This is a genomic window from Blautia acetica (assembly GCF_038739805.1).
GTDB lineage: Bacteria > Bacillota > Clostridia > Lachnospirales > Lachnospiraceae > Blautia.
In genome coordinates this window covers 1-57671 of sequence record NZ_JBBEWO010000018.1, presented here as the reverse complement: position 1 = coordinate 57671, position 57671 = coordinate 1, and the positions used below count along the sequence as shown (strand labels likewise).

Annotated in this window: 53 protein-coding genes and 1 tRNA gene (1 of these 54 running past the window's edge); 11 read left to right on the top strand and 43 right to left on the bottom strand. The window is 44.1% G+C overall.

The window, feature by feature from the left end:
• From WBS51_RS11910 to WBS51_RS11860, 11 genes are all read right to left on the bottom strand, one after another.
• Window positions 1–797 carry the 5' portion of an MATE family efflux transporter gene (locus tag WBS51_RS11910; RefSeq protein WP_294461638.1) on the bottom strand. The gene continues 577 nt to the left of window position 1, outside the view, so the window shows 797 of its 1374 coding nt (coding positions 1–797); it begins with the start codon at window positions 795–797; the stop codon falls past the left edge of the window.
• Window positions 778–1284, bottom strand: a complete 507-nt coding sequence (locus WBS51_RS11905) for a MarR family winged helix-turn-helix transcriptional regulator (protein WP_173747663.1) — start codon at window positions 1282–1284, stop codon at window positions 778–780. Before WBS51_RS11905 ends, WBS51_RS11910 begins: the two co-directional genes overlap by 20 nt.
• A 78-nt stretch (window positions 1285–1362) precedes the next feature.
• Complete coding sequence (locus WBS51_RS11900; protein ID WP_173747665.1) at window positions 1363–1827, bottom strand: DUF1648 domain-containing protein; 465 nt, start codon at window positions 1825–1827, stop codon at window positions 1363–1365.
• A 212-nt stretch (window positions 1828–2039) separates the two neighbouring features.
• Window positions 2040–2450 carry an arsenate reductase ArsC gene (locus tag WBS51_RS11895; protein WP_173747667.1) on the bottom strand — a complete coding sequence of 137 codons (411 nt, stop codon included), beginning with the start codon at window positions 2448–2450 and terminating at the stop codon, window positions 2040–2042.
• Window positions 2451–2473: 23 nt separating this feature from the next.
• Window positions 2474–2809, bottom strand: a complete 336-nt coding sequence (locus tag WBS51_RS11890) for a thioredoxin family protein (RefSeq protein ID WP_173747669.1) — start codon at window positions 2807–2809, stop codon at window positions 2474–2476.
• 14 nt (window positions 2810–2823) lie between these two features.
• Window positions 2824–3837, bottom strand: coding sequence for a permease (locus tag WBS51_RS11885; protein WP_294461643.1), 1014 nt, complete (start codon window positions 3835–3837; stop codon window positions 2824–2826).
• A gap of 72 nt (window positions 3838–3909) precedes the next feature.
• Entirely contained in the window at window positions 3910–4215 is a 306-nt protein-coding gene (locus tag WBS51_RS11880; protein ID WP_173747673.1) for an ArsR/SmtB family transcription factor, read from the bottom strand.
• Between the two features lie 163 nt (window positions 4216–4378).
• Window positions 4379–5323: a homoserine O-acetyltransferase MetA gene (metA, locus tag WBS51_RS11875; protein ID WP_173747675.1), complete on the bottom strand. Its 945-nt coding sequence runs from the start codon at window positions 5321–5323 to the stop codon at window positions 4379–4381.
• A gap of 67 nt (window positions 5324–5390) precedes the next feature.
• Window positions 5391–6953, bottom strand: a complete 1563-nt coding sequence (gene cls, locus WBS51_RS11870) for a cardiolipin synthase (protein ID WP_330489618.1) — start codon at window positions 6951–6953, stop codon at window positions 5391–5393.
• Window positions 6954–6959: 6 nt separating this feature from the next.
• A complete protein-coding gene (gene ligA / locus WBS51_RS11865; protein ID WP_173747677.1) occupies window positions 6960–8912 on the bottom strand; it encodes an NAD-dependent DNA ligase LigA in 1953 nt (650 codons plus the stop codon).
• On the bottom strand, window positions 8905–9744 hold the full coding sequence (locus tag WBS51_RS11860; RefSeq protein ID WP_173747679.1) for a pseudouridine synthase: 840 nt from the start codon (window positions 9742–9744) through the stop codon (window positions 8905–8907). The genes ligA and WBS51_RS11860 overlap by 8 nt, the downstream gene beginning before the upstream one ends.
• Before the next feature lie 201 nt (window positions 9745–9945).
• On the opposite strand from WBS51_RS11860, the gene WBS51_RS11855 reads away from it, so the two are divergent.
• On the top strand, window positions 9946–11073 hold the full coding sequence (locus tag WBS51_RS11855; RefSeq protein ID WP_294461649.1) for an N-acetylmuramoyl-L-alanine amidase family protein: 1128 nt from the start codon (window positions 9946–9948) through the stop codon (window positions 11071–11073).
• A gap of 43 nt (window positions 11074–11116) precedes the next feature.
• Here the strand turns inward: WBS51_RS11855 and WBS51_RS11850 are convergent, their stop codons facing one another.
• From WBS51_RS11850 to aroF, 8 genes are all read right to left on the bottom strand, one after another.
• A complete protein-coding gene (locus tag WBS51_RS11850; protein ID WP_294461652.1) occupies window positions 11117–12022 on the bottom strand; it encodes an SH3 domain-containing protein in 906 nt (301 codons plus the stop codon).
• Between the two features lie 51 nt (window positions 12023–12073).
• A tRNA-Arg gene (locus tag WBS51_RS11845) sits at window positions 12074–12146 on the bottom strand.
• A gap of 117 nt (window positions 12147–12263) precedes the next feature.
• Complete coding sequence (locus tag WBS51_RS11840) at window positions 12264–13145, bottom strand: DUF5688 family protein (protein ID WP_173747685.1); 882 nt, start codon at window positions 13143–13145, stop codon at window positions 12264–12266.
• Between the two features lie 233 nt (window positions 13146–13378).
• Window positions 13379–13936, bottom strand: coding sequence for an elongation factor P (efp, locus tag WBS51_RS11835; RefSeq protein ID WP_173747687.1), 558 nt, complete (start codon window positions 13934–13936; stop codon window positions 13379–13381).
• An 84-nt stretch (window positions 13937–14020) separates the two neighbouring features.
• Complete coding sequence (locus WBS51_RS11830; RefSeq protein WP_291681361.1) at window positions 14021–14533, bottom strand: YqeG family HAD IIIA-type phosphatase; 513 nt, start codon at window positions 14531–14533, stop codon at window positions 14021–14023.
• Between the two features lie 81 nt (window positions 14534–14614).
• Complete coding sequence (locus tag WBS51_RS11825) at window positions 14615–15979, bottom strand: citrate/2-methylcitrate synthase (protein WP_173747691.1); 1365 nt, start codon at window positions 15977–15979, stop codon at window positions 14615–14617.
• Window positions 15980–16080: 101 nt separating this feature from the next.
• Window positions 16081–18261 (bottom strand): DNA topoisomerase III, encoded by a 2181-nt coding sequence (locus tag WBS51_RS11820; RefSeq protein WP_291681365.1) that lies wholly within the window; start codon window positions 18259–18261, stop codon window positions 16081–16083.
• Window positions 18258–19283, bottom strand: coding sequence for a 3-deoxy-7-phosphoheptulonate synthase (gene aroF / locus WBS51_RS11815; protein WP_173747695.1), 1026 nt, complete (start codon window positions 19281–19283; stop codon window positions 18258–18260). Before aroF ends, WBS51_RS11820 begins: the two co-directional genes overlap by 4 nt.
• 400 nt (window positions 19284–19683) lie before the next feature.
• On the opposite strand from aroF, the gene WBS51_RS11810 reads away from it, so the two are divergent.
• The 3 genes from WBS51_RS11810 to WBS51_RS11800 are packed head-to-tail and all read left to right on the top strand — an operon-like array spanning window position 19684 to window position 24136.
• Window positions 19684–20652 (top strand): AAA family ATPase, encoded by a 969-nt coding sequence (locus WBS51_RS11810; RefSeq protein ID WP_173747697.1) that lies wholly within the window; start codon window positions 19684–19686, stop codon window positions 20650–20652.
• Between the two features lie 21 nt (window positions 20653–20673).
• A complete protein-coding gene (locus WBS51_RS11805; protein ID WP_294461661.1) occupies window positions 20674–21741 on the top strand; it encodes a DUF58 domain-containing protein in 1068 nt (355 codons plus the stop codon).
• Between the two features lie 19 nt (window positions 21742–21760).
• Window positions 21761–24136 (top strand): transglutaminase-like domain-containing protein, encoded by a 2376-nt coding sequence (locus WBS51_RS11800; protein ID WP_294461664.1) that lies wholly within the window; start codon window positions 21761–21763, stop codon window positions 24134–24136.
• Window positions 24137–24153: 17 nt separating this feature from the next.
• On the opposite strand, the gene WBS51_RS11795 is transcribed toward WBS51_RS11800, so the two are convergent.
• The 3 genes from WBS51_RS11795 to WBS51_RS11785 are packed head-to-tail and all read right to left on the bottom strand — an operon-like array spanning window position 24154 to window position 28623.
• Window positions 24154–25992, bottom strand: coding sequence for an ABC transporter ATP-binding protein (locus WBS51_RS11795; RefSeq protein WP_294461667.1), 1839 nt, complete (start codon window positions 25990–25992; stop codon window positions 24154–24156).
• Complete coding sequence (locus tag WBS51_RS11790; protein WP_294461670.1) at window positions 25985–28153, bottom strand: ABC transporter ATP-binding protein; 2169 nt, start codon at window positions 28151–28153, stop codon at window positions 25985–25987. The genes WBS51_RS11795 and WBS51_RS11790 overlap by 8 nt, the downstream gene beginning before the upstream one ends.
• Window positions 28147–28623, bottom strand: coding sequence for a MarR family winged helix-turn-helix transcriptional regulator (locus WBS51_RS11785; protein ID WP_226853468.1), 477 nt, complete (start codon window positions 28621–28623; stop codon window positions 28147–28149). The genes WBS51_RS11790 and WBS51_RS11785 overlap by 7 nt, the downstream gene beginning before the upstream one ends.
• A gap of 235 nt (window positions 28624–28858) precedes the next feature.
• Between WBS51_RS11785 and WBS51_RS11780 the strand changes: the two genes are divergently transcribed.
• Window positions 28859–29389: a shikimate kinase gene (locus WBS51_RS11780; protein WP_294461675.1), complete on the top strand. Its 531-nt coding sequence runs from the start codon at window positions 28859–28861 to the stop codon at window positions 29387–29389.
• Here the strand turns inward: WBS51_RS11780 and WBS51_RS11775 are convergent.
• From WBS51_RS11775 to WBS51_RS11760, 4 genes are all read right to left on the bottom strand, one after another.
• Entirely contained in the window at window positions 29386–30717 is a 1332-nt protein-coding gene (locus WBS51_RS11775; protein WP_173748008.1) for an MATE family efflux transporter, read from the bottom strand. The two genes, WBS51_RS11780 and WBS51_RS11775, sit on opposite strands and share 4 nt — an antisense overlap.
• An 87-nt stretch (window positions 30718–30804) precedes the next feature.
• Window positions 30805–32022 carry an aminotransferase class I/II-fold pyridoxal phosphate-dependent enzyme gene (locus tag WBS51_RS11770; protein WP_291681374.1) on the bottom strand — a complete coding sequence of 406 codons (1218 nt, stop codon included), beginning with the start codon at window positions 32020–32022 and terminating at the stop codon, window positions 30805–30807.
• A 59-nt stretch (window positions 32023–32081) separates the two neighbouring features.
• Window positions 32082–33401, bottom strand: coding sequence for a replication-associated recombination protein A (locus WBS51_RS11765; protein ID WP_173747711.1), 1320 nt, complete (start codon window positions 33399–33401; stop codon window positions 32082–32084).
• A gap of 9 nt (window positions 33402–33410) precedes the next feature.
• On the bottom strand, window positions 33411–34079 hold the full coding sequence (locus WBS51_RS11760) for a polysaccharide deacetylase family protein (RefSeq protein ID WP_294461680.1): 669 nt from the start codon (window positions 34077–34079) through the stop codon (window positions 33411–33413).
• A gap of 163 nt (window positions 34080–34242) precedes the next feature.
• Here WBS51_RS11760 and WBS51_RS11755 point away from each other — a divergent pair, with 163 nt between their 5' ends.
• The gene (locus WBS51_RS11755) at window positions 34243–35280 is read left to right on the top strand and encodes an FAD:protein FMN transferase (RefSeq protein ID WP_294461682.1); all 1038 of its coding nucleotides are present in this window, start codon (window positions 34243–34245) and stop codon (window positions 35278–35280) included.
• 72 nt (window positions 35281–35352) lie between these two features.
• On the opposite strand, the gene WBS51_RS11750 is transcribed toward WBS51_RS11755, so the two are convergent.
• The 5 genes from WBS51_RS11750 to WBS51_RS11730 form a co-directional block, all read right to left on the bottom strand.
• Window positions 35353–36120: a hypothetical protein gene (locus WBS51_RS11750; RefSeq protein WP_173748010.1), complete on the bottom strand. Its 768-nt coding sequence runs from the start codon at window positions 36118–36120 to the stop codon at window positions 35353–35355.
• 20 nt (window positions 36121–36140) lie between these two features.
• Window positions 36141–37052, bottom strand: a complete 912-nt coding sequence (locus tag WBS51_RS11745) for an FMN-binding protein (protein WP_173747717.1) — start codon at window positions 37050–37052, stop codon at window positions 36141–36143.
• Window positions 37053–37065: 13 nt separating this feature from the next.
• Window positions 37066–38013, bottom strand: a complete 948-nt coding sequence (locus WBS51_RS11740) for an RnfABCDGE type electron transport complex subunit D (RefSeq protein WP_173747719.1) — start codon at window positions 38011–38013, stop codon at window positions 37066–37068.
• Window positions 38010–39389, bottom strand: coding sequence for an electron transport complex subunit RsxC (rsxC, locus tag WBS51_RS11735; protein WP_173747721.1), 1380 nt, complete (start codon window positions 39387–39389; stop codon window positions 38010–38012). Before rsxC ends, WBS51_RS11740 begins: the two co-directional genes overlap by 4 nt.
• 99 nt (window positions 39390–39488) lie before the next feature.
• Window positions 39489–40643: a glycerate kinase family protein gene (locus WBS51_RS11730; protein WP_173747723.1), complete on the bottom strand. Its 1155-nt coding sequence runs from the start codon at window positions 40641–40643 to the stop codon at window positions 39489–39491.
• 343 nt (window positions 40644–40986) lie between these two features.
• Between WBS51_RS11730 and WBS51_RS11725 the strand changes: the two genes are divergently transcribed.
• Window positions 40987–41556, top strand: a complete 570-nt coding sequence (locus WBS51_RS11725) for a glycoside hydrolase family protein (RefSeq protein WP_294461688.1) — start codon at window positions 40987–40989, stop codon at window positions 41554–41556.
• Between the two features lie 59 nt (window positions 41557–41615).
• Here WBS51_RS11725 and rplT read toward each other — a convergent pair whose 3' ends face one another.
• The 3 genes from rplT to infC are packed head-to-tail and all read right to left on the bottom strand — an operon-like array spanning window position 41616 to window position 42737.
• Entirely contained in the window at window positions 41616–41972 is a 357-nt protein-coding gene (gene rplT / locus WBS51_RS11720; RefSeq protein WP_111918615.1) for a 50S ribosomal protein L20, read from the bottom strand.
• 42 nt (window positions 41973–42014) lie between these two features.
• Entirely contained in the window at window positions 42015–42212 is a 198-nt protein-coding gene (rpmI, locus tag WBS51_RS11715; protein WP_004223312.1) for a 50S ribosomal protein L35, read from the bottom strand.
• Window positions 42213–42242: 30 nt separating this feature from the next.
• Complete coding sequence (infC, locus tag WBS51_RS11710; protein ID WP_173747729.1) at window positions 42243–42737, bottom strand: translation initiation factor IF-3; 495 nt, start codon at window positions 42735–42737, stop codon at window positions 42243–42245.
• A 506-nt stretch (window positions 42738–43243) separates the two neighbouring features.
• Between infC and WBS51_RS11705 the strand changes: the two genes are divergently transcribed.
• On the top strand, window positions 43244–44599 hold the full coding sequence (locus WBS51_RS11705) for a sodium-dependent transporter (RefSeq protein WP_294463083.1): 1356 nt from the start codon (window positions 43244–43246) through the stop codon (window positions 44597–44599).
• A 109-nt stretch (window positions 44600–44708) separates the two neighbouring features.
• Here WBS51_RS11705 and WBS51_RS11700 read toward each other — a convergent pair whose 3' ends face one another.
• The 6 genes from WBS51_RS11700 to WBS51_RS11675 form a co-directional block, all read right to left on the bottom strand.
• Window positions 44709–45026 carry a DUF1540 domain-containing protein gene (locus WBS51_RS11700; RefSeq protein WP_173747733.1) on the bottom strand — a complete coding sequence of 106 codons (318 nt, stop codon included), beginning with the start codon at window positions 45024–45026 and terminating at the stop codon, window positions 44709–44711.
• Window positions 45027–45084: 58 nt separating this feature from the next.
• Window positions 45085–46416, bottom strand: coding sequence for an MATE family efflux transporter (locus WBS51_RS11695; RefSeq protein WP_173747735.1), 1332 nt, complete (start codon window positions 46414–46416; stop codon window positions 45085–45087).
• Window positions 46417–46533: 117 nt separating this feature from the next.
• A complete protein-coding gene (thrS, locus tag WBS51_RS11690) occupies window positions 46534–48513 on the bottom strand; it encodes a threonine--tRNA ligase (protein ID WP_294463089.1) in 1980 nt (659 codons plus the stop codon).
• A gap of 394 nt (window positions 48514–48907) precedes the next feature.
• Entirely contained in the window at window positions 48908–49663 is a 756-nt protein-coding gene (locus WBS51_RS11685) for a YdcF family protein (protein ID WP_294463092.1), read from the bottom strand.
• Between the two features lie 89 nt (window positions 49664–49752).
• Window positions 49753–50259: an SEC-C metal-binding domain-containing protein gene (locus WBS51_RS11680; protein ID WP_111920284.1), complete on the bottom strand. Its 507-nt coding sequence runs from the start codon at window positions 50257–50259 to the stop codon at window positions 49753–49755.
• Between the two features lie 250 nt (window positions 50260–50509).
• Window positions 50510–51499 carry a M14 family zinc carboxypeptidase gene (locus tag WBS51_RS11675; RefSeq protein ID WP_294463098.1) on the bottom strand — a complete coding sequence of 330 codons (990 nt, stop codon included), beginning with the start codon at window positions 51497–51499 and terminating at the stop codon, window positions 50510–50512.
• Between the two features lie 59 nt (window positions 51500–51558).
• On the opposite strand from WBS51_RS11675, the gene WBS51_RS11670 reads away from it, so the two are divergent.
• Window positions 51559–52392 carry an HAD family hydrolase gene (locus WBS51_RS11670; RefSeq protein WP_173747743.1) on the top strand — a complete coding sequence of 278 codons (834 nt, stop codon included), beginning with the start codon at window positions 51559–51561 and terminating at the stop codon, window positions 52390–52392.
• A 114-nt stretch (window positions 52393–52506) separates the two neighbouring features.
• Here WBS51_RS11670 and WBS51_RS11665 read toward each other — a convergent pair whose 3' ends face one another.
• From WBS51_RS11665 to WBS51_RS11655, 3 genes are all read right to left on the bottom strand, one after another.
• Window positions 52507–53769 (bottom strand): MFS transporter, encoded by a 1263-nt coding sequence (locus WBS51_RS11665; protein ID WP_294463103.1) that lies wholly within the window; start codon window positions 53767–53769, stop codon window positions 52507–52509.
• A gap of 91 nt (window positions 53770–53860) precedes the next feature.
• Complete coding sequence (locus WBS51_RS11660; protein WP_294463106.1) at window positions 53861–54697, bottom strand: class II fructose-bisphosphate aldolase; 837 nt, start codon at window positions 54695–54697, stop codon at window positions 53861–53863.
• The gene (locus WBS51_RS11655; RefSeq protein WP_294463109.1) at window positions 54645–55280 is read right to left on the bottom strand and encodes an MFS transporter; all 636 of its coding nucleotides are present in this window, start codon (window positions 55278–55280) and stop codon (window positions 54645–54647) included. The genes WBS51_RS11660 and WBS51_RS11655 overlap by 53 nt, the downstream gene beginning before the upstream one ends.
• 5 nt (window positions 55281–55285) lie before the next feature.
• On the opposite strand from WBS51_RS11655, the gene WBS51_RS11650 reads away from it, so the two are divergent.
• Together WBS51_RS11650 and WBS51_RS11645 are read left to right on the top strand one after the other, a co-directional pair.
• A complete protein-coding gene (locus WBS51_RS11650) occupies window positions 55286–56959 on the top strand; it encodes a sensor histidine kinase (protein WP_302702860.1) in 1674 nt (557 codons plus the stop codon).
• Window positions 56960–56994: 35 nt separating this feature from the next.
• Entirely contained in the window at window positions 56995–57555 is a 561-nt protein-coding gene (locus WBS51_RS11645; RefSeq protein ID WP_294463114.1) for a response regulator, read from the top strand.
• The last annotated feature ends 116 nt before the right edge of the window (window positions 57556–57671 follow it).

Genomic DNA, 57671 nt, shown 5'->3' with positions numbered 1-57671 from the left:
TGCGTCAATGTATTATTCATGACAATCTGCACAATCATCATAGCAAGCTGATTGCAAAAGGGTGCAACTCCCAGAGAAATAACAGGAATCCAGGCCGATTTAGAGGGAATCAGGGTTTTCAGGGGAATATGCACGGTTTTAAATCTGGAAAAATATATCAATACCATAATTCCCGAAGCAATCTGTCCGATAATCGTTGCCCAGGCTGCACCTGCCATCCCCATATCCAATACGAAAATAAATAACGGGTCTAAAATCGTATTGATAATTGCTCCTGTCAGAGTACAAATCATAGAAAATTTAGGACTGCCGTCTGCCCGGATAAGATTGCTGCCCCCTGTCGTAACAATCAAAAACGGAAATCCCAGAGAGGTAATTCCCGTATACGTCAGCGCATAATCCAAAATCTGGTCCGTAGCTCCGAAAGCCCGCATCATAGGCTCCAGAAATATCCGGACAAGTATGCACAGCAAAATTCCCAACGTCAGCATCATGCCAATAGCACCTCCGGCAAATTTCACTGCCTTCTCCTTTTCATTCCGTCCCATAGAAAGGTTAAAATTTGCTGCGCCTCCGATGCCGCATAAAAGCGCCAGCGCCGTACAGGTAATGCTCAAAGGAAAAGCCACATTTGTCGCTGCATTTCCCAGCATTCCCACGCTTCTGCCTATAAAAAACTGGTCCACAATGTTATACAGCGAGCTTACCAGCATAGCGATAATACTGGGAACGGCAAATCTGGCAAGCAAACTTCCTATAGCTTCTGTCCCCAATGGATTATTCTGTTTTTCTCCCATCTGTTCTTTTTCCTTCCTCCTGCATTTTTATGGTATTTTCTGCTTTCCGTTCTTTTGCATTTTGCAGAACTTCCCGAGACTGCTGTGCCATTTTTTCCACACCGCTTATCATCCTCTGCTGTTCCTCCTCAGACAGTATGGATAAAACCTGTGTCCACCATCCGGCAAGGGCATTTCGCAGTCTTGGAATAATCTCTTCTCCTTTTTCAGTCAGATAAATAGCATAAGATCTTCCGTTTTCTACAGATTTCTCTCTCTCAATTAATCCCTGCTCTTGAAGCTTTTTCATCATTCTCACTGCCAAAGCTTCATCTACTGCCATGTTTTCACACATTTCCTTCTGGCTGCAGCCCGGATTTGCTGATAAATAAAACAAAAAATTATAACTGGAATAGCCAATACCGTATTCCTTCATGGTCTGAATCATATACTTTTGCTCTCGCCGATGAAGAATGGCAATACTTCTTCCCAATACACGGTTTTCCATATTTCCTCCTTTTTCTTGACAAGTCAATTCTCATTATAATAATCCATAATTGACTTGTCAAGTATCAAACCGTATATCTTATTTTACTTTCACAAGCTTCCAAATCCAGAAAAACAGACTGCCAAACAGCATTCCCATCGTGATAGGAAAAAACCACACAGATAGCGCGGTTCCAGATACTGTTTTTATGGTAAGAACCGTAAATATAAAAACGGTTTCTGCTTTCATGGTACTGAGTAGGTGCTGCAAAACACCATAGACTCTTTCTCTGTTGGCCTCTGTCACAGTAACCCCTGTATTCCATATCTGAGGATACCGTTCTGCCACTCGCAGAAAAAGATAAAGCAGGCAGGACAGCGCCGGCTCTATCAGAATTTCCCCTTTTCCACCCCAACGGTCTATTTCTCCAACAGCATTGTAATGTGCCGGTATGGTATCCGGAAACTTTCCCCAGGATACCAGCACATATAACATCTGACTGATAAGCAGCAAAATACAAAAAATATCTGCCAGCTTATCCCCTTTGCTTTTTTCCACTTTCATGAAATCCCTTCTTTCAACTTTTTGAGCATAATGCATACTACAATCTGATTATACTATAAAAGTCTTTTTAAAACACCATGATGTATAAAAGACGGTAATTTTGATACAAAAAAGGATTGCTTCTGCTCATCTCCTTCTTTACATAGGGCAGATAAAGAACATGCATTTCCGTCATACTGGCGTACTGATATGACTCATCCTATTGCCAAACTTTAAGTAAGCAGTCCACTTTCTACTTTTTTAGCCAACTCCAGTACATTTGAATGGATTTTGTGTATCGTTTTTGAAAATTCAACATCGTCCTTTCCAGTAGGGTCATTTAAGCCCCAATCCTCTCTGTATTTACATGGTATTATAGGACAATTTACATTGCACCCCATGGTAATCACAATATCTGCTTGCGGTATTTCAGATAACCGTTTGGAATATTGTGTTTTCTCCATATCTATCTGATACATTTTTTTCATTAGGCGAACTGCATCCTGATTGATTCGTGGCTTTGTTTCTGTTCCTGCTGAATAACTTTCAAAGACATTGGAAGAAAGATGTTTCCCCAATGCTTCCGCAATTTGACTACGGCAAGAGTTATGAACACACAAAAAAGCTACTTTAGGTTTTTTCATATAAATAACTGCCTTTCACTGTTTTATTTTTTTGTCAATAATACTTTAACTTCTTCTACTGTCAACACTTTTCCATACGATATAACTTCGCCGTCAAGCACGAATGCCGGTGTAGCCATCACTCCATAACTTGCAATTTCTGCAAAATCTGTAATATGTTCAACCTCATAATTTAACTGAAGTTCAGATAATGCTGTTCTGGTTGCTCTTTCCAATTCCATACATTTTGCACAACCCGAACCGAGTATTTTAATTCCTTTTTCACGCTTCTTGTTTTCTGCATTTCGCATAGTTTGTGATGTGCCGTTTCCACCACAGCAACATGCTTTTGTTTCTTTTTTCTTTCCAAACAATTTCATTTTATTCGCTCCCTTTACATAAATAGTGTACTAAAAAAATTAAAGAGATAACCTACAATTATGATGCCAAATGTGCAAATGGCAATAAATAACGTTAATAGTTTTGGCTTTACTGCTTTCTTTAACATAATTAAGGACGGTAAACTTAATGTTGTCACTGCCATCATAAAGGATAAAATCGTACCTAATTCAGCACCTTTGGCAAGCAAAGCTTCTGCAACCGGAATTGTTCCGAAAATATCAGCATACATAGGAATTCCTACCAGTGTGGCTAAAATAACACCAAATGGATTGTTACTTCCTAAAATACTTTCAATCCATGTTTCAGGTATCCAGTTATGAATCATTGCTCCTATCCCCACGCCAATCAGAATATATGCAAATACCTTTTTGAATGTTCCTGCAACTTGTTCTTTCGCATATTGAACTCTGTCTTTTTTGTTTAAGGTAGGAGAGGTAATGTCAACGCTGCTTGCATTTTTCACAAAATCTTCTACATACCTTTCCATATGCGATTTTTCAATCAAAGTACCGCCAATCACAGCAATTATCAGACCAACCATGACATAAGCAAGAGCAACCCTAGCGCCGAAAATACTCATTAACAATACAAGACTTCCTAAATCAACCATAGGGGATGAAATCAAAAAAGAAAAAGTTACTCCCAGCGGCAGTCCTGCACTTGTAAATCCTATAAATAAGGGGATAGAAGAACATGAGCAAAAAGGTGTAACAGTTCCCAATAATACAGATACCATATTTGCTCTTATACCATGAAAACGACCTAATATTCTCTTACTTCGTTCTGGCGGAAAATAACTTTGTATATACGAGATAAAGAAAATCAACAGGCATAACAAAATGGTAATCTTGATTACATCATACAAGAAGAATTGAACACTTCCGCCTAAGCGACCGTTCAGGTCTAAACCTAGCAGTGACAGTCCGTTACCAATAAAATCATTCAACCATTTCATACCTAATATTTGGTCTTGGAAAAATAACCATATTGAACTTAATGCTTCCAAAAAATCTCTCCTTTAACATATCAACTTTTTTTGATGTGAAAGTGTTTTATAAAAGCCACCTCTCGATGACCTTTATTTACAACAGTTTGACTGATTTTCACTATTTGGTGTCGTTAATTCTAACAATCGTTTTGACGCATATTCGCTTCCACTTTTGCTAAGACTGTAATGCGTCCATTTGCCGTCTTGCCGTGCTGTAACAATACCAGAGTCGCAAAGTATCTTCATGTGATAAGATAATGCTGACTGTCCTATGTTCATTTTTTCAATTAGAACACACGCACATTTTTCGCCACTTTTTAAGTAATCTAAAATCGTTAGCCTTTTTGTATCACAAAAAGCCTTGAAGATTTTAGCATCCTTTGAAAAATCAGTCATTATCCTCACTCCTCACATCAAATATTTTTGATGTGTTTATATTAATACTTTTTCATTTTCTTGTCAATATATAAATCAAATATTTTTGATATGTATTGACCCGCTTTACATCGCTATTGATATCATGCTTTTTTGCACTCTTGCTTCTACGATATTTCTGGGTTTAACAGTTCTCCTGATTCCCACTTGAAAACGGGGTTCCCTCCAAATCATATGGAGTCATCTGATAGACGTAATAATTCAGCCAGTTGGTATACAGATTATTGGCATGAGACCTCCACAAAAGCTGCGGTTTATTGTCTGCATTATCCCCCGGATAATATCCCTTAGGCATATCAATAGGCAGTCCTTTTCCCAAATCCCGTTTGTACTCTCCATCCAGAGTCACCCGGTCATATTCCGGATGTCCCATAACGAAAATCTGCCGTCCTTCTTTCGCCATAGCCAGGAACACCCCTGCCTCCTCGGATTCTGCCAACACGGTAAGCTCTTTGCAGTTGTGAATATCGTCTGCCGGAACTTCTGTGTGACGGGAATGAGGAGCCAGAAAAACATCGTCAAATCCTCTTACCAGAGGTATTTTCCGGTTCTGTACCTTATGGTTGAAAAGCCCGAAGACCTTATGGTCCATCTGCCGTTTGCGCAGTCCGTAGTGATAATACAGTCCTGCCTGAGCCGCCCAGCAAAGATAAATGGTGGAAGTTACATTTGTTTTCGTCCATTCCATGATTTTCTTCATTTCTTCCCAGTAGTCCACTTCTTCAAACTCCATCTGCTCTACCGGCGCCCCTGTTATAATCATTCCGTCGTATTTGTGTCCCTTTACGTCTTCAAAAGTCTGATAAAATTTATTCAGATGACTGGTTGCCGTATTTTTCGAGGTATGGCTGCTGACCATCATAAAGGAAACATCCACCTGCAGCGGTGTATTTGACAGAGAACGCAAAAGCTGCAGCTCTGTCTCCTCTTTTAAGGGCATCAGATTTAAAATTAAAATCTGAATGGGACGGATATCCTGGTGTACTGCTCTTTTTTCGTCCATGACGAAAATATTTTCCTTTTCCAGAATCTCCTTTACGGGTAAATCACTCTGTATTTTAATAGGCATATTTTTTCTTCCTTTCCACTGCATTTTTTCATTGTATTTGAAATATTTCTGAACCCTTCGTTTCAAACTACATCAACGGCGCAAACATACGAAGCACCTTTCCGATTACACGCATGTACAGCTTCTGCTTCTGATAATCTCCGGCCTTAATTTTGATACATTTTTTCAAGGTATTCCGGAAATCCTCCTCTACCGCAGCAATCTGAGAATTTTCATACAGCAACGCCCCACATTCAAAATGATGGAACAAGCTTCTGTAATCCAGATTGATGGTTCCCACCACGGCCTTTGTGTCATCAGAAACAAATACCTTGGCATGTACAAATCCCGGCTCGTATTCGTAAATCTTCACACCTGCGTCCAAAAGTTCATTGTAATACGTTTTCGCCACTGCGAAGGCATATATTTTATCTGGTATATGAGGCATAATAATAGCCACGTCAATGCCCCTTTTTGCCGCATAGGTCAGAGCCATTATCATTTCGTAATCCAATATCAGGTACGGCGTCATAATATGTACATATTTCTCGGCTGTGTTTAAAATATCCAGATAAACTTTTTTACCCACTCGCTCTTTTCCATAAGGGCTTACTTCATAAGGTATCACAAAACCGTCATTGGGCATGGAAAAATTTTCCGGAGTCTTATAACGCAAATAATGTTCTTCCTTCATCTCGGTAACGTTCCACATTTCCAGAAACATATAAGTAAAACGCTCCGCTGCCTTCCCCTTCAGCCGCACAGCCGTATCCTTCCAGTGTCCGAAGCGTACTTTGCGGTTGATATATTCGTCAGCCAGATTCGTTCCTCCTGTAAAAGCAACTTTTCCGTCAATTACCATGATTTTCCTGTGATCTCTGTTGTTGTAATAAGTGGAAAAAACAGGACGGATAGGGGCAAACATCTTACACTGGATTCCCTGAGCCTGCAAAACCTTTGGATAAAAGTAAGGCAGCAGAGCCAACACGCACATACCGTCATACATGACTCTGACTTCTACGCCTGCTTTCGCCTTTTCCTTTAGAATATCCAGAATACTGTTCCACATTTCCCCTTCTTCCACAATGAAAAACTCCAGAAAAATAAATTTCTCTGCCTTTTTCAGTTCCTCCAGCATATCTACAAACTGGTCATCCCCAAGAGGATAATAGGTAACCTGCGTGTGATCATAGACCGGTGAGTTGTCATATTCCTCCATGTAATCTGCAAAATGCCCCATCTGCGGATTCCGCTCTTTCAGCCGGGCCTTTACCTGCATATTCTGTGGTACGTACTGCTTTGTATACCCGGAGAGAAAGCGCAGTCTCCGAAACAGCATTTTCGTTCCCAGTTGTGTATACACATAAAGGTAAAATAAGGCGCCGAATACCGGAAAAATAATCAGCGGAAGCATCCAGACCAGTTTAAACTCCGGACTGCCGCTGCTGTTAAACAAATGGAGCACAACGCTGACGCTGAGCACAATAAATATCAGATAAAAAATATAACTGTACTCCCGCAGCCATATATAAATGGCTGTCAGAAGGGCAAACTGTACCAAAAACGCAAAAACCACAATCAAGGTTCTTCCAAAAATAATGGTTTTTACCCCTTTCATGCCCTTTTTTTTCATTTCGTTTTTGTCTATCATGCCCTGTCACTCTCCTGCCATTTTCAAAAAATCTTCCTCCGACAGTATAGGAATTCCCAAATCCTTGGCTTTTTTGTTTTTGGAAGAATTGGAAGTTGTATCATTGTTAATCAGATAATGGGTTTTGGAGGTTACGCTTCCCGTCACCTTGCCGCCTCTCTCTTCAATATATTCTTTTAGCTGTGCCCGGTTGGCAAAGTGTTCTACACTGCCGGTAATCACGAACTGTTTGCCTTCCAGAGAGGAATTTTCCTCTTTTTTCACAGTTTCCAGTTCCAGATGAGACAGCAGATGACGAAGCTTTCTCTGATTTTCCTCATCCTTAAAATATTCGGTATAGGTTTTGGCAATCACAGGCCCAATGCCTTCTATGTCACTGATTTCTTCCCCTGTAGCTGCAATGAGCCGTTCTATATCATAATCAAAGGCTTTACAGATAACCTTGGCATTGGCCAGTCCAATATTGGCAATTCCCAAACTGTACAAAAGCCGGGGCAGTGTGGTGTGTCTGGCTCTCTCCAGACTTACCATGAGATTTTCATAAGACTTCTCGCCAAAGCCCTCCATTCCCACAATTTCTTCCCGGTACCGGTCTATTTCAAAAATATCTCCGAAGTCCTTAATAAAGCCTTTCTGAATAAATTTTTCCAGTGTAGCCTCGGAAAGCCCGTCAATGTTCATGGCATCTCTGCTGACAAATAAGGTAAAAGACTTGATTTTCTTTGCCTGACACTGGGGATTCATGCAGTACAGAGATTCTACTTCATTGGTCTTCTGCACCCTGGCTTCCTGTCCGCACACCGGGCAGATATTGGGAATTTCCAGATTTCCGCTGCGGGTCAGGTTTTCCGCAATCTGTGGGATAATCATGTTAGCCTTATAAACCTGTATCTTATCCCCAATTCCCAACTGCATTTCTTTCATAATACTGATGTTGTGCACACTGGCCCGGCTGACAGTGGTTCCCTCCAGTTCTACAGGGTCAAATATGGCCACCGGGTTAATAAGACCCGTCCTGGAGGGACTCCACTCAATTTTTCTTAACACAGTTTCCCGGATTTCATCCTGCCACTTAAAGGCGTAGGCATTTCTGGGGAATTTTGCCGTACTTCCTAAAGATTCTCCATAGGCAATGTCGTCATACAGCGCCACCAGTCCATCGGAAGGGAAATCGTTCTCTGCGACCTGATGGGCAAAATACTCCATAGCCTCATCCAGAGCAGCTGCCGTCACCACCCGGTATTCCACCACTTCAAAGCCCTGTTCTTTCAGCCACAGAAACTGCTGCTCTCTGGAATTTTGAAAATCCACATCCTCAGCCTTTACCAGAGAAAACGCGTAAAAATGCACATTTCGCCTGGCGGTTATCTCGTTATTTAACTGCCGTACTGAACCGCTGCACAGATTCCGCGGATTTTTATATCTGGCATCCACATCCTCTATCTGCCGGTTGATTTTTTCAAAATCAGAATACGTGATAATGGCCTCTCCCCGAAGCACCAGTTCTCCCTGATATCCTATCTGCAGAGGAATGTTTTTAAACACTCTGGCATTGTTGGTAATCACCTCACCCACGGTTCCGTTTCCCCTGGTGACTGCTTTTTCCAGTTTTCCATTCCGATACGTCAGTACAATGGTAAGGCCATCCAGTTTCCAGGAAAGCAGGGTCTTATGCTCTCCCACAAACTGCCGCAGCGTTTCCCGGTCTTTCGTCTTATCCAGGGAAAGCATAGGACTTTCGTGGGCCTCTTTCGGCAGTTCTTCTAATGACGCATATCCCACAGAGACCGTAGGACTTCCTGCAAGGGTGACTCCTGTCTCTTCCTCCAGCTTTACCAGTTCGTCATACAATCTGTCATATTCAAAATTGCTCATGATTTCCCGGTCTTCCTGATAATAGGCCTTTGCGGCCTCCGTCAGCATGGGAATCAGTTCTTTCATTCTCTGCATCTTATCCATGTTTCTCAAACCTCCGTTTTTGTTGTCCCTGATGTAGTCCTTTCCTGTCTTTGACAGGGGTTCTGTATTTTCCCGCGTTTTTTACAGGCTTTCCTCCGGTATAGGTTTCCTGCACTTTTCCTGCCTTTTTCTCCTGCTCACGTTTCTCTAACAGCCGGGTGAGCTCTTCCATTTCTTCCCCGGTGGCTGCCCGATACTGTCCTACAGCCAGGTCTCCCAAACAGACATTCATAATCCGCACACGTTTCAGACGCTTCACTTCATATCCAAGATAATGACACATTCGCCGTATCTGCCGGTTCAAACCCTGGGTCAGCACAATCCGAAAACTGCGCTCTCCTTCCTTTGTAACTTTGCAGGCTCTGGTAACGGTTCCCAGAATGGGGACACCCTTTCCCATGGCCGCCAAAAATTCTTCCGTCACCGGCCTGTCTACGGTAACCACATACTCTTTTTCGTGGCCATTGCCTGCTTTCATCATTCGGTTCACCAGTTCGCCCTGATTGGTCAGAAGCAGCAGTCCTTCGGAGTCTTTATCCAGCCTTCCTGCATAATATACCCGTATTGGATAATTTATATAAGAAATCACGTTTTTTTTCACACGCAAGTCTGTGGTACACTCAATTCCTCTGGGTTTATGAAAAACCAAAAGCACCTTTTTCTCTTCTCTGCGGATTTCTTTCCCATCTATGAGAATCCGGCTGGAGTCTTCCACCTGGGTTCCTAAGGCCGCCGGTTCGCCGTCTATGAGAATTCTGCCCTCCTGCACCAGACGGTCTGCCTCTCTTCTGGAACAGACTCCTGCCTCACTTAAATACTTATTTAAACGCATAATATCTCCCTTTTTTTACCGCCCAACGCTGGTATACGGTCTGCACAATGTGGGACTATTATACCACAATTTCCCCGGTAAAGGAAAGATTTCTTCCAAACCCGGTTGCTATTTTCCCATGATTCAAGGTATAATAAGAACGGCAACGAAAACTTTAAGGCGGACTGACAGGACAGTCTGACTGACAAAAGAGGAGACAGCATGAAAGTTACAAAAAAGGGATTTTTTCTTACCGTGTTCGTTCTTCTTCTGGGTGCTTTTTTTGTTCTGGCCCCGCCCTTTGCCTGTGTACTGGTAAGAAACTATCTGGTTGCTTACGAAAACAGGCAGGAGGCCATGAAGGAGGACCACTGGGTTTACAATGCAACCGGTAAACGCTATGTCTACCATGACGGCTCTGTGATTCAAAATGACAGCAAGGTACTGGACAATGTGACCTACTATTTTGATTCCAAAGGCTATGTGAAAACAGGCTGGGTGCAGGATAAGGGCAAGCTCTATTACCGCAATTCTGACGGTTCCCCGGTTTCCGGCTGGTTTGAAGACGAAAACGGGAAGTATTACCTGCTAGAAGACGGCTCTCCCACCATCGGCTGGGCAGATATTGAAAATAAAAAATATTATTTTCAAAGCAATGGCGTCATGGCTGTGGGCATGACGGAAATCGACGGCGCACAGCATCTCTTTAATGAGGACGGCTCTGTATCCTCCGGCTGGGCGGAAAATGACGGCAAAAAATACTATCGTGATGATACCGGTGCCCTGACTGTAGGATTCAAGGATATTGACGGCAAAACTTATTACTTCCGGGAGGACGGCACTATGGCTACAGGCTGGATTACCAACGGCAATGACCGCTACTATATGGACCAGGACGGTTCCAAGGTAACCAATGCCTGGATTGAAGAGGAAGGACAAAAGCATTTCGTAGACAAAGACGGCAAAGAATTAAAAGGCTGGGTAACCGTCAGCGGGAAGAAATATTTTCTCAATGAAGAAGGTATTCTGGCATCTTCCGGCTGGATGAAACAGGACAATAAATGGTACTTCATTGACAAAGACGGCAGCGCCAAAACCGGACTGTTCCAGGACAGTGGAAAATGGTACTTCCTTACTGCAGAAGGCGAACTGAAAAACGGCTGGGTAGAACAAAACGGCAAAAAATATTATCTTGCCAATGCACAGCTTATGACAGGCTGGAGAAAAATCGACAACAAACAATATTATTTTAATGAAGACGGCACCATGGCCACAGGCTGGATTACCATTGACGGAAAATCCTATTTTCTGAAAGAAGACGGCAGTTTGGACGCCACTGCAAAAAAATGAGGAGCAGGAAATTCCTGTTCCTCATTTTCTCTTTTCTATACTCTTATTGCAGTAAATCCGCATATACATAGGCTTCCTGCCCGTTATACTCCACTTTAATCCAGTTGTCTTCTCCGTTTTCCAGCTTCTTCACCTGGTCGCCGGCTTTCAGCCTTCCCAGAATCTCTGCATTGGTCGTGGAATCCGCACGCACATTACAGTCTTCCTTTGCCGTGAGCATATCGCCGTTGTCTGCCATCTGCGCGGTATTCACTTCCTTACCTAACTTTTCTTCAAAGGCTTTTAACTCTGCATCAGACGCCATATCTTCATTCAGTTTATTCTCCACATCTTCAATCAGCGTCATCACATCTTTTTCCTGTCTGGTCTTTTCGATACATTCCTGTACTTCCGCATCACTGTCATCGTTGTGAATCACATAATTTCCGCTGTCATTTTTGATAACATAGAGCTCTGAAAGTCCCGGCGCTGCTGTTTTCACATCCTTAAACTTCAAGTCATAGGAAACAAAAACTACATAGCTGTCTTTTTCCAGTCCTTGCTTGGTGTAAACTACAATATTATCATAGCTTTCAATATACGTCGCATTGGTTACCTTTGCCTCATCTGTGGCATCGAAGTTATCCGTTAATTCTTTCATCTTGGCGACGTCTTTCTGTCCCCATGCTGTATAAAAGGACTCAATCAGGGCATTTACTTCAGGGTATGCATTCTTTTCAAGAGCATTCTCATCTTCCTTATCCGCATCGTCTTTCTCTGCTTCATCGGAATCTGTGGAATCTTTCTTTTGCTCTGTCTTTTTCTCCGTATCTTTTGGCTTTTCATCAGAAAATCCTCCGGTTAAAGCTTTGACGCCAAAAAATAATAAGACAAGAGCAAGCAGAATTGCCAGACCCAGAAGAATATACCTCAGATTATCTGAGAGCCATTCTCTGAAATTGTCTAACATACCTTTCCTCCTTATATTCCCTTATCCCTATGCTCTCCCCAAAGCACAAAACACACCCGGAGGGAATCGAACCCCCGACACGTGGTACCGGAAACCACTGCTCTATCCCCTGAGCTACGAGTGCCTGTGATTGTTACATCTTGGTTATCATACCACACATTTTGTAAAATGTAAAGACCTATACGCATTTTGGGGAAATGACACCCTGTTCATCCCAAAAACAGGGTGTCAGCCCCCACTTTTACATCATAAGAGCGGCTTTTTTCCTGTCATAATAATAAACCTCATTAGAGAGAATCTCCTCCTCTTCTACCTGTTTTTCATTCACCTCTCTCACCATTTTCTTTAACTCCAAACGGGAATACTGTCCCCGGTCCGGGACGAGAATACATTCATGAACGCTGCTTGGAAGAATGTAGAAATTCCCCCGCAGCAGACCTGCGATATGACTTAAGACATGAGGATAAAGGATAACTGCTGCGCCAAAACATTTTTCTTTGTTGGTCAGCACATACATCAGTTCCTCTTCCCTTGAAAATTCCGGGCTTTCTCCGGTAAGCTCTGCAATCAGGGCTTCCATTCCCTGAAGTGTGTAGGGAAGCTTCCGGCTGGTATTGTGCACGGCGTCTTCCAGCAGACAACGTCTGGTAATGCCCCAGGCTTCCAGATTGCAGTTGTGGATTAACACCGTGGCCCCGTGAAAGTTTCCCCCTTCCACCCGGTAATAAAAAACCACTGCCAAATCCAGATATTTTATATGCGGCATTTTGTCCAGGCGTTTCCGATTCATTTCGTAATTAATCAGTTTATAATAAATTCTGGTTCTGGCCTGTCCGTAATCTTCAAAATTCTCCATGGAAATCTCTGTCTCCGGCTTCTGCAATTCTTCAAATGCCAGAATTTCCTTTGCCAGTTCTTCCATAGAGGCGTTTTCTTCCCAGGCCTCATACAGTTCTTCCAGATAAAGGGTGGGGGCTATGTTTTTTCCCTCCTTACGGATAATAATGCCATCCAGTAAAACGCCGTTATTTTTCTCTATCTGGTGCAAAGATACTTCCTTTTTTTCTCCTGCGGCTCTTTGCAGCACCTCCAATAGTTCTGTTTTGAAAGTTTCATAGTCCATACATATTTTTCCTTTCTGAAATAATTATTTATATAAATCAGAACAGAAAAAGTACCTGGTGTGCCAGACGGACTTTCCCTGCTGCTGCTTTATATCACTTCCTGTTTGTATCTGGAAAAATCTTTCACGAATGTGTGTGAATAAAAATAAAATCAGAAATGTAAAAAGAATTTCAAGTCAAATCCGCGGGACGGATACGCCAAAGACACCGCCCCCGGATTCTTATATCTGTCTTATACTCTGGACAGGTATTCTCCTGTTCTTGTATCGATTTTGATAACATCGCCCTGGTTTACGAACAGAGGTACATATACTGTGGCTCCTGTCTCTACAGTTGCAGGTTTTGTTGCGCCCTGCGCTGTATTTCCGGCAAAGCCCGGCTCTGTATCTGTGATTTCCAGTTCTACGAATAATGGCGGTTCAATCGCGAATACGCTTCCGTTGTAAGAACATACTTTTACAGTTTCGTTCTCTTTTACGAATTTCAGAGAATCGCCTACTGTATCCTGGCCGATTGCAATCTGGTCATAAGTTTCATTGTTCATGAAGTTGAACAAATCGCCATCGCTGTATAAATACTGCATATCCACACGTTCAATACGAGCCTGTGGGAATTTTTCAGTTGGTCTGAAAGTTCTTTCAATAATTCCGCCACTGATAACATTTTTTAATTTTGTTCTAACGAATGCAGCACCTTTACCTGGTTTAACGTGCTGGAATTCCATAATCTGTACTACGTTACCATCAATTTCCAGTGTGAGACCATTTTTAAAATCTCCTGCTGATATCATAATGATATTCCTCCTTATTTCGTCCATTGGGAAAACCTGTGTTTTTTCCACTGTACTTCATTTTATAATACATCCGGGCAATTTTCAACTGTTTTTTCTCTTTCTTTGCTCTTTCTTATAAAAATACAGCACGATTTTTTCCAGTTTCCGCTTTAATACAATCTGAATCTCTTCTTTTGGATGAATGGGCTTTACCAAAATGTTGTAAATTCCCGTTCTCTTTGCCCCGTAAACATCTGTAAAAAGCTGGTCTCCCACAAAAATCGTGTTTTCCAGAGAAGTTCCCATAAGTTCCATGGCCTTTCGGTAATTCTTCCTGGAAGGTTTATGGGCGTTTTCAATAAAATGTACCTGAATGTTCTGGTTAAAAGAGCTGACACGCTCATACTGATTATTGGACAACAGACAGCACTGAAAGCCTGTGTTTTTCAGTCCGGCAAAAAGAGCCTCTGCCTTTTCGTCTGCCGGTGCCCCGTGGGGAACCAGAGTATTGTCAATGTCGAAAATGACGCCTCTGTACCCCTTTTTGTAAAGAGCATCGAAATCTATGAGATAAGTAGAATCCAGATATTCATCTGGGAAAAATTTCTGAAACATATTTTCTTCCTTTCCTGTACCCGCTTTGTAAAACACTCTGCATTTTCTCTATGGTAACAGGTACAGGCGGTATTTGTCAAATTATCCTCTGCTCTTTAAAGGCTCATAGGACATTTCTTCCAACACATTTTTATAAGCCGGACGGATAATTTTATCTGTGTTAATCAACTCTTCCATGCGGTGCGCACTCCAGCCGACAATACGGGCAATGGCAAACATCGGTGTATACAGTTCCAGCGGAAGTCCCAGCATGCTGTACACAAAACCGCTGTAAAAGTCCACATTAGCGCTGACACCTTTGTAAATGCGCCGCTCTTTTGCTATGACTTCCGGAGCCAGACGTTCCACGGTGGCATAGAGTTCATAGTCTTTCATTCTGCCTTTTTCTTCTGCAAGCTGGCGGACAAATTTCTTGAAAATCTGCGCTCTGGGGTCAGAAATGGAATAAACGGCATGCCCTATTCCATAGATAAGCCCACGCTTATCAAAAGCTTCTTTATGAAGCAGCTTCGTCAGATATCCCTTAATTTCCTCTTCATCACTCCAGTCCTCTAAGTGTTCCTTCATATCCTGGAACATACTGACCACCTTAATGTTGGCGCCTCCGTGTTTAGGTCCTTTTAAAGAACCCAGGGCTGCTGCAATGGCAGAATACGTATCCGTACCGGAGGAGGATACCACATGAGTGGTAAAAGTGGAGTTATTTCCGCCGCCGTGTTCCATATGAAGTACCAGAGCCAGGTCTAAAATAGACGCCTCTAAAGGTGAGTACTGCTTATCCGGACGCAGCATCAGCAGAATATTTTCCGCTGTGGAAAGGTTTTTCTCAGGATTATGGATATAAAGACTGTCGTCCAGATTGTAATGTTTATGCGCCTGATAACCGTATACGGAAAGCATGGGAAACACGCTGATAAGGTTGATACACTGACGGAGAACATTGGGAAGGGAAATATCTTCCGGATTTTCGTCATAAGAATACAGAGTCAGAACGCTTCTGGAAAGGGTATTCATCATATCTTTGCTGGGTGCCTTCATAATGACATCCCGGACAAAGTTTGTGGGAAGCGTTCTCTGGGCAGCCAGAATCTTGCAGAAATCATCCAGTTCTTTCCGGCTGGGCAGACGTCCGAAAAGAAGAAGGTAAGTAGCTTCTTCAAATCCAAAACGCTTTTCATCCAGAAAGCCTTTCGTCAGGTCTTCTACATTAATTCCGCGATAATACAATTCGCCTTCGCAGGGAACCTCTTCACCGTCAATCACCTTTTTGGAAACAATATTGGAAATCTGGGTCAGACCTGCCAGAACACCTTTTCCATTAATGTCACGAAGCCCTCTTTTGACATCGTATTTCGGATACAGGGATGCATCTATGCGGCTGTTTTCTTTACAGATTTCCGTAAGCATTTCAATTTCCGGAGTAACATTCATATTAAAATCGGACATTTTGATTCCCCCTTATCTGTTTTTCGCTTTAGCGTGATAACATTTTAACACATGAGATAAGGGGTGACAAGAAAATTTTTTCTAAAAAATTTATGAACCATTTATTTCAGATTTAATTTAGCCAGTGCATCTGCAAAAGCATTATTGACAGGTTCCTGGGCCTCTTTCTTTTGTTTGTTCAGGTAACGCTGCACCTCTTTTTTGCTGACCCCTGCCCCTTCTTTGGCTCTTCTCTGCTGGAAACTGGAAAGTTTTTCCTTATAACCGCAGGTGCTGCAGATAAAGGTGTCCTCTTTTCCCTTGACATACATCTCCATTTTCCGGTGGCAGTTGGGACATCTGGCATTGGTCAGACGGGAAATGGTTTCTCTGTGTCCGCATTCCCGGTCCTGACACACCAGCATTTTACTGTTCTTACCGTTCACTGCCAGCATCCGTTTTCCGCACACCGGACACTTCGTATTGGTCAGATTGTCATGGCGGAATGTGCCTTCTCCTGTCTTAATTTCCCGGATGAGGTCCTCCGTATACCCCCGGATTTCCTTTAGAAACAAGTCTTTTTGCAATTTTCCCTTGGAAATCTCTGACAGCTTCATCTCCCAGTCTGCCGTCAGTTCGGGTTTCTTTAAATCTTCCGGAACCAGTTCCAGAAGCTGCTTTGCCTTTGAAGTCAGGTAAATATCATTTCCCCGTTTTTCCATTAAGAACGTGTGAAACAGCTTTTCAATAATATCTGCCCGTGTGGCAACAGTTCCCAGACCTCCGGTTTCTCCCAGGGTCTTTGCCGCTTTTTCATCTGCATGCTCCAGATATTTCACCGGATTTTCCATGGCAGACAACAGGGTTGCCTCTGTAAAAGGGGCCGGAGGTTTGGTTTTTCCTGCTGTGAGTTCCACTCTCTCGATTTTCAGCTTCTCACCTTCCTGTATATCGGAAAGCTTCTGGAAATCCTCCTCCTCTTCTTCTGTCCAGGCACCTTCATAGACCTCTTTCCATCCGGCCTGCTTCACGATTTTCCCTTTTGCCGTAAAGATTTCTCCCCCGGCTGAGGCTTTCATGGTGGTCTGTTCGTACTCAAAAGGCGGATACAACACGCTTAAAAACCGTCTGACTACCAAATCGTAAATTTTCCGTTCTTCGTTTGTCATGTGATCCAACTGCACAAACTGCTCTGTAGGAATAATGGCGTGGTGGTCACTGACCTTTTTGTCGTCCACAAAGGATTTGGATACTTTCACCGGCTTCATGGACAGGGGCCCTGCCAGAGAGCGGTAAGGACCTACCGCACAGGCTTTCAGCCTTTCCTTAATGGTGGACACAATATCGCTGCCAATGTATCTGGAGTCGGTTCTCGGATAAGTGAGCACTTTATGATTTTCATAAAGTCTCTGCATAATATTCAGCGTTTCCTTTGCGGAAAAACCGAATTTTTTGTTGGCATCTCTCTGCAGTTCGGTCAAATCATACAGCCCCGGAGCATACGTTTTCTTCCGGCTCTTGTCCACAGAAACTACCTGCAGCAAATCCGACTGCACCGCCCCTTTTTTCTCTTCCATGCGTTCTTTCTGGAACGAACGGATACTGCCGCTTTTCTTATCCTGCCAGGTCCAGCGGTTTTTTCCTGCCAGAAGGGTCAGTCCATAGTATTCCTGCGGTTTAAAACTGCGGATTTCTGCCTCTCTTGCCGCAATCATAGCAAGGGTGGGCGTCTGGACACGTCCGCAGGAAAGCTGGGCATTGTATTTGCAGGTCAAAGCTCTGGTGGCATTGATACCCACTAACCAGTCTGCCTCGGCTCTGGACACCGCCGCGTCATAGAGAGAGTGATAGGCTCTTCCGTCTTTTAGGCTGGCAAAGCCTTCCCGGATGGCCTTATCCGTTACTGATGAAATCCAAAGGCGTTTGATGGGCTTTCTGCACTGGGCCTTTTCCAGAATCCAGCGGGCAACCAGTTCTCCTTCTCTTCCTGCGTCTGTGGCAATAACGATATCCTGCACATCCTTGCGCCAGAGTTGGGTTTTCACTGCCTGATACTGCTTTGCAGTCTGTTTGATAACCACCAGCTCCATCTTTTTCGGCATCATAGGCAGGACTTCCATATTCCACTCTTTGTATTTTTTGTCATATTCCTCCGGATCTGCCAGGGTGACCAGATGTCCCAGGGCCCAGGTTACAATATAGCGTTCTCCTTCCAAAGCACCGTTCAGCTTTTTGCTGCATTTCAACACTCTGGCAATATCTCTTGCCACGGAAGGCTTTTCTGCTAAAACCAGTGTTTTCATTCGCCAGCCTCCTGCATATCTTTTCCGAAAAAGGCAGCTGTCCTGCTCACCTTGCTCATTAAATCAGAAAAAGCCTGAGGAGTTAAAGACTGTTTGCCGTCGCACAGAGCCTTCTCCGGGTTGTTGTGCACCTCTATCATCACACCGTCTGCTCCTGCTGCAATAGCTGCCATGGTCAGCGGTTCCACCATAAAACGCAGTCCTGCCGCATGGCTGGGGTCTACGATGACCGGCAGATGGGTTTTGGATTTCAGCATGGGAATGGCGGAAACATCCAAAGTGTTTCTCATAGAGGTTTCAAAGGTGCGGATACCTCTTTCACAGAGAATAACCTTTTCATTTCCCCCTGCCATAATGTATTCCGCGCTCATTAAAAGTTCTTCCAAAGTGTTGGCCATTCCTCTTTTCAGCAAAATCGGCTTATCCACCTTACCCAGTTCCTTTAAAAGCTGGAAATTCTGCATATTTCTGGTACCTACCTGAATCACATCCACCTCATCAAAAAGGGGCAGATGGTCTGTGCTCATAATTTCTGTCACAATGGGAAGTCCCGTGGCTTTCTTTGCCTCTAGCAGCATTTTTAATCCTTCGTCCCCCAGTCCCTGGAAAGAGTAAGGTGAAGTCCTGGGCTTAAAAGCACCGCCTCTTAGAAGGCCTGCTCCTGCTTTTTTCACATCTAAGGCTACTTCTGTCATCTGTTCTCTGGTTTCCACAGAACAGGGACCTGCAATTACCTGGAAAAATCCGCCTCCGATTTTTCTGCCTGCAATATCTACCACCGTATCCTTGGGATGCATATCTTTGTTGGCTTTTTTATACGGTTCTTTGATTCGCTTTACAGACTCTACCACGTCCAGGGCAGACAACCACTCGGCATCTACTTCTGTGGTGTCTCCTACCAGACCAATCAGGGAAGTGTTCACCCCGTCTGACAAATGAAGCTGCAATCCCATATGGGTAAGTTCCTGTTTTAAAGCGTCTACTTTCTCTTCGTCCGCCCCTTTTTTCAATACTACAATCATGCTGTGCCCTCCTGTTTTCATAAAAAAAGCGATGCCTGCTGCTGCAAACACCGCTGTTTTCTCTTTTCCTGTGTGAAAGGAATCAGAATCTTTTGCAGCGAAAGCAGCCTGCGCCGTAAAAATAGCCCAGGTAAGCGTAATAAGAATCCTTGTTTCCGCTAAAAACTGCCTGTTTCTGCATCATGATTTCTTCCTGCCCTTTCTTTTAAACTAATCTTATCATATAACCGCCTTTCCTATTTGTCAACCGAAATTTTAACAATTTAAAGCGTTTAAGTGTTTTTTGAAATCTTTGTTAAAAAATCGGTTGTGTATTGTGATGTCAGCCGTTTTATATTATAATTATTTGAAGAATTATTTCTATTTTTCAGAATTTTTTTTACAGATGAGGGGTGAACAAATGTCTAATACTACCAATCTTCGCAGCCAACTGGCCTATCAGGTAATTCAAGAGGTACAAAAAGCCGTTATCGGGAAAGAAGACCGGGTTCGCAAAGTGATGATGGCTATTTTAAGCGGCGGACACGTTCTGTTGGAGGATATTCCCGGTGTGGGCAAAACAACCATGGCTCTGGCTTTTTCCAAAGCACTGAGTCTGAAAGAAAAGCGTCTGACTTTTACACCGGACGTGCTGCCTGCAGATTTGACAGGCTTTACCATGTATCGGAAAGAAACCGGGGAATTTTATTTCCATCCCGGTGCCCTGATGTGCAATCTCTTTCTGGGCGATGAAATCAACCGCACCTCGCCCAAAACCCAGTCTGCCCTCCTGGAAGTCATGGAGGAAGGGCAGGTCAGCGTGGACGGCAGTACCTATCCCGTGCCAAAGCCTTTTATCGTCATTGCTACCCAGAATCCCTCCGGCTCTGCTGGCACCCAGCTTCTGCCGGAGTCCCAGCTGGATCGTTTCTGTATCTGTCTTAGGCTTGGATATCCCGACATGGAAGAAGAAATTGCCATTTTAAAGGGTCGAATTGCCCAGAGCACTATAGAAACCGTACGGCCTGTACTGAACGTCACTCAGCTTCTGTCCCTTCAAAAGGAATGTCAGGAGATTTTTGTCCATGACCGGATTTACAGCTATATTGCCGCTCTCGTACAGGCCACCAGAAACCATGAGCTCATTGCACTGGGTGTCAGCCCCAGAGGCACTCTGGCACTGACGAAAATGGCGCAGGCAGGGGCTTTTCTTTCCGGGCGCAGCCATGTGCTTCCCGAAGATGTACAGTCTGTGTTTGCCGATGTCTGTGTACACCGGCTGATTTTAAACTCCAAGGCCCGTATCAGTCACGTTTCTCCGCTTTCTCTTCTGGAGGAAATTTTGAAGACCACTCCGGCGCCTTCTGTACGGAAAAAGACATCTTTATAAAACCCAGAAAGGAAGCTCTGTATGGCAGCAAATATTTTTAGTGTAATCGGTATCCTTCTCTGTCTGTATCTGGCGATTCTGTACCAGAGTACAGCTGCCTGTGCTGTTTTTCTGTTTCTGGTTCTTTACGGCACAGCCTCTTTTTTGCAGCTTTGGTATCTCTCCGGGAAAATAAAGACGGAAATTCTGCAGGCCTCTGCCGCTAAATCCCAGGACCGGGAAATCGCGTTTGCTCTGTCTGTAAAAAATACGGGAATCCTTCCCCTCTTCCGAGGCTGTATCCTTTTGACGGTCCAGGATTTGCAAGGACAGGTCTGCCAGACTCAAAAGTTGTATTTTTCAGTCAAAAGCAGGCAGGAAATCCGCCCCGGAGGAACTTTAGAAAGTCCCTGCTGCGGACGTTTCCTGTTGTTGGTGAAGGCTGTGCGCCTTTACAGCTTCGGCCATCTTTTCAGCCGAAAGCTTTCTCAAGACTGCCCAAAGGAACTGCTTTTTTACCCGAAAATCACATCCCTTCCCCTCACTGTCAGCGAACAAGTCCGATATTTCTCCGCAGAAAGCGGGGAGGAAGAACAGATTCTTCCCGGTATCTTTCAAACACCTGTAAACCAGGTTCGGGATTTCAGACCCGGCGACAGAGTCCGTCAGATACACTGGAAACTCAGTGCCAGAACGGACAGTCTGCTGGTGCGGGACATGGGTATACAACAGGGATTTCCTGTACTTTTATTCCTTTTCATTGAACCTCTGCCGGATAAGGATTTCACGGCTTCGTACCGCCGTTTTCTGGAAACTGCCGTATCCTTATCGTTTTCTCTTCTCCAGTCGGGGTGCCGCCATTTTGTAATCTGGTACCATCACCGGGAGGAAAAACTCATTCGTTTTCCCATTCGCAGGGAGGAGGATTTAGACCTCTGCACCTATTGCCTCCTGCTGGAAGATGTAAAGCCTGTACCGGGAGATATCTGTGAACTGTACCGGCAGCAGTATCCTTCCGATACCTTCTGCACCACGCTTTTACTCCATACACGGCTGGAATTTTATAAAAACGGTCAGCCGGAAAATCTAGAGTCTGTGCCGTCCATTTAGACGGCGGAATGGAGCCTTTATGAAAAAAGAAAAAACAATTTCTGTTCTTATCCGTATAGCGGATTCCCCCGTCCGCCCCAAAAACCTTCTGTTTTCTCTGACAGGCTGCTTTGCGCTGCTCTTTTTAGGCGGACTGGGCTTCTTTTCCAGTGTGAAGGATATGTCTGCGGTTCCCGGCGCCGTTTCTTTCTGGATTTTCCCCCTGGCAGGCGTGGCTTTGCTTCTTACCTTTCTCTTTGGGCTTTTTCTTCTGCACAAAAAGAAAAGGCTGGCTCTGCTTCTTAGCGGAGGGCTGCTCTGCAGTCTTCTTCTCTTTCAGAGAAAGGCTCTGCTGGCACAGGGAAGCTCTTTTTTGGGCTATCTCCACGCCCGGCTGGAACGGTTTTACGGTATTTCCCTATTTTCGGGTTTTTCCGGCTCTGCTGCGGATAACTCCCTTTTCTTCTTTTTCTGTACCCTGTTATTCCTGATTCTGGTCTGCCTCACCCTATGGTACAGAAAAAAAGTACTTTTTCTCTTCTTGCTTCTGCTGGCACCGGTGGCACAGTTTGTTACAGAAATCCGTCCTTCTTTCCTTTCCGCCGGCTGTTTTTTGGTCTGCTTTTTCCTGTGGGACTGTCTGTCTGCAAAGGAAACCTCCTCTGGATTCCTTCAGACCGGACTTCTTTTCGGGCTTTACTGTTTCTGCGCCCTTGTGCTGACCCCCGGCTTTTCTGCTCTGGCTTTCCAATCCACTTCTTCGTTATTTCAGACGGTCAATGAGGCCTCTGCAAAGTTTGGCGCCCTTTTTCATGCAAATTCCGCTGACAGAGCGACGCGTACATCGAAAACCCGTCCTACCGCATCCGGAAACAGCAATCAAAATACGGTTTCCACACAGACAGACAAGGAAGTTCTGGACAATACAGCCCCTGTTTACAGCAATCAGACTATGTTTACGTTCCACACGAGCCGGATTTTTGACACACCTGTTTACCTGCGCGGCTTTACCGGATTCACCTACACAGACGGGGTCTGGGAAGCTTTGGACGAAAAGCAGTGGAAGTCTTTTTGCAGCAGTTACGGACTGTCAGACGAACTGCAGAAGCAGCTTCCTTCCATTCCTTATGAAGCCGGAAAAGCACAGACTTCTCTTGCCTCTGCACAAATGAGCCTAAAGCCTGCCTTTTCCCCTTCCTTTACTTATCTGCCTTACGGGGCTGACATACCGAAGGGGTTCAGCACTGGAGATGGCAATGTGCTGACAGAAAAGTTTCCTTCCAGGCTGACCTTTGACTGCTATCCTCTTTCCCTGGATTCCTCTCCATTTTTAAGAGCGCCTTCTCTTCCTTCCGCACAAACCTCTGCAGAAGGTCTATACAGGGAATTTGTGCAAAACACCTATACCTGGTATGACAAAGACTTAACAGCCCGGCTTCTGGAGGACATACAGCACCTGCCAGTATATTCCTCTCTGCCGGAAAATCCTTCCTATGACCAGGTGCTGAAGGCAGCCGGAGAAATTCAAAGCTTCCTCTCCAGCCATGCCTCCTACAGTCTGCAGCTCTCCCCTGTTCCCGCAGACAGCAATCTGCTGGACAACTTTCTCTATGAACAGAAAAAAGGCTTCTGCGTTCACTTTGCCACAGCCGGAACCCTGCTTTTCCGCATGTACGGTATTCCGGCCCGGTACGTCAGCGGATACGTCATTACCCCTGAAGATTTACAGAAAGAAAGCGGAGGCGGCTATTCCTTTGCCGTGCCGGATTCCAGTGCCCATGCCTGGACAGAAATCTATCTGGGTGAAGGAGGCTGGGTTCCCGTGGAGGTCACCCCGGCTGCTTCGGACACATCCCAGACCGTACAGACAGAACAGACAGCCCGCCAGGAGAATATGCAGACGGTAAAACAGGAGAACCTCCCAGACAGCAAAAAAGACCAGCCTTCCCCATCCTCAGACACAGAAAAAAGAGGCTTTCTGCCTGTTCTGACAAAAATCCTCTTTTTTGCAATGGTATTTTTTATAACTGCTGCTCTTTTGTTTTTTCTGCTGTATTTCAGACGAATCCTTCTCTTCCGCAAACGGATGGGCATTTTCTGCCGCAGCCGGGAAGCATGCTCTCTCTGTGTATTTAACAGTATTCTGGATTTATGGAAAGTGCGGTTCCACATTCCTGCCCTGAATCCCCAGCAGCCGGAATTTCCTGTCCTCTTCGGCCAGAAACTGCCGGAAGAGACACGAATTCTCTTTGACCAGCTTTACACCTTGGCCGAATGCTTCTGTTTCGGGGCGGACACACCTAAAAAACAGGATATCCGCAAACTGCGTCATATCTATGCAAGGGAGAGGAAGCTATTCTTTGCTTCCTGCTCCCCCAGAAAAAAACTGTATTATCTCTTTTTCCATGTTTTCTGACCGCCGGGGCTGTTCCTTTAAACAGCCTCAGCTTTCTCAAACTGGCTGTTGTACAGGTTTGCGTAGAAGCCGTTGGCGGCCAACAGGGATTCATGGGTTCCCTGTTCAATAATATCGCCGTCTTTCATAACCAGAATCAAATCTGCGTCACGAATGGTAGACAGTCTGTGGGCAATGACAAAGCTGGTTCTGCCCCTCATGAGATTATCCATAGCAGCCTGAATCTGTTCTTCGGTTCTGGTATCCACAGAAGAAGTTGCTTCGTCCAGAATCAGAATCTTATTGTCTGCCAAAATGGCTCTGGCAATGGTGAGCAGCTGCTTCTGTCCCTGGGAAATATTGCTGGTTTCTTCATTCAATACCATCTGATAACCGCCTGGCTGAGACATAATAAAGTGATGGGCATGAGCTGCCTTTGCTGCAGCGATAACCTCCTCATCTGTAGCGTCCAATCTTCCATAACGAATATTTTCCATAATGGTGCCGTGGAACAGCCAGGTTTCCTGAAGTACCATGCCGAAAAGTTCCCGCAAATCCATTCGGTTGAAGTTTTTCAGATTGTGTCCGTCAATGAGAATCTCCCCGGAATTGACGTCATAGAAACGCATGAGCAGTTTTATCATCGTAGTTTTTCCGGCCCCTGTAGGTCCTACAATAGCCACCTTCTGTCCTGCTTTTACCACGCCGTTGAAATCGTGAATAATCATCTGTTCCGGATTATAACCGAATGCTACATGGTTTGCTACCACGTTTCCTTCAATACTGCTGATGTCCACAGGATTTTCCACAGTCTGGTCTTCTTCTTCTACATCCAGAAATTCAAAGACACGCTCTGCAGCGGCTGCAGAAGACTGCAGCATATTCGTCACCTGGGCAATCTGCTGAATGGGCTGGGTAAAGTTTCGGATATACTGGAAGAACGCCTGAATATCTCCCACCTTTACATCGCCTTTAATGACCATAAAACCACCCAGAAGTGCTACCATAACATATCCCAGATTTCCCACAAACTGCATAATCGGCATCATCATACCGGAGAAAAACTGAGAACGCCAGCCGGAAGTATACAGCTTTTCGTTGGTTTCTTCAAAGGTACGGATAACGTCTTCTTCTTTGTTAAAGGCCTTTACCACATTGTGGCCGCTGTAGATTTCTTCCACCTGTCCGTTAACCTCACCCAGATATTTCTGCTGTGCCTGGAAATATTTTTGAGAGTGTTTCATAACCTTTCCGATAATCAGCATGGAAACCGGCAGAATCAAAAGCGCTGCCAGGGTCATCCACACATTGATGGACAGCATCATAATGAACACACCGATAAGAGTGGTCACCGATGTAATAAGCTGGGTAAAACTCTGGTTGATACTGGTCTGAAGGGTATCCACATCGTTGGTAATTCTGGAAAGAATTTCTCCATGCGTTCTGCTCTCAAAATATTTCATAGAAATTCTGTTGATTTTTCCTGAAATATCTTTTCTCAGATTATAGGTAACGTTATTGGAAATTCCCGTCATAATAAATCCCTGAATCAGGGAAAACAGCGCACTGACTACGTACAGTCCCAGCGCCCACAAAAGAAATGAGGCGATTTTTCCGAAATCAATGCCGCTTCCTCCGTTGATTTTCGATACCAGGCCGCTGTACAGTTCTGTGGTAGCTTTTCCCAGCACCTTCGGTCCGATAATATTGAAAACGGTACTTCCAATGGCAAACACAATCATGCACATAAGCTGTATGCGGTACCTTTTCATATAGGAAAGCAGTCTTTTCATAGCTGTTTTAAAGTCTTTTGCCTTTTCTGCAGACATGCCGCCGCCATGTCCGCCCATAGGCCCTCTTGGTCTTGCATTACTCATCTGCCAATTCCTCCTCTGACAACTGTGACATAGCAATCTGACGATAGACATCACAGGATTTTAAAAGCTCTTTATGGGTTCCCTGTCCAACCACTTTTCCTTCGTCCAGAACCAGAATCTTATCCGCATGAAGAATGGTACTGATTCTCTGGGCTACTATCAGGGTTGTGGCGTCTTTTGTTTCTTTCTTCAAGGCTCTTCTTAAAACTACATCCGTCTTATAATCCAGAGCAGAAAAACTGTCATCAAAAATATAAATTTCCGGTTCTTTGGCAATGGCTCTGGCTATGGAGAGACGCTGTTTCTGACCACCGGATACATTGGAACCGCCTTGGGCAATGGCAGAATCCATACCATCTTCTTTATCCTGAATAAATTCCCAGGCCTGGGCAATCTCCGCTGCTCTTTTCACTTCTGCTTCTGTGGCTTCCGGCTTTCCGTAACGGATATTGGAATCAATGGTTCCTGAGAAAAGCACACCCTTTTGAGGCACATAGCCAATGCGCTGCCGCAAGTCATGGAGTTTTATCTTCCGTATGTCCACACCGTCTACCAGAATCCGTCCGGAAGTCACATCAAAGAATCTCGGTATCAGATTTACCAGGGTACTTTTTCCGCTTCCCGTGCTTCCGATAAAGGCCACCGTCTCACCCTTTTTGGCGTGAAAATCAATATCGGTTAAAGAAGCCCCGTCCGCACCGGGATACGTAAATCCCACATGCTCAAAGACCACATCTCCTTTTAGTTCTGTGTTGACTTCCTGTGTCTCCTCTGCATCATGAATACTGACTTCGGTTTCCAGCACTTCGTTGATACGGGTTGCAGATACCTTTGCACGCGGAATCATAATGGACATCATGGTTATCATCAGGAACGCCATAATAATCTGCATAGCGTACTGCATAAACGCCATCATATTACCTACCTGCATAGTACCGTCATTCACTGCATGAGAACCATTCCATACAATTAATACCGTAACGCAGTTCATCAAAAGCATCATCACCGGCATCATAAAGGTCATGCAGCGGTTTACAAACAGGTTGGTCTTCATCAGTTTTACATTGGCGTCTTCAAAACGTTCTTCTTCATGTTTCTCACGGCTGAAGGCACGGATAACAGACACACCGGTAAGAATTTCTCTGGCTACCAGATTCAATTCGTCGATGAGGTACTGCAGCTTCGTAAACTTGGGCATGGCAATTTTAAACAAAAAGGCCACAAAGAGTATAATTAATACCACTGCCAGTCCTAAAATCCATGTCATGGATGCGTCGGTCTGAAATACCTTATACACACCGCCGAGTCCCAGAATGGGAGCATACAGTACAATACGGAACAGCAGTGTGAACAAAAGCTGTACCTGCTGCACATCATTGGTGCTTCTGGTTATCAGGGAAGCTGTAGAAAAATGATTCAGTTCCCCGCCGGAAAAGGAAATAACTTTTCTGTATACCTGATTTCTCAGATTCTTTCCAAGGGTTGCCGCAGCCTGGGAAGACAGGAACGTTACCGTAACTGCTGCTGCCATTACCAGAAGCGCCAGCCCCAGCATTTTCAATCCGCTGCCTAAAATGTACTGTGTCTGCATGGCATCCAGGTCTTTTCCCTGCGCCTCATATTCACTCTGCACAAAAAGCACGGAACTCTGGGTGATAATAGACTCCGGCATGTCTTCAAACTTCTCCGTCATGCCTTTTGTCATGGCCTGCAGCTGCTCCTTTGGCATTTGAGAAAACAGTTCCAGTAAATTGGTCTCCTTTGGTACCTGCAGCTGTTCTTTTATCTTGGTTACTTCTGCAGAGGAATCATCCCAAAGTCCGCTGACTACCATTTCGGGAATCCCCAGAATCTGATTCAAGTCTTCCCGTTCTTCCTCTGTTACATCTTTTAACCGGTAAACATCTCCATCTTCTTTATAAAAATCTTTTACCTTTTTGGCATCTTTTTCATCCATAAACAGACAGACCTGCTCCATGGATTCTTTTCGCAGGGTTTCCGGCACTCCGTCTTCAATGCCCTTCTGCTGGATACCCACATTGACAATTTTGGATGTGTAATCCGGCAGAGATAAATCACAAAATGCCTGAACAAATAAAAGAAGAATAATCATGACAATATAGTGCCACCGTTCCTTCATATAATGAAACATTTTTAACATAAAGTCCTCCTTTGCTGGCTGTCACCTTCTAAATTATTTTCCGCTTCCAGGTTCGCAATCATCTGGTCAAAAAAACGCTTCATCAGACACCTTTCACTTTCGGAAAAGCCCTTAAAAATGATTTTTTCACTTTTCTCTACCTGGCGCTGGGCCTTTTCTATGAGTTCTCGTCCCCGTTCGGTCAGATAAATGCGGATTCTTCTCTGGTCCTGTTCGTCACTTTTCCGCTCTATAAGACCGCTTTTTTCCAGACGCTTCATAGAAACTGCCACCGTAGGCGCGCTGATATGAAGATTTTCCGAAATTTCCTTCTGGCTCATCCCTTCTTTTCTGCTCAGCTGCATCAACAAGGGCATTTGCTTAGGATGAATCCCTGTTTCGCTGAGAAGACAGAAAGTATTGCGGAAATACAGGTGCGTCAGCTTTACAACTCTTGCCTGAATGCTGTCTTCTTTTTCCATATCTATCATTCCGATTCTCCTTTCTTAGTTAGTCGACTAACTTATATTATGTCACATTTTACTAAATTGCAAGTCACATTTTTATATTTTACACTTTTTTTAGAAATTACTCCCAAAAAATTAATTAGTCATCTAACAGTATCATTTCGCTCTTGCACCCGTGTGTGTGTCCTGTTATAATAAGTATAACATTTTCACAGTTTAACTCGAAAAAGTATCTGTATTTAGAAAGGCAGGATTTCATATGTCACAGACAAAGAACAAAGGCTCTCTCCCCTTTAATCTCATACTTATCGGCTTTATGGGAACAGGAAAAAGCACGGTTGCCCGCTGTTTAGGGAAAAAATGCGCTATGGAAATTATTGAAATGGATGAAGAAATTGTCCGGCGGGAGCAGAGGAGTATTCCTGAAATCTTTCAGCAGCAGGGAGAAGCCTATTTCAGGAATCTGGAAACCGGTCTTTTAAAAGAATTACAAAAAGAAACGAATAAAATCATTTCCTGCGGCGGCGGCGCTGCCCTTCGTGCAGAAAATGTAGCCGAAATGAAAAAAAACGGAAAAGTCATACTGCTGACAGCCGAACCCCAGACCATTCTGAATCGGGTGAAGTATGACAATTCCCGTCCTATTTTAAAAAATCGCAAAACCGTTGCGGATATTGCCGAATTGATGGAAAAACGCCAGGAAAAATATCTGGCTGCTGCTGATCTGGTTATTTCCACTGACAATAAAAATATTGGGCAAATCTGTGAGGATATCCTGCATGCGCTCTAAGGGCGTTTCCCTCCTCTTGACAGCTCCGGCAGCACTACACAGAGCATGGTGACAAAGCAGGCCGTTCCACCGATAAAATTGGAAATGGGCTCTGCCAGGAAAACGCCTTTGGCTCCAAGTCCTGCCACAGAGGGCAGCCACAGGGTAAGCGGTATGACAATCACCGCTTTGCGAAGCAGCGAGAAAAAGATTGCCTGCTTTGCTTTTCCCAATGCGGTAAACACACTCTGTCCCGCAAACTGCAGAGACATAAAGCAAAATCCAAAGAAATAAATCCGCATGGACGGCACGCCCAGCTTCAAAAGTTCTTCCCCTCCGTTAAAAAGACGGATAAACACAGCCGGAAACAGCATAGTAAAAATCCAGACCACCGTAGTGTATGCCATGCATACCACAGACATAATCTTAATCCCTGTCCGTACTCTTCCATACTCCCGTGCTCCGTAATTAAATCCCAGCACCGGCTGTGCCCCCTGGGTAAATCCCTGAGAAGGCACGCTTAACACCTCTCGCACAGAATTAACAATCGTCATAATTCCCACATACACATCTCCACCAACGGACTGAAGCGTAACATTGCAGACCACCTGTACGGCACAGTTGGTTGCCGCCATAATAAACCCGGAAAGCCCCAGTGCCAGAATCTCCTTCATGCAGCCAAAATCCGGCTTCATATACCGTCTTTGCAGTTTCAAAAGCGTCTTCTTTCCCCTGAGGAAAAATACCACCCATAAAGCTGACACTGTCTGAGAAATCACCGTAGCCACTGCTGCTCCCTTTACCCCCATGTGAAAACCGAAAATAAAAACCGGGTCTAAAATAATATTTATGACCGCGCCTATGAGCACTGTACACATACCGGTTCCGGCAAATCCCTGACAGTTGATAAAGCCATTCATGGACAAGGTTATCATCACGCAGACGGTTCCCAGCAGATAAATACTCAGATAGTCATTCGCATAACCGAAAGTATCCCTGCTGGCTCCCAGCGCGTACAATAGGGGGTCTTTTATCAAAAATCCCACCACCGTGAGAAGGACACCCATAACAAGCGTCATGAGAAAAGAATTCCCCATAATACGCCCGGCCTTCTCCATATTTCCTCGCCCTCTTTCAATGGAACACAGGGGCGCTCCCCCGGTTCCCACAAGGTAAGAAAAAGCCGTAATGGCGGTGATGACAGGAAACGCCACCCCCAGACCTGTAAGAGCCGCCGCACTGGCTCCCGGAAGTCGGCCAATATAAACCCGGTCTACAATATTATAAAGCACATTGATAAACTGTGCCAGAATCAAAGGAAGAGACAGCCGAAAAATATTTCCCAACATACTTCCTCTGGAAAAATCATGTTCCTCTGCACTGTGCAGAGTTTTTACCCTTGTCCCCACATTTCCACTTCCTATCTCAAAAACCTTTTATTTCTGCCGGTAAGTAGTCAGGAAGTCTGCCAGTTTATCAGCCGCCTTTCCAAGAACCTCCACATTAGGCAGATACACAATGCGGAAATGGTCCGGCTGTCCCCAGTTAAATCCTTTTCCGCAGGTAATGAGAATCTTCTTTTCATGAAGCAAATCCAGGGCAAATTTCTCGTCATCATGAATGTTGAATTTCTCTGTGTCAATCTTGGGGAAAATATAAAAAGCCGCTTTTGGCTTCACAGCAGAAAGTCCCGGTATGTCTTTAATAGCATTGTAAATAAACTCTCTCTGCTCATAAATTCTGCCTCCCGGCACCAGATATTCGTTCACACTCTGATAACCGCCAAGAGCCGTCTGCACCACTGCCTGGGCCGGCACATTGGAACACAGGCGCATATTGGAAAGCATATTTAAGCCCTCTATGTATCCCTTTCCCTTTTCCTTTGCCCCGCTTAACACCATCCAGCCGCAGCGGAAACCTGCAATCATATGAGATTTGGAAAGTCCGTTTAAGGTTACGCAGAACAAATCCGGCGCCAGAGACGCAATGGAGGTATGGGTAATGCCGTCCATAACCAGACGGTCGTAAATCTCGTCTGAAAAAATCATCAGTTCGTGTTCTCTTGCCACGTCTACAATCTTCTGCAGCACTTCTTTTGGATACACTGCTCCAGTAGGATTGTTTGGATTAATCAGGACAATGGCCTTTGTCTTATCTGTAATTTTGCTCTTAATATCCTCTACATCCGGATACCACTCCGACTGCTCATCACAGATATAATGTACCGCTTTTCCGCCTGCCAGAGTCACACAGCCGGTCCAGAGGGGATAATCCGGGGAAGGCACCAGAATTTCGTCTCCGCTGTCCACCAATCCCTGCATAGCCATATTAATCAACTCACTGACGCCGTTTCCTGTATAAATATCATTGATAGACACATTGGGAATCTTTTTAAGCTGACAATACTGCATAATGGCTTTTCGGGCTGCAAAAATCCCCTTAGAATCCGAATATCCCTGGCTTTCTCTCAAGGTATAAATCATATCCAGAATGACTTCTTCCGGGGCTGAGAACCCAAACGGCGCAGGATTGCCGATATTCAGTTTTAAAATATCAATTCCGCTTTCCTGCATCCGGTTCGCTTCGTCCAGAACCGGTCCCCTTACGTCATAACATACATTGTCCAGTTTTGATGATTTCTGAAATGTTCTCATATTTCTGCCCTCGTTTTCTTTTTTATAACAATAGATTTTATCACTTTAGTCTGGGAAACTCAACTGTTTTCCCGAATCTTTCGGAAATATTCCTGTATCTCCTGCTCATACCCATTGTCTGTTGGACGATAAAAGACTCTGCCTTCTAATTCAGAGGGCAGATACTGCTGCTTTACATAATGATTGGGATAATCATGAGCATACTGGTATCCTATTCCATGCCCCATTTTGGCTGCCCCTTTGTAATGAGAATCCTGAAGATGGACCGGCACGGTGGTTTTCACAGAGCGCACTGCTTCCATGGCCTCGTCCACGGCCAGATAAGCCGCATTGCTCTTAGGCGCACTGGCTACATAAGTGACTGCCTGAGCCAGGGGAATCCGTGCCTCCGGCATGCCAAGGCGTTCTACGGCCTGAGCTGCCGCTACTGCTACCTGCAGTGCCTGAGGGTCTGCATTTCCCACATCCTCTGCCGCACAAATCATAATTCTGCGGGCAATAAATTTAATGTCTTCCCCTGCGTACAGCATTTTAGCAAGGTAAAATACCGCTGCATCCGGGTCAGAGCCCCGCATACTTTTAATAAAAGCAGAAATGGTGTCATAATGGTTGTCCCCTGTCTTGTCGTAGCGCACCACCCGTTTCTGAATACACTGAGACGCTGTTTCCAAATCGATATGGATTTTCCCGTCTTCGCTCTTTTCCGTGGTTAAAACTCCCAGTTCCAAGGCGTTTAAGGCCGCCCTGGCATCGCCTCCTGAAATATCTGCCAGAAATTCTTTGGCCTCATCCTCCAATACAGCGCCATAGCTTCCCATTCCCCGCTCCGTATCTGTGGCAGCCCTCTCCAGCAGTTTGCAGATGTCTTCTTTTTTCAAAGGCTTTAGTTCAAAGACAATAGAACGGGAAATCAAAGCTCCATTTACCTCAAAATAGGGATTTTCCGTGGTAGCACCGATTAAAATCAACGTGCCGTCCTCTACGAAAGGAAGCAGATAGTCCTGCTGTCCCTTATTGAATCGGTGAATTTCGTCTACAAACAAAATGGTTTTCTTTCCGTACATACCCAGGTGCTGCTGCGCCTCCTTCACCACTTCCTCCATATCTTTTTTTCCGGCAACTGTGGCGTTAATCTGCTGAAACCGGGAACTGGTGGTATTGGCAATGACCTTGGCCAGCGTCGTTTTTCCGGTTCCCGGCGGACCGTAAAAAATCACGCTTCCCAGTTTATCCGCCTTAATGGCACGGTAGAGCAGTTTATCTTTTCCGATAATATGTTCCTGCCCTGCCACCTCCTCTAAGGTGCGCGGCCGCATGCGGGACGCCAGAGGAGATTCATTTTCCAGAGTCTGTTCTTTCATATAATCAAATAAATCCATACGCTTCTCCTATTCCAACAGCAGTTCATCTACTGTAACAAATTCATAACCCTGCTTTTTCAGTATATCTGCAATCTGCAAAGCCGCATCTACAGAGGACTGAAAAATATCGTGCATTAAAATAATATCACCTTCCTGCACATCTTTCACTACCCTTTTCACAATTTTTTCTGTATTTTCCGTTGTCCAGTCCAGAGAATCCACATTCCAGGACACCGGAATCATGGTAATCTCAAAATCCAGATTCTTTTTCCACGCGCCAAAAGGAGGACGGACAAAGGAGGTACAAATTCCCGTATTTTCATAAATTTTATTGCAGGTCAGCAGAATTTCCTCCTCTGCCTGGGATTCCGAAAGTTTTTTCAGATTTACATGGTGATAGGTGTGATTGCCAATCAGATGTCCTTCCTCCTGTATACGCTTCACAACATCCTCATTTCCCTCAATATTTTTCCCAATGAGGAAAAAGGTGGCGCGAATGTCTCTTTCCTTTAATCCGTCCAGCAGTTTTTCTGTATAAACGCTGTGAGGACCGTCATCAAAGGTCAGCGCAATCCGGGGGTGTTCCTGATCCAAAAGCTCCCCTGCCGTCTCCCTGGCTTTTTCCATTCCATTTCCTGCATATCCCAAAACTGCCAGAAATAACAGCGTGCACAGGAGTGTTATCCACTTTTTCATATTCTACGTTCTCTGCCTATCCTCTTTCTTCTATAATAATATATGCAGTGTTTCTTTTTATTTTCGCTGGAAATCCTTCTGCAGACAGAATCCTGCTCTTGACAGAATCTTTCCCTCCCATTACAATATTTTTGAATCTTGACAAAAAAAGTAAGGAGCGTTTATGACAAATCGAAAAACTATGACTGTTGTCTGCTGTCTGCTGGGACTGGCGGTGCTTATAACCTTTGCCGTCTTCTACCAGAAAAAAGAAAAGCAGGCAGAACCAATATCCGCAACGGCCTTTAAACTGAATACCATTGTCACAGTAACCATTTACGATTCCAAAAATCAGAAACTGGCAGATGAAGCCGTAGCTCTGTGCGACAAATACGAAAAGCTGTTCAGCCGCACGATGGAATCCAGCGAATTGTATCAGCTGAACCACGGTACTCTGCCAAAAGAGGGAAATGCCTTTGTATTAAGCGAGGAAACTGCAAAACTGATTCAGAAAGGACTGGAATACGGAAAAGTTTCTGACGGAGCTTTTGACATTGCCATAGAACCCGTATCCTCTCTCTGGGATTTTACTTCCGGAAAAAAGGACATCCCTTCTCAGGAAGACATCTCAAAGGCCCTGCCTCTGGTCAATTACAAAGATGTGCAGCTTGACGGAAATCTGCTGACCTTTGCCAAAGAAGGCATGGGACTGGATTTGGGCGCCATTGCCAAGGGCTATATTGCAGACCGCATCAAAGATTATCTTCTGGAACAGGGCGTAAAAAGCGCCACCATCAACCTGGGCGGCAACGTTCTCTGTGTAGGAGAAAAGCCAGAGGGCACCCCATTTAAAATCGGTATCCAGAAGCCCTTTGCAGACCGCAGCGAAACCATTGCAGTTATGAATATTTCAGATAAATCTGTGGTATCCTCCGGAATTTATGAACGATATTTTGAAAAGGACGGGAAAATTTACCACCATATTTTAAATCCTGCTACGGGGTATCCCTATGACAACCATCTGGTGTCCGTCACCATTATTTCCGATAAATCCGTGGATGGGGACGGACTGAGCACCTCCTGCTTTGCACTGGGACTGGACAAAGGCATGGAACTCATCAACAGCCTGCCGGATGTACAAGCCGTGTTTATCACAGATGATTATGAATTGCATTACAGCGACGGATTTGAAGAAGAAATTTCTATGGCCGATGTAAAATAGAAAAATAACAGCATAACTCAAAAGAAAGAAGTGCACAGGTGATTTTCCGGCCTGCAGCACTTCTTTCTTTTCTCAATAAATACTAAGTATCATATAAATAAATCCCATGGAAAGCATTTCCACCGGAAGGCCCCGGAAGGCTTTCCATGTATTGGCAAATTTCAGTGTTTTCTGTACAGACCAGAACAACACCACGGGTACGGCTGCCGTCCAGATAAGACCTGCCACCTGTCCAAAACTCTCCATGTCAAAGGGACGCATAAAGAGAGCCAGCGGAATGACCAGCCAAAGGGTTCTCGTATCTGTGTGGTTCTTCTTCAGCACACTGTTCGCGCAAGCCAGGGAAATTCCCGCTGTGAGGAATCCGAAAATAACGTCCTGGAAAATACCAGACTGAAATTCTGCTTTCATAATCAAATTGCCAAAGATTTCGCCTGTCCCGAAAAATTCTCTGCCAATGGCAAACAGTATCCAGAATCCCCAGCAGACTGCAGATTCCCACAGCAGTTCTCCATACTCTGCATCTATATTCTCTGAGATTACATGCTTTGCCGCAAACAGTCCCAGAATCAGGGTCATAAGCCAGGTTCCCCATTCCATTTCCAGACCAAGAGCTGAAAAGCCCAGCAAAAAGGCGCTGGAGCTAATCGCTGCTGTCCCCACGCACACGCAGCCCATGAGGCTCCAGCGGGGAATCCGGGATTCCAGCAGGTTTTTCAGCACTTCTGCAAACACAACTGCCAGAATCACCAGAATACCCGCCGCAAACGCTTCCTTCATGCCGGCAGAAAACAGTACCATACCCAGGGCAAAGGCTTCCGCCGGATATTTTATTTTCATCAAATCCTGTCCTCCACTTTCTATTTTACTGACTGCAGAAACTCATAAGCAGCATTGATACCTTCCACTGCTGCAGTAGAGGAAATGGTTGCTCCTGCTACTGCATCTACCTGTGTGCCGTTCTGTGGTTCCTGTGTCTCAGTTTCTTCGCCTGCTGCCTGATTCAAGCACTGCTCTGCCAGGTTTACAAAGCCGCCTACTGCAATGCTGACACCAGATACTGCGTCTGTCTTTCCCTGCTCATTCACATTTAAAAAGCTAAGGGACTGCTTTTCAATAAGGGCTGCAGACAGCGCTTCTGCCTGTTCTTTCCAGGTAAGGCCGTCCTCTGTCATCACATATTCGCCGTTTTCGGAAAGCACACTCTTCTTACTGCCATCCGCTCCTACAGATTCCCAGTTTACAGCTGTGATTTTTCCGTCTTTTACCGTCATGGTTACCTGGTCTGTAAATCCGTTATTATCCGGGCCATCTGCTTTTGCCTCATAATCTCCATCGGCCAATGTCCTATCTTCCAGAGAAATCTCCTCTTTTTCCTCCAGACTCATGCCAGGGAGATATACCGGGGCTTCTGCACCTTCAAACTGTGACAGAAATTCTGATTCGGCAATTTTGGCACCCAGACCCTCTGTTTCTTTTTGCTCGGTCACTTCCACCTTTGTAATTTTCTTTCCTGCTTTATCAAAGGAAACGTTTAGGAAAATATCTCCGCCGTATCCCTTTGTCTTTACAGATACCAGATAGCCGTCTTCTGTTTTAGAGGCGCTTTCAATGCCTTCTGCACCCTTGGTATCCAGTTCTTCCGTAACTTTTGCTTCTGCGCTCTCGCCTTCGGTGTCCTGTGCCAGAGCCTTGGAGCCCAGAATCACACCAAAAGAAAGGGCGGTCACAACTGCCAGTGCCAGAATTCCTCTTACATTTTTATTTTTCATCTCTTTTCCTCCGTTAAGCCTTAATTTTCCTGATGCCGTATACATGTTTTTTATAGAGCAGGGACAACATTCCCGCCATACAGTTTGCTGTTAAAATACCGAAACAGATACCTTCCGGGTACACACTGAAAATTCGTATGGCAGCCGTAATCACACCGGCTGTGGCTGCATAAAGCAGTTTTCCCCTTCTGGATACAAATACATAATCTGTCAGCATATAGCAGCCGCCCATAATCAGCCCGCCGCCAAAGAGATTCAGCAAAATATCTCCTGTAAAAAGACCTTCCGGTCCAAATATAAAAGTCAGTACCGTTACGGTAGCAATATAAGTAAAGGCCGCTTCTGCATTCACCACGCCCTTATAGCACAGATAGCCGAAGCCCACCAGAAGCAGCAGCTTGCTGGTTTCGCCCATAGCGCCTGGCATTTCTCCCAGAAACATCTGTAAATAACTGTATTCCGGGGTATTTCCCCCTTTTACACTGCCCAGTATGGTTGCCGCGGAAACTGCGTCCACAGAAACGGTTTTGGGCACCACATACTGCATGACTGCCTGGGGCCATGCCACCATAACCAGCAGTCTTCCCATAAGCGCCGGATTTACGAAGTTATTCCCCAGTCCGCCAAACATCTGCTTCACCAGCAGAATACTGAAAACATCTGCTGCAACCAACACCCATAGCGGTACGGTTACAGGCATATTAAATACCAGCAAAAGTCCCGTTACCACAGCACTGAAATCTCCCGCTGTCACTGGTTTTTTCGCCAGTTTCTGCCAGATATACTCGGTCAATACACAGACCGCCACGGAAAGCCCCGCCAGATACAGCGCGCGGATTCCGAAATAGTAAATTGCTCCTAAAAGCACAGGTACCAAAGAAATGGCTACATCCATCATGACTGCTCTGGTGGTTCTCTGTGTCCGGATGTGAGGTCCGTTTATCACTCTTGCTTCACTCATGCTTTCTGCACCGCCCTTTCTCTCATTCTCTGTTTCACCATATCTCTTGCCATTCTGGTACTGACAGAAAGTTCCCTTTTTGCCGGGCAGGTATAAGAACAGCAGCCGCAGGCAATACACTCACTGGCATACAGACTTTCACACAAGTCATAGTCCTCTTCACGGAAGGCAAAATCAATGGCATAGGGAGTCAGACCCGCCGGACACACGTTTTCACAACCGCCACAGCGCATACAGGGCGATTCCTCCTGCCGGCTGTCCGGCAGCACCAGAATACCGGAGGTATTCTTTGTCACATAAAAAAGTTCCTCTTCTTCCGTCCAGTCCGATGCCACGCAGGGTCCTGTCATAGGGCCTCCGGCAATGATTCTGTTTTTCTCTGCGGTCACACCGCCGCAAAGAGTCAGCAGTTCTTTTGCAGAAGTACCTACAGGCACCAAATAGTTTCCCGGCTCTTTCACACATCCGGTAACGGTGACAATTCTCTGAATCAGCGGCATCCCTCCCAGTATCATATCGGCAGCGGCCTTCGCTGTTCCCACATTGGAAACAATCACGCCCACATCTGCCGGCAGTCCGCCCTGGGGTACTTCTCGTCCCAGGACCGCCTGTATGAGCTGACGCTCACCACCCTGGGGATATTTTGCCGGAAGTTCTCTGATTTCCAGTTTTTGGGTTTCCTCTATCTTTCCGCTCTGTTTTGCAGCTTCTAAAATTCTGCGAAGACTGCGGATGGCCTCCGGCTTATTATCTTCAATGCAAAGATACGCCTTCCTGGCTCCTGAAGCCTTTAAAAGCAGACAGATACCATTTAAAATTCCATATCCCTGCTCCAACATCAATCGGTAATCACAGGTCAGAAAAGGTTCGCACTCTGCACCGTTTATCAAAAGACTGTCAATGGATTTATCCGTTTCATATTTTTTATGAGTTGGAAATCCCGCGCCTCCCATACCGGTAAGACCGCCATCCCGAATTCCTGCCAAAATCATCTCTTGGGAATAGGATTCCAGGCTCACCATTTCTGTCTCATACTTTTGAGCCTCTCTCCCCTTTTCTCCTTCATTTTTTATTATGCAGCTCAAAACCATGCGGTTTTGCTGACGCACTTCTTTCACGTCCAATACCTCTCCGCTGACGCTTGCGTGAAGAGGTGCTGCCATAAATGCCTCCGGCTTTCCAATCTGACTTCCTTTGAGAACTTTATCCCCTGGCTTTACCAGCAGAGAGCATTTGCCTCCAAAGGACTGTTCTGTCAGAATGGTTACTGTCTCAGGCCAGTATTCACGGACAGGCAGATTCATGGTCATGGCTTTGTCATAACCGTCTGTGGGGTGGATTCCTCCGGGGAATCCGCTTTTCTTCTTTTTCCACATGTTCTGTCTTCCTCCAGTCACTTTCATTTGTTAAATAATTGACATGCCATCCTAAGATAACATATCGGAGAGATTTTGGCAAGATTATTTTTTATCCATTTATTGTATATTCTTCTTATTTATGGTAATTCCTGCTCTTAAAATGCGAAACAGACGTTCTGCGGCATCTGCATACAGCATTTCTGCCTGTTTCAAAGCTTCTTCAAGACACATAGGACTGTTTTGCGTTGTCATAATACTGTCAATTCCACAATCATAAACTGCCTTTGCACCTTCTCCCATGGCTCCCGCAAGTGCAAGCACCGGGATTCCCTTTTTCTTCCCACAGGTTCCTATTCCATCCAGCACCTTTCCGCAGACAGACTGGCCGTCAATTCTGCCCTCTCCGGTAATAATCAAATCCGCATCCCCAATCATAGTTTCAAAATCCACCATCTCCAATACCGTCTGAATTCCTGACTGCAGTCTGGCATTGCAGAAAGCCAGAAGGGCAGCACCCATACCTCCTGCTGCACCGGCACCCGGAATTTCAGAAACTTTACGGCCGCAAAGCACTTCTATTTTTTCAGCATAGTGTACCATTCCTCTTTCCAAAATCTCCAAATCCCTGTCTGACGCGCCTTTCTGCGGCCCAAAAACATAGGTTGCACCCTGGATTCCCAAAAGAGGGTTCGTCACGTCACACATGACACAAAAGGAAGCATTTCGCATTTCAGACAGGATACCGCTGCAATCTATTTTTTCTATGTTTCCCAGCGTCTCTCCAACGGGTATAAACCTTTCTCCGTCTTTGCTGTAAAACTCTACTCCCAGAGCAGCCAGCATACCTGCTCCACCGTCATTTGTCGCACTTCCGCCAATGGAAACCGTGATTTTCCGGTATCCCGCTTCCAGAGCATTGCGGATAAGCTCCCCCGTACCATAGGAAGTCGTCTTTCCTGCATTTCCGGATTTATAGGGAATCAGGGTAATGCCTGAGGCCTGCGCCATTTCAATGAAGACCCTGTCTTCGTCCAAAATCAGATATTCCGCCTCTACAGCTGCCCCTAACGGCCCTGTTACCCGGCATTTTTTCAGTTTTCCTCCTGCCGTATTCCATATTGCCCTCATAGTGCCTTCTCCTCCGTCTGCTATGGGAACTCCTACGGTTTCTGCTTCCGGAAAAATTTCTTGTGCCTTTTGTTTTAAAATACCAATCTGCTGTTCTGATGACAAAGTTCCCTTAAAGGAATCGGGTGCAAATACAAATTTCATGATGTGTTTTCCTTTCTACTTGTTTTTCTCTTTTAAAGGTGTAATAATACTTTTGTTCTATCATATTACTATTTTAACAGGGGAATCAACTATGAAAAACAAAGGTCTATTTTTTACCCCTATTTTGCTTTCTGTTCTATTTTCTTTCACCTAGTTATTTTTGACCAAAATGGCCAGTTGCTTCAGGAATATCCAGATGTGAAAGTCAACTGGCTCTATCCTCTGGAAAACTCCAATTTCATAATTGCCGGAAACTTTAACAAAGAAATCTGTTCCTTTTCTCTGGATAAAGACGGAAATCTGTCGGAATACCAGACCCTCTTTACCAGTGAAAACCTTATGATTGACCCTACCATTATCCAGAAACGCCGATTCCAATGCAGCAAATGGAACTTACACGGTACATACTTATACTTCAAAAGATTTAAAAAACTGGGAATATCATTCTGACATTCTTACCTGTCAAAACAATTTAGAGGACGGGGACATTTTGTATGAAAATGGCATTTTATACTATGTGTTTGAAAAAGAAATGTACGATAAAGGTCCGTCTTCCTTAAATGTGATTTCATCTGCGGATGGCGGTTTCACCTGGTCTGGGGAAAAAGAGATTCTGCCTGCTGATGCCGACCACGAACCAGCAGCCTGTCTGCCTGATAAATCCAGTTATACCTTATATTACAGCAGCGACAGTCAGAATCCCGGTAAAAGCTATGCCAGTGCTTCTGTGTATAAAATAAAACTGGACCGTGAATTTACTCCTTCTGCTTCCGCAGTCCCTATAGATTTGCAGGAAAAACAAGGAATTTTACTCTATGATGTATCCATAAAAAATAAGGAATCCTACTTTTTATATTCCCAAAATTATTTAACGGACAATCGCTTAATATTAAAATCTATAAGTTCCTCTTGACTCTTCCCTGTAACAGAAAAACCCCCGTAAACAAGCCATTTACGGGGGTAAAAATTTCATTAAGCTAATTTGGATTTAGCAAGTTCTGCTAAAGAAGCAAATCCCTGAGCATCGTTGATAGCCATATCAGCTAATACTTTTCTGTTCAGGTCAACATTCGCTAATTTTAATCCGTACATAAATTTGCTGTAGGATAATCCGTTCATTCTTGCAGCAGCGTTGATACGAGCAATCCATAACTGTCTGAACTGACGTTTTCTCTGTTTTCTGCCTGCGTAAGAACTTGTTAAAGCTCTCATAACAGACTGTTTTGCTACTCTGTACTGTTTGGAACGGGCTCCTCTGTAACCTTTAGCCAGTTTTAATACTCTATTGTGTTTTTTCTTAGCGTTTAATCCGCCTTTAATTCTTGCCATTCTTAATTTCCTCCTATATTAAACATACTTACACACAAACGATTAGATGTAAGGTAAGATTTTCTTCATGTTCTTTACATTAGTTGCATCTGTGATAGCTGCTTTTCTGAGATTTCTTTTTCTCTTCTGAGATTTCTTTGTTAAGATATGGCTCTTATAAGCTTTATTTCTTTTTAATTTTCCTGTACCTGTTGATTTGAAGCGCTTTGCGGCTGCTTTCGTTGTTTTCATTTTTGGCATGTTTATGTCCTCCTTAAACTCTTTTTCTTATTAACGTTTTTCTGTCAAAAACATAGTCATGCTTCTGCCTTCTACCTTTGGTGCTTTTTCCACAACGGCAATGTCAGACAGAACCTGCGCAAACTCTTCCAAGATGTGTTTGCTGCTTTGCATATGTGCCATTTCTCTCCCCCGGAAACGCAGAGTAACTTTTACCTTATTTCCCTTGGTCAGGAATTTTCTGGCATTATTGACTTTCGTGTTCAAATCGTTTTCCTCAATATTAGGGGATAAACGCACTTCTTTGATTTCTATGGTTTTCTGTTTCTTCTTAGCTTCTTTTTCTTTTCTCGCTAATTCGTACTTATACTTGCCATAATCGATAATTTTACAAACCGGCGGCTTTGCTGTAGGAGCAATTTTTACAAGGTCCAAGCCCGCTTCCATGGCATGTTTCTGCGCATCTCTTGCGGACATAATGCCCAACTGTTCTCCGTCTGCGCCGATGAGACGTACCTCTCTGTCTCTGATTTGTTCGTTAATCATTAAATCGCTAATAGTAGTGCACCTCCATAATATTGATAAACCACATGTTTTGAACTTGTTTTAAAGAAAGAATAAGAATCTACAGAGCAGTTTCCTGCGCCTTCCTGCCATTACAGAAAGATATAAAAAAAGTGACTAATCTGCAACATCTGCATACTACCCACTGATTATCCGCATAAGAAAACGCTGTGCGCCTCATTATCTTCATATAAACCGTAGTCACTTACTCGTGCTAGGGTGAGAGTGGATACTCTGCTTTCTTTTTCTTCTTCAGACTTATACAGTATAACATAGAGCGCTCTGAAATGCAATAGTTTTTTTCTTTTTTATACATTTTATATTTTTTTTACTTTTTTCGCAGAAAATTCTTGTTTTTTTGCCTGTTCAATGGCATAATGAGTGTCATATACCGCAGGCGTTGTATTACGTTGAAGTGATACAGACTGCGACGCTTTATTCCAAAAAATCAAAAAAACAAAAATATCTTAGTGAAAAAGGAGAGGTTTATGGACAAAAAAAGAGGAAGTTTTTCTAACAAAATGGGCTTTGTTCTTGCAGCAGCAGGCTCTGCCGTGGGACTTGGAAACCTCTGGCGTTTTCCCTATCTGGCAGCGAAATACGGCGGGGGAATTTTTCTGCTGGTGTATCTGATACTGGCAGTCACTTTGGGATTTACCCTCATGATTACCGAAATTGCTATTGGACGCAAGACAGGTCTCAGCGCCATCGGTGCTTTCAAAGCGCTGGATAAACGCTTTAACTTTGTAGGTTATCTCGCTTGTGTGGTACCTTTTATTATTACCCCTTACTACTGTGTTATCGGCGGCTGGGTAGTAAAATATTTTGCAGCTTTTCTCACAGGTCAGGGTTCCGCAGCAGCCGGAGACGAATATTTCAACGGCTTCATTTCACAGGCCACAGCGCCGGTATTCTGGTTTGCCCTGTATATTCTGCTCACTGCCGTTGTGGTTATTTTCGGTGTGGAAAAAGGAATCGAAAAAGCAAGCCGCATTATGATGCCCTTGTTAATTGTACTGATTATAGGCGTTTCTATTTTCTGTATTACCAGACCCGGCGCAGGGGCAGGCGTAAAATATTATCTGCTTCCTGATTTTTCCAGATTTTCAGCCACCACAGTACTGGCTGCCATGGGACAGTTATTCTATTCCATGTCACTGGCCATGGGCATTATGATTACCTATGGTTCTTATATGAAGAAAGACAGCAGCCTGGAACAGTCGGTACGCCAGATTGAGATTTTTGACACCGTCGTTGCTTTCCTGGCAGGTCTGATGATTATTCCTTCCGTCTTTGTCTTTTCCGGCGGAGACGAGGCAGCCCTTGGCAAAGGACCATCTCTGATGTTTGTCACACTGCCTAAGGTATTTGAAAGCATATCCTTTGGCGGAGTTATCGGCGCGGCTTTCTTCCTGTTGGTACTGTTTGCTGCACTGACCTCCTCGATTTCTCTTATGGAAACCAACGTATCCATTGTAAGAGATAAGTTTGGCTGGAGCAGAAAAAAATCCACCCTTATAATAACCCTTTACGTCCTGATTCTGGGGTCCATCGTTTCCCTGGGCTTCGGACCTTTGAGTTTCATCAAGATTATCGGACTGGGACTTCTGGATTTCTTTGATTTCCTCAGCAACAGTGTTCTGATGCCCATTGTAGCGATTCTCACCTGTGTCTGCATCGGACATTTTATTGGTTCTAAGACTGTGGAGGATGAAGTAGAAATAAACGGTCCTTTCAAGGTAAAGAAATTTTACCGTATTATGCTCAAATGGATTGCCCCTATCTGCCTGGTGCTGATTCTGATTTTCGCAGTTTCCGAGGCGATGGGCTGGATTAAAGTCTGATGTAAAAAGAACGGTCACATGAAACACACAGCGAACCTTTTTCGTTCTGATTGCTGTTTCATGCAGCCGTTCTTTTTTTATTCTGCTGTCTTATATACCGTAAAAATTTTTATTTTGCTGTGAAGCTGCCGCATTTGGTATCATCACATCTGCAGGCCGAAGCACCGGCAATGGTGATTTTGTCCGCACTGCATTTTTCCTGCGTGTTAAAGGAACAGTCACAGGCCTTACAGTCCACTTCAATCGTTTTGCAGGCACAACCTGTTTCTGCCCGGTTCACAGTCCCATCCTTCTTTTCCACAAAACTTCTGCAGCAGGTTTCATCTGCTGTTTCCGCCGTAGTTCCCTCAACCAGAATATCTCCTTTGGAACAATATTCATCTTTATTATACATACAGTTTCTGGCTGTACAGTTTAATAATGGCATGCTGCTACCTCCTGAATAAATTTTCTTTTCAGAGATAGTATTTTCCGTTTTGTTATTTTTATTCTGTTTTTCGATTTTCCCTGATTTTTTTCAAAAGCAGGGGCAGTTCAAACAACAGCATGGCTATCCATCCCAAAAGGTACGCCACCGGAAGTGCACGAATTCCCATATGCAGGCTGTAAACCAGCGGCAAAGCAGACAACACCCGAAATCCCATGTTCATGATACTGCTCCACAAAGTAACCTTCAAGTCTCCGATTCCCCGGAAATATCCCTGTACTCCATTGGTTACCGCAGGCAAAATGTAAATAAAGGCAATCAAATGAAGGTAAGAACGTCCAAGCTGTATGACCTCCTGGTCATTGACAAAAAGCTTCATGAAAAAATCTGCTCCAAAAATGCAGGCTACGCCAATTAAAAGACCATAGAGAACTTCCATTACCATGCCCCAACGAAAGCCTTTCCAGATACGCTTCTTTTCTCCTGCCCCGTAATTCTGTGCCATAAAAGAAGTCATGGCCGAAGCAATGCTCTGCTGTGGTACAATAGCGAAATCATCAATTCGATTCACTGCGGCAAAGGCTGCAACCACAGAAACTCCCATGGTGTTGACAATGACCTGTATGCCAATTTTCCCAAGCTGTACTGACGCCTGCTGCATGGCGCTGGCCCAGCCGTACCGGATGGTTTCTGCAAACTGACTCTTATCAAAAAACAGCCAGTCCTTCCCCAGACACAAAATCTTTACTTTCTTCCTGATATACAGCCCGCAGAACAGACTGCAGCAGGCCTGGCTGATAACGGTTGCCAGAGCACAGCCTGCGCTGCCCATATGAAAGACCAGCACAAAGAACAAATCTCCAAAAACATTCAGCACAGAGGCAATCACCAGAAAGTAAACCGGCGTCGTGCTGTCTCCCAGAGCCCGCAGTGTATTGGCATAAAAGTTATAAATAAAGGTAAAAACCAGACCTGCAAACACAATCCGAAGATACTGGGACGCCAGCGGAATCAATTCTTCCTGTACCTGTATCAGCCGTAAAAGCCAGGGAGCCCCTGCAATACACAACATGGAAAGTACCAGAGAAAATACACAGCCTCCTATCATAGTGGTGCTGATTTGCTTTCGCAAACGCTCCATTCTCCCTGCTCCGAACTGCATTCCCATAAGAATGGAGGCGCCCATACACATACCGTTGATAAATAAAATCGCAAAGGTCATCAGGGGATTACTGCTGCCTACTGCTGCCAGCGCCTCGGTCCCCACAAATTTTCCTACAATGATACTGTCTGCCGCATTGTAACAAAGCTGAAAAAGATTTCCCAGCACCAGCGGTACCGCAAAACCTGCTATCTGTGGAGCTATCTTTCCTTTTGTCATATCTTTCATACTGTTTCCGCCTTTTCTCCAAAGGAACCGGAACCACCGCATAACAGGCATATCCACATTCCATACCCTTCTGCGGCAGCACCGGTTCCCCCTTACATCTGTATGTTTCCTGCTGCTTTATGAATTCTCAATTCTTTTTCCTTCTGCGTCCACCTGGATTTTACGGATTTCCTTTGTACGGATTTCCCTGCAGACAGCGTCCATAAACGCATCTAAAGACTTCTGTCCTTCATCACCAAGGTAACGGCTTCTTACTGACACCACCTGTTCTTCCTCTTCCTTTGCACCCACTACTAACATATAAGGAATTTTCTGCAGACGGGCTTCTCTGATTTTATAACCAATTTTTTCGGAACGGTTGTCCACGCTGCTGCGGATTCCATTTTTCTTCAGCTGTGCCTGTACTTTTTCTGCATATTCACCGTATTTTTCAGAAATCGGCAGTACGCGAACTTGCTCCGGACACAACCAGGTAGGGAACAGACCGGCATATTTTTCAATGAGCCATGCCAGCGTTCTCTCGTAGCAGCCCATAGCGGTTCTGTGAATAATGCCGGGACGTTTCTTTTCCCCGTTTTCGTCAATATAATACATATCAAACTGCTCAGCCAGAAGCGCGTCCCACTGAATCGTTATCATGGTGTCTTCTTTTCCGTACACATTCTTAGCATTAATATCTACCTTTGGACCATAGAAAGCGGCCTCTCCCACATCTTCCACAAATGGAATGTTCAGTTCTGTCAGAATCTGACGGATGTGTTCCTGTGTTTCTTCCCAGACTTCCGATTCTCCAATGTATTTTTCCTTATTATCCGGGTCCCATTTGGAAAGATGATAGGTTACATCCTCCTCTACCCCCAGAGTTTCCAGACAGTGTTTTGCCAACGCCATACAGCCTTTGAATTCTTCCACCATCTGGTCAGGACGCATAATCAGATGTCCCTCGGAAATGGTAAACTGGCGCACACGAGTCAGACCGTGCATTTCACCGGAATCCTCGTTTCTAAACAGAGTAGAGGTCTCGCCATAGCGGATTGGCAGGTCTCTGTAAGAATGTTGTGTTGCCTTGTATACATAATACTGGAATGGGCAGGTCATAGGACGCAGCGCATACACTTCTTTGTCCTTTTCTTCATCTCCCAGTACAAACATGCCTTCCTTATAATGATCCCAATGTCCGGAAATCTTATACAAATCACTTTTTGCCATAAGCGGTGTTTTGGTACGGACATAGCCCCATTCGTTATCCTCCAGGTCCTCAATCCATCTCTGGAGTTCTTTTAAAATAATCACGCCTTTTGGCATGAGCAGAGGCAGACCCTGTCCGATAACATCTACGGTTGTAAACAGTTCCATCTCTCTTCCCAGCTTGTTGTGGTCGCGTTTTTTTGCCTCTTCCATTTGAGCCAGGTACTCATTTAATTCATCTTTTTTGCTGAAAGCAGTTCCGTAAATACGGGAAAGCATTTTGTTCTTCTCGTCGCCTCTCCAGTATGCACCAGAAGATGAGGTCAGTTTAAATGCCTTTACTCCCTTGGTATTCATTAAGTGAGGACCTGCGCATAAATCTACGAAGTCTCCCTGGGAATAAAAGGAAATCTCTTCCCCTTCCGGCAGGTCTTTTATCAGTTCTACTTTATACGGTTCACCCTTTTCTTCCATAAATTTAATGGCTTCTTCACGGGGAAGTGTGTAACGTTCAATTTTTGCACCCTTTTTGATGATTTTCTTCATCTCTTTTTCCAGTGCGTCCAGTTCCTCGCGACTGAAAGATTCATGGTCAAAATCATAGTAAAATCCGGTGTCAATAGAAGGTCCGATAGCCAGCTTTGCTTCCGGATATAAATTTTTTACCGCTTCTGCAAGAACATGAGACGCCGTATGGCGAAGGGCTGCCAGTCCCTTTTCATCATTTGCTGTAAGAATACTGACTTCACAATCCTTTTCCACTACTGTTCTTAAGTCTACAACTTCTCCGTCTACTTCTCCTGCACAGGCTGCCCGTGCCAGTCCTTCACTGATGTCCAGTGCGATTTCGTATACGGATTTGCTTTCTGCGTACTCTTTCTGTGAGCCGTCTTTCAATGTGATAATCATAATTGTCTTCTCCTTTCCTGATTCCTGCAGGAGTGGTCATACCCGAAGGCTTTGTTAAACAAAAAAATCCCGTCCCCTGCAGCCCTGTGTGACTGCAAGGGACGGGCGTAATCTTTGCCCGCGGTTCCACCCTTCTTGTTAAAAGCATTTGCTTTGGTAACCACTTCATTTGATGATAACGGAATCACCGGACCGGATTGGGGTCACTCAGAGGTAGTTTTCAAATGGTTCCGTAACAGAACGCTCTCAGCCTGCGCGCTCCTCTCTGTGTCCTTCCGCATTTTACTCGTCTCGTCAACGTATTGAATATTTCTTTTATGTTTTCATATTATAACCGTCTCTCTTGCTTTGTCAACCTCTTTTTCTGTGTTTTTTCTTTTTGATTTTTCCTTTTCTACAAATTTCCTGCCGCTTTATCCTTTAAGACACCCAGAAATTCCCGCACCAGATAATTCACCATCAAAAATCCATTGCTTTTCGCCGCAAGCCCGTATATCTCACAATCCATCTTCTTTCTGGCTATAGCGGTTCCCCTGTAAAGATGAAAACTGCTGGTAACGATACCCACCCGTCCCGTTTTATCTGCCTTCTGCCATTTTTGTTTCCATATCCGGTAAGAGCAGGCAATATTCTGCTGGGTATTGACGGACTGGTCTTCTTTTATCAGCCTGGCCGCATCAATACCTCTCTTCGTCAGTTCCCGGTACATACATTCTGCCTCTGAAATCCCCTCATCCTCACCCTTGCCGCCGGAAAGAATGGCTTTTGTTTCGGGATTTTGTTTCAGATATTCCTCTGCTTTGCGAATCCGGTATTCCAAAGACAGACTGGGGTGAGTGCCCTTTACCTGGGCGCCAAGTACAATAAGACACTCTAGTCGTTTTTCTTCTTTTTGAAACATGGCTTTTACAATCTTTGCTTCCACAAACAAAAAGAGACCGAACAGCAAACAAAGACTGTAAAGTATTCCTTCCAAAAGTATCTGTGGGACTTGTATGCGAAAATGCAGAGCCGCCCCACCAGCCCAAAATCCCACTCCCAGCAAAATCCACAGTACAGGAAATTTTGAGGAAAATCCTGCATACAGAGCAATGCCGGCGAAATACAACATACTCACGATTCCTAAAAGCAAGAGCAGAAATTCTGCCATAGTCTGCCCGTTTCCTTTCTCTTTCTATCCAGCATACCACAAAGGGACGAGTGTTCTTTTCCCGAACTTCGTCCCTTCTTTTCACAATCTTATTTATTTCTTCCACAGCAGTGTTTATATTTTTTGCCGCTGCCGCATGGACATGGGTCATTACGTCCGATTTTCGGTCCTTTTACTACAGTACCGGATTTTTTCTGCTCCAGATACAGTTCTTTTCTCTTTTCTTCGGAGAAAATGCTGTTCCACTGCGGCAGCTCGTATAACCAGTCTGCTTTGGCGTCTACCATGTTTTTGTACAGAGTTTCCAGGTCAAATCCCAGATTTACCTCTGTGTTTTCATCCATTTCTTCGATAGGGTTCTGGATTTTCAAACTGTCATTGATACCATCCAGAAAACCAACCATCGTCATAACTTCTACGTCGTATTTTTCTGCCAGTTCTTTTACAGTTCCTTTTACTACTTCGTTAGGATTGCTGAGAAGTTTCTCATAGATTCCTTTTTCGATTAAGAAATAATTTGTCCAGAATTTCTCAAGCTGCACTCTGTCGGCCTGCTGAGAATATGCCATATCTCTCCAATCTTGTAATAATGCCATGTATCTTACCTGCCTTTTGTTTATTTTCCTGATTTACCATTTCGGTTTAACAGGTATAGTATATACGAAAACAGAGAGTTTTTCAATCTGTAAAATCAAATAATGTAAAATCCCATAAAATTTTTCTGTACTTTGTATAACTTTTGATTTTCTGCCCATACTACAGATAGTCCACAAAGAGATGGCTCAAATGCGAGACGCTCTTTGCAGACAACCAAAGAAAAAGTAGAAATACTTTATCCTCCCCTTTTTAGCCCCCGTACTTGCCGGTTCGGGGGCTGTTCTCTTTTTCCAAATCCAACAGCATCTCCTCCCAGACCCTCCTGTTTTCCCGGTATATCTCTTCAAAGCACCACCAGGGAAGCGGTGAATCCGGCTTTCCTATCTCTACCGTCAGACTGGGAATTTTCATACTTTGCAGCGCCCAGTCCTTATACCCCGCTGCATCCAGCTTTTCAAAATTCCCATCTTTTTTATATCCCGTCACCTCTGCAATTCTATCTGCAAAATTCTTTGTCCTTTCTTTCAGTACTCCTTCCTGCCCGAAATTCCAGTAAATCACCTGGCCGGATGAATGATAGGACAGCGTTCTCTGGAATTTTGCCTCTCTGGTCAGCTGTGTCAAAATCCGGGTTTCTTCCTCCGATTCCGGATATGCTCCCTTATACTTTTCCGAAGAGGCTTCCCCCCTCCCTTCCGTATATTTATCCCAGTCCGCCGGAAAATTCCTGTTTAAATCCACACCTCTGGCATTGGCCTTCCACTTTCTGAAATAGACCTCATAAGACAGATTTTTTCTTTCCTTCTCTGCAATTTGCAGTACTTTTCTGCGGAGCCCGGGATTTCGGATACTGTTCTCACCAAACTGGCTAATGCTTACCCCATCCGGATTTGCCATAGGAATGACATAAATCGCTCTGTTTTCCAATAATTTCTCATAACTGACTCCTTTATAAACACGGTTGTACTTAAGGTGCAGAAGAAATTTTGCCGCCTGCTCCATTAAAAGCTGACAGGTCATATATTCCCGTCCGTGAATTCCCCCAAAAATAAAAACCTTTTGTTGTGCATTTTGTTTTCCTATTCTCATACAATCTATCTTCCTCAAATCTGCTGACTTTCCCAAAGACTGTACTTGCAGATATTCCGGAAATATCCTTGCAAAAATACCCAAATCGTTCTGCATATTTTCGTAGGTATAACCTAAAAACCGTGGATAGTCCCAATTCCAATTATCCATTGACGGGTACCTCTAAAATTATTATAATAATAGATATTCTAAGCAAGGGAGATTAAGACGTGAAGAACTTAAAACGACTCCTCGCAGTCATAGGAATTATCCTGCTGGCAGGTATGTATGTCCTGACTTTTATTCTGGCTCTGACGGATAATTCTGCTGCCGGCAATATGATTATGGCCTCACTGTACGCAACTGTGATTATCCCCATTTTGCTGTACGCTTTTCTTCTGGTATATCATTGGACACACCAGAAAAATGACGTTATTCCGAAAATCCTTGGGGAAAATTCTGATGTTGATACTGTGATTTTTGATATCGGAAAAGTGCTTGTAAAATATGACTGGAAGAAACTTTTAAAAGAATTAAAATATGACGAAGACACCGCGCAGGCCGTTTCGGAAGCTGTATTTCTCAGCGAAGACTGGACAGAAAGCGACAGAGGCGTCCGCACAGAAGAGGAAATCCTTCAGTCTTTTATTACCAACAATCCTTCCTATGAGAAAGAAATAAGGGAAACCTTTGCACGAATGGGCGAAACCATTTCTGTGTGCTCTTACACAAAAGACTGGCTGTCCTATCTGAAAAAACGGGGCTACAAGCTCTATTTTCTTTCCAACTTTTCAGAGCCCCTGTACAAACGCTGTACAAAAGATTTAAAATTTCTGGAGTTTATGGACGGCGGATATATGTCCTGGCAGGTACACCTGCTGAAGCCGGAACCGGAAATGTACCAGAAACTTATTCAGGACTTCCAGATTGTTCCGGAAAAAGCCGTGTATATTGACGACTATATGGATAATGTGGCTGAGGCCAGAGCCCAGGGATTAAACGCCATTCACTTTACCGGAAGGAAAAGCGCAGTTCAGCAGCTTATGGACTTCGGAGTGAAATAATCTTTTATGTACATAATTGCATAAGGAAAAGAGGCAGCAGAGCGAATCTTACATTTTCCGATTCACTCTGCTGTCTCTTTTCTTCTTTCTGCTTTGTCAGACTTTACGACACTCTCAGCTTATGGATTCCTCCAGATGGGACAAATCTCTGGAGGCCATGGTCAGAAAAATGCACAGGACAAAGATTCCGATATTAAACAAAAACGGCAGCGCCGGATGTAAATCAAACATCCAGCCAACCAGACTTCCGAAAGGGGCTGAAATGCCAATCATCAGAACATTGTATAGCGCATAAATTCTGGAACGCTCCTTTGGCTCTACATAATGGGCCATGAGGGCGTCTTTTCTTGGAATAATCACTGCATACGCAGCAGCCTCTAAAATCGTGTATCCCATAACCAGCAGCAAATTTTTCTCCGGTGTAAGCAAAAGCAGCAAGTGACTGGCTATGTACATCAGAAATCCAATCTGAAGAGAAGCTTTCATTCTCAATTTCTGAAATAAATTTTGCAGTCCAATGACAAAGGCAATCATAACGATGGTACGAATAACCGGAAATACGGCTACCAACTCGTCCGATAAATGAATTTGCTCTGTTACATACAGAGAGAAAAAATTGGTGGTAGCAATCTGGATAATGTTGGTAAGCGCCATAAAATACACTACCAGACGCATTTTCCCGGATTTTATCATAGTGAGAAATACCCGGCCATACCCTTTCATCATAGAAAAATACGAAAGATTCCTTGTCTCTTCCATACGCTTTTTTCCAATCTGGGTTTCCCCGCCAAAATGATACAGCAAAAGAAATTTCGCAAGCATGGAAATTGCGGCAATAAAATACAGCCAGCGCATAACAGGAACCACGTCATGTTTGCCTACCAGAATAACGGCCAATGGTGAAAAAAATACAGAAAGCATACCGCACATCTGAATCAGAGTAAACGCGTTGGTAATATGCTTCGGCGGACAGTCCTCAATGAAAAGGCAGTTCCAGGAGGTATTGGTAATCTGGAAAGCTGCATTTACCGCCGCTGCCGCCAGGAACCACCAGAAATTCTGAGAAAAAGCCCAAATAAGACAGGGAACCGTCCACCCCAGAGTGTCAAAAATCACCGTTGCTTTTCGCCTGCCCATTTTGTCTGTAATGACTCCTCCGATGAGAGCAAAAAACATTTGCAAAAGAAACCCCACAGTAAGGGTTGTTCCGATTTCCAGACTGGTTAGCCCCAGCTTTCGCATATAAAGGGTCTGAAAAGGAACAAACAGGGAGTAAGGAATGAACCAGAGCGGTTCTGTGCAGATAGACCATTTGGGATTCCCCTTTAATTCCCGGAAGGTCTGTGCCAATACATGATTTTTTAGTTTTTGCAGCATGAAAAAATCTCCTTCTGTTACAAATTTTCCTTCAATGGCAACATTTTACAGGAAAGGGGAAAAAGATACAAGAGGAGCGGGCTTTTTTCATTTATTTTATTGAAAACACCTCTATATGATGCTTTACATTTTCATAGGTTCCTTTCACCATCACTTCATTCAAAGCAAAATAATTGTGTTCACCTTCCGATTTTAAATACTCCTCTGCTCTCCTGGTCAAACAGTCAAAGCTGGCAGTCGCAATATTTACCTTCACGATTCCAAGGGCGATAGCCTTTTGAAAATCTGCATCTGTAATACCGCTTCCTCCATGCAGTACCAGTGGAATTTCTGTTTTCTCATGAATCTCTTCCAATACGTCAAATGCCAGTTTAGGCGCCACCGGATAATTACCATGTGCATTTCCAATCGCTACAGCCAGTGCATCGATTCCCGTGCGCTCACAAAATAGTTTTGCATCGTCAGGGTTTGTACAGCGGATTCCATGATTCTCACTTCCGTCTTCACTTCCGCCAACCAGTCCCAATTCTGCCTCAACGGTGGCGCCATATTTTTTTGCCAGTTCCACCACCCGTCTGGTTCGTTCTATATTCTCTTCCAATGGATAGGTAGAACTGTCGAACATTACAGATGTAAAACCCAGTTCTAATGCTTTTTCTACCGTTTCCATGGTAAGACCGTGGTCAAGGTGTACTGCAATATCCACCTCTGCTTCTTTTGCCGCCTGTACCATCAGGGGCCCCATCAGTGCAAGGGGCGAATGTTTCAATCGTACTTCTGCGATTTGAAGAATGATTGGTGTTTTCAGTTCCTCGGCAGCCTGAACGGCTCCCTTTACCATTTCCATATTGCCCACACTGAATGCACCAATTCCTCTATGATGATTCTCTGCGCGTTCCAGCAGTGTTTTCATTGTTACTAATGCCATTTTTCTTCCCCTTTCCAATCTGTACTTCCAGCTTCAGATTATGTCCAAGAACAGTCAGACAACTCAATGCCGTCACTGCAAATAGAATTCCCGTCCCAAATACTATGTGCATTCCATATCCTTTTCCAGTTATATAGCTGGAAAGAGCCGGTGCTCCACAGGTAGCAATCACAATTCCCAACATAACAAATCCATAGTTTTCTCCGGTATGTTCCATTCCAAATATAGAACTTGTAAAAGATGGAAAACTTCCCATAATTCCACCATAACACCCATACATCAGCACAATTGCAGCAGTCACGGTATAAGATTTTGTAAATGTCAGCGCGGTCATCGCTATTACCGACACAACCAATACACCCTTTATACACACGACTCTTCCCACTTTATCAGAAATGGTCGGAAGAATCAGTCTGCTTCCTGCATTCACAATAGAACCGAGCATCACTGCACTGACAGCAACTGCAGATGGAATTCCAAGTTCAATCTGATAAGTTTGTGATACTGGAGAAATCAGAAAATATGAAATCAACCCAAATAACATCGTTGCAAGCAGCAGATAAAAATTCTTTGTGTGCATCATCTCTGATGATGTATGCTTTATATAATTCTGTTTCTACTAATTTATCCTATTCTGCCTCTGAAATCTATGCCTCTTTACAGGAAGCAGAAGAACTGGCAAATATGATTCTTGCCAACAATACCGTACAAACTCAATTACCTGCTATTGCTGATGAGAACTCCATAAGAAAAAAACAAAATATAGAAAGCAGTGTTTACAATACTCTTACGAATTATCTGTTTAACACCGCTAATCGGTCTATTTCTTATATTTCCATTTTACAGGAAAACAGTACCATCAGTACCCATTCTATTCGTTTCCAAAAGGTTCCTATGGACGTCCGAAATGATTTGATAAAACATGGGAGACTTGCCCAGGGTGCTACTATCTGGGTAACAGATTACAGTCAGGAATATGGTTTTTTTCTTGTAAAAGAATTAAGGGAAACCAACCCCTTTTCCCTTCAGCCTATTGGTACATTGATTATAAATCTGAATCTGAATACACTTATAGAACAGACCACCGTTTTTCATTCCTCTTATGAAGCACCATCTTTCCTTATGTTTGATAAAGGAACAGATATTTATTCTTCCAATCCTCTTCGTGAAGAAGATATTGAAAAATTAATTTCTGATACAAAAGAGGGATACAGTGTCACAAACCTGAACCACGAATCCTTTTTTGCCGTAAAAGGACAAATTCCCTTCTATGGCTGGCATTATATTGCTATGATTTCCTATGATTCCATAGCCCGTACTTTTACGCTTACCTCAGCTACTTGTATCCTTGTCATGATTCTTTCTCTTTGTACTGTATTTTTGCTTTCCTCTAAAATACTTTCCGCACTGACAAGACATTTTAACTATCTTATCACTAAAATGCACCTGGTTGGAGATGGTATTTATGATTTTACAGAAACCTCGGATGATTACAAACAGAGAAAAGATGAGATTGGACAACTTCACCTTCATTTTAATTCTATGGCAATGAAACTGAACACGCTTATTACAGAAAACTACACTAACGAACTCTTAAAAAAAGAAGCCCAGCTGAAAGCTCTGGAAAGCCAGATGGACCCTCATTTTCTCTATAATACTCTGGACTCTATCAACTGGCGCGCCAAAGCGCTTAATGCCGAGGATATTGTGCAAATCACCACAGCTCTTGGAAATCTCCTTCGGATTTCTCTTAGCCGTGCGAACACACCTTTTACCCTGGAGGAAGAAGTAAAACTTTTAGAAAATTACATAATTATTCAGAAACTGCGGTACCCCCAACGGCTGGAATACACAGTGGAAATTCCCCCTGCTTATTACTGTCTGCAGCTTCCCAAATTTACTATACAGCCTATTTTGGAAAATGCCATTCGATATGGGTTAGAAGAAATATCTGAAGTCTGTCACATTTCTATCCGTGCCTCTGTCAAAGAAAATGTGCTTCTGATTGAGGTAAAAAATAACGGTTCCTCTTTTGAAGAACACCTTCTGGAAAAACTGGAAACAGAGGAAATACACCCTCATGGATTTGGTATCGGACTTTTAAATATTCACAAGCGTCTCACTCTGTCCTACGGCAAAGAATATGGCTTGAAATTGACCAATGCAGAAGACGAACTAACTGGGGAAGAGTATGCCATTGTTCAGATTTCCCTTCCTGCAATTTCACAAAAAACTGAAGAACAACAAGAAAAAAACAATTAAAAATGAAAATACAACTATAAAAGAAAGGAATTGCTATGCTGAAATTACTAATTGTAGACGATGAAGAAATTATCTGTAATACCATTGCAAAAGTGATACCCTGGGAAGAACTTGGAATTACGCTTGTCGGAACCTGTCTGGACGGCGTAGAAGCTTATCATACAATTTTAGACGAATCCCCCGATATTGTCATGACGGATATCCGCATGCCCGGCATTTCCGGTCTGGAACTTATTGAGAGGATTTCTCATACCAATCTGAACACGCAGTTTATCATTCTATCCGGATACGGAGAATTTGACTATGCCAAACGCGCTATGAAGTGCGGTGTCCGTCATTATCTGTTAAAGCCCTGCGGCAATCAGCAGATTACAGACTGTGTGCAATCCGTAGTGAAAGATTGCCAAGAATTATACTGCCATGAGGAATCTGTTCTCTCAGACAACCAATTATTTAAAAATCTCCATTATGCTCTGATTCAGAATATCATCGGTGAGGGAATTGCTCTGCCTGAAGGAGAAACTGTCTCTTGGGATTCCTATGAAAAATATCTGGATTTTACGCAAACCCCTTATCAGCTTTGCCGAATTTTCTAAGTCAGCAACCACCAGTTCAACTGGTGGTTTGATATTAGCCCTCAAAAGGGCTTTATTACTGCTCGCCCCGAAGGGCGGTGTCGCAAGCACGTTTACTGGTCCGCTATAAAGCGGTA

Coding starts and splice junctions, on each gene's coding strand:
- WBS51_RS11905 (WP_173747663.1), bottom strand. CDS start 1,284: ATGGAAAACCGTGTATTGGGAAGAAGTATTGCCATTCTTCATCGGCGA.
- WBS51_RS11900 (WP_173747665.1), bottom strand. CDS start 1,827: ATGAAAGTGGAAAAAAGCAAAGGGGATAAGCTGGCAGATATTTTTTGT.
- WBS51_RS11895 (WP_173747667.1), bottom strand. CDS start 2,450: ATGAAAAAACCTAAAGTAGCTTTTTTGTGTGTTCATAACTCTTGCCGT.
- WBS51_RS11890 (WP_173747669.1), bottom strand. CDS start 2,809: ATGAAATTGTTTGGAAAGAAAAAAGAAACAAAAGCATGTTGCTGTGGT.
- WBS51_RS11880 (WP_173747673.1), bottom strand. CDS start 4,215: ATGACTGATTTTTCAAAGGATGCTAAAATCTTCAAGGCTTTTTGTGAT.
- metA (WP_173747675.1), bottom strand. CDS start 5,323: ATGCCTATTAAAATACAGAGTGATTTACCCGTAAAGGAGATTCTGGAA.
- cls (WP_330489618.1), bottom strand. CDS start 6,953: ATGATAGACAAAAACGAAATGAAAAAAAAGGGCATGAAAGGGGTAAAA.
- ligA (WP_173747677.1), bottom strand. CDS start 8,912: ATGGATAAGATGCAGAGAATGAAAGAACTGATTCCCATGCTGACGGAG.
- WBS51_RS11860 (WP_173747679.1), bottom strand. CDS start 9,744: ATGCGTTTAAATAAGTATTTAAGTGAGGCAGGAGTCTGTTCCAGAAGA.
- WBS51_RS11855 (WP_294461649.1), top strand. CDS start 9,946: ATGAAAGTTACAAAAAAGGGATTTTTTCTTACCGTGTTCGTTCTTCTT.
- WBS51_RS11850 (WP_294461652.1), bottom strand. CDS start 12,022: ATGTTAGACAATTTCAGAGAATGGCTCTCAGATAATCTGAGGTATATT.
- WBS51_RS11840 (WP_173747685.1), bottom strand. CDS start 13,145: ATGGACTATGAAACTTTCAAAACAGAACTATTGGAGGTGCTGCAAAGA.
- efp (WP_173747687.1), bottom strand. CDS start 13,936: ATGATATCAGCAGGAGATTTTAAAAATGGTCTCACACTGGAAATTGAT.
- WBS51_RS11830 (WP_291681361.1), bottom strand. CDS start 14,533: ATGTTTCAGAAATTTTTCCCAGATGAATATCTGGATTCTACTTATCTC.
- WBS51_RS11825 (WP_173747691.1), bottom strand. CDS start 15,979: ATGTCCGATTTTAATATGAATGTTACTCCGGAAATTGAAATGCTTACG.
- WBS51_RS11820 (WP_291681365.1), bottom strand. CDS start 18,261: ATGAAAACACTGGTTTTAGCAGAAAAGCCTTCCGTGGCAAGAGATATT.
- aroF (WP_173747695.1), bottom strand. CDS start 19,283: ATGATTGTAGTATTGAAAAAAGGGGCGGACGAAGAGAAAGTAGACGCT.
- WBS51_RS11810 (WP_173747697.1), top strand. CDS start 19,684: ATGTCTAATACTACCAATCTTCGCAGCCAACTGGCCTATCAGGTAATT.
- WBS51_RS11805 (WP_294461661.1), top strand. CDS start 20,674: ATGGCAGCAAATATTTTTAGTGTAATCGGTATCCTTCTCTGTCTGTAT.
- WBS51_RS11800 (WP_294461664.1), top strand. CDS start 21,761: ATGAAAAAAGAAAAAACAATTTCTGTTCTTATCCGTATAGCGGATTCC.
- WBS51_RS11795 (WP_294461667.1), bottom strand. CDS start 25,992: ATGAGTAATGCAAGACCAAGAGGGCCTATGGGCGGACATGGCGGCGGC.
- WBS51_RS11790 (WP_294461670.1), bottom strand. CDS start 28,153: ATGTTAAAAATGTTTCATTATATGAAGGAACGGTGGCACTATATTGTC.
- WBS51_RS11785 (WP_226853468.1), bottom strand. CDS start 28,623: ATGATAGATATGGAAAAAGAAGACAGCATTCAGGCAAGAGTTGTAAAG.
- WBS51_RS11780 (WP_294461675.1), top strand. CDS start 28,859: ATGTCACAGACAAAGAACAAAGGCTCTCTCCCCTTTAATCTCATACTT.
- WBS51_RS11775 (WP_173748008.1), bottom strand. CDS start 30,717: ATGTTGGGAAATATTTTTCGGCTGTCTCTTCCTTTGATTCTGGCACAG.
- WBS51_RS11770 (WP_291681374.1), bottom strand. CDS start 32,022: ATGAGAACATTTCAGAAATCATCAAAACTGGACAATGTATGTTATGAC.
- WBS51_RS11765 (WP_173747711.1), bottom strand. CDS start 33,401: ATGGATTTATTTGATTATATGAAAGAACAGACTCTGGAAAATGAATCT.
- WBS51_RS11760 (WP_294461680.1), bottom strand. CDS start 34,079: ATGAAAAAGTGGATAACACTCCTGTGCACGCTGTTATTTCTGGCAGTT.
- WBS51_RS11755 (WP_294461682.1), top strand. CDS start 34,243: ATGACAAATCGAAAAACTATGACTGTTGTCTGCTGTCTGCTGGGACTG.
- WBS51_RS11750 (WP_173748010.1), bottom strand. CDS start 36,120: ATGAAAATAAAATATCCGGCGGAAGCCTTTGCCCTGGGTATGGTACTG.
- WBS51_RS11745 (WP_173747717.1), bottom strand. CDS start 37,052: ATGAAAAATAAAAATGTAAGAGGAATTCTGGCACTGGCAGTTGTGACC.
- WBS51_RS11740 (WP_173747719.1), bottom strand. CDS start 38,013: ATGAGTGAAGCAAGAGTGATAAACGGACCTCACATCCGGACACAGAGA.
- rsxC (WP_173747721.1), bottom strand. CDS start 39,389: ATGTGGAAAAAGAAGAAAAGCGGATTCCCCGGAGGAATCCACCCCACA.
- WBS51_RS11730 (WP_173747723.1), bottom strand. CDS start 40,643: ATGAAATTTGTATTTGCACCCGATTCCTTTAAGGGAACTTTGTCATCA.
- rplT (WP_111918615.1), bottom strand. CDS start 41,972: ATGGCAAGAATTAAAGGCGGATTAAACGCTAAGAAAAAACACAATAGA.
- rpmI (WP_004223312.1), bottom strand. CDS start 42,212: ATGCCAAAAATGAAAACAACGAAAGCAGCCGCAAAGCGCTTCAAATCA.
- infC (WP_173747729.1), bottom strand. CDS start 42,737: ATGATTAACGAACAAATCAGAGACAGAGAGGTACGTCTCATCGGCGCA.
- WBS51_RS11705 (WP_294463083.1), top strand. CDS start 43,244: ATGGACAAAAAAAGAGGAAGTTTTTCTAACAAAATGGGCTTTGTTCTT.
- WBS51_RS11700 (WP_173747733.1), bottom strand. CDS start 45,026: ATGCCATTATTAAACTGTACAGCCAGAAACTGTATGTATAATAAAGAT.
- WBS51_RS11695 (WP_173747735.1), bottom strand. CDS start 46,416: ATGAAAGATATGACAAAAGGAAAGATAGCTCCACAGATAGCAGGTTTT.
- thrS (WP_294463089.1), bottom strand. CDS start 48,513: ATGATTATCACATTGAAAGACGGCTCACAGAAAGAGTACGCAGAAAGC.
- WBS51_RS11685 (WP_294463092.1), bottom strand. CDS start 49,663: ATGGCAGAATTTCTGCTCTTGCTTTTAGGAATCGTGAGTATGTTGTAT.
- WBS51_RS11680 (WP_111920284.1), bottom strand. CDS start 50,259: ATGGCATTATTACAAGATTGGAGAGATATGGCATATTCTCAGCAGGCC.
- WBS51_RS11675 (WP_294463098.1), bottom strand. CDS start 51,499: ATGGATAATTGGAATTGGGACTATCCACGGTTTTTAGGTTATACCTAC.
- WBS51_RS11665 (WP_294463103.1), bottom strand. CDS start 53,769: ATGCTGCAAAAACTAAAAAATCATGTATTGGCACAGACCTTCCGGGAA.
- WBS51_RS11660 (WP_294463106.1), bottom strand. CDS start 54,697: ATGGCATTAGTAACAATGAAAACACTGCTGGAACGCGCAGAGAATCAT.
- WBS51_RS11655 (WP_294463109.1), bottom strand. CDS start 55,280: ATGATGCACACAAAGAATTTTTATCTGCTGCTTGCAACGATGTTATTT.
- WBS51_RS11650 (WP_302702860.1), top strand. CDS start 55,286: ATGATGTATGCTTTATATAATTCTGTTTCTACTAATTTATCCTATTCT.
- WBS51_RS11645 (WP_294463114.1), top strand. CDS start 56,995: ATGCTGAAATTACTAATTGTAGACGATGAAGAAATTATCTGTAATACC.